At 71.0% G+C, this 53,770-nt stretch carries 59 protein-coding genes (1 of these 59 cut by a window edge); 33 read left to right on the forward strand and 26 right to left on the reverse strand.

Annotated elements, in window-relative coordinates; translation table 11 throughout:
- Positions 1–236: 236 nt before the first annotated feature.
- Complete coding sequence (gene hemB, locus ACZ7HT_RS14900; RefSeq protein WP_471164880.1) at positions 237–1,241, forward strand: porphobilinogen synthase; 1,005 nt, start codon at positions 237–239, stop codon at positions 1,239–1,241.
- A 7-nt stretch (positions 1,242–1,248) separates the two neighbouring features.
- On the opposite strand, the gene ACZ7HT_RS14905 is transcribed toward hemB, so the two are convergent.
- Positions 1,249–2,031: a DUF4253 domain-containing protein gene (locus ACZ7HT_RS14905; RefSeq protein ID WP_471164883.1), complete on the reverse strand. Its 783-nt coding sequence runs from the start codon at positions 2,029–2,031 to the stop codon at positions 1,249–1,251.
- Positions 2,032–2,135: 104 nt separating this feature from the next.
- Between ACZ7HT_RS14905 and ACZ7HT_RS14910 the strand changes: the two genes are divergently transcribed.
- Positions 2,136–2,405 carry a DUF1876 domain-containing protein gene (locus ACZ7HT_RS14910; protein ID WP_453516691.1) on the forward strand — a complete coding sequence of 90 codons (270 nt, stop codon included), beginning with the start codon at positions 2,136–2,138 and terminating at the stop codon, positions 2,403–2,405.
- An 83-nt stretch (positions 2,406–2,488) separates the two neighbouring features.
- Here ACZ7HT_RS14910 and argS read toward each other — a convergent pair whose 3' ends face one another.
- Positions 2,489–4,249 carry an arginine--tRNA ligase gene (gene argS / locus ACZ7HT_RS14915; protein WP_471164886.1) on the reverse strand — a complete coding sequence of 587 codons (1,761 nt, stop codon included), beginning with the start codon at positions 4,247–4,249 and terminating at the stop codon, positions 2,489–2,491.
- A gap of 173 nt (positions 4,250–4,422) precedes the next feature.
- On the opposite strand from argS, the gene lysS reads away from it, so the two are divergent.
- Positions 4,423–6,144, forward strand: coding sequence for a lysine--tRNA ligase (gene lysS / locus ACZ7HT_RS14920; RefSeq protein ID WP_471164889.1), 1,722 nt, complete (start codon positions 4,423–4,425; stop codon positions 6,142–6,144).
- A 62-nt stretch (positions 6,145–6,206) separates the two neighbouring features.
- Here the strand turns inward: lysS and ACZ7HT_RS14925 are convergent, their stop codons facing one another.
- The 3 genes from ACZ7HT_RS14925 to ACZ7HT_RS14935 all read right to left on the reverse strand — a co-directional run bounded on the left by ACZ7HT_RS14925 (position 6,207) and on the right by ACZ7HT_RS14935 (position 9,370).
- The gene (locus ACZ7HT_RS14925) at positions 6,207–7,490 is read right to left on the reverse strand and encodes a DUF2637 domain-containing protein (RefSeq protein ID WP_471164892.1); all 1,284 of its coding nucleotides are present in this window, start codon (positions 7,488–7,490) and stop codon (positions 6,207–6,209) included.
- 119 nt (positions 7,491–7,609) lie between these two features.
- Entirely contained in the window at positions 7,610–8,362 is a 753-nt protein-coding gene (locus ACZ7HT_RS14930; RefSeq protein ID WP_471164896.1) for a DUF3558 domain-containing protein, read from the reverse strand.
- 135 nt (positions 8,363–8,497) lie between these two features.
- Positions 8,498–9,370, reverse strand: a complete 873-nt coding sequence (locus ACZ7HT_RS14935; RefSeq protein WP_471164899.1) for a DUF3558 domain-containing protein — start codon at positions 9,368–9,370, stop codon at positions 8,498–8,500.
- Between the two features lie 175 nt (positions 9,371–9,545).
- On the opposite strand from ACZ7HT_RS14935, the gene ACZ7HT_RS14940 reads away from it, so the two are divergent.
- Complete coding sequence (locus ACZ7HT_RS14940) at positions 9,546–10,739, forward strand: RtcB family protein (protein WP_471164902.1); 1,194 nt, start codon at positions 9,546–9,548, stop codon at positions 10,737–10,739.
- Positions 10,740–10,846: 107 nt separating this feature from the next.
- Here the strand turns inward: ACZ7HT_RS14940 and ACZ7HT_RS14945 are convergent, their stop codons facing one another.
- Positions 10,847–11,611, reverse strand: coding sequence for an SDR family NAD(P)-dependent oxidoreductase (locus tag ACZ7HT_RS14945; RefSeq protein ID WP_471164905.1), 765 nt, complete (start codon positions 11,609–11,611; stop codon positions 10,847–10,849).
- A 65-nt stretch (positions 11,612–11,676) separates the two neighbouring features.
- Complete coding sequence (locus tag ACZ7HT_RS14950) at positions 11,677–12,012, reverse strand: YnfA family protein (protein WP_471164910.1); 336 nt, start codon at positions 12,010–12,012, stop codon at positions 11,677–11,679.
- A gap of 80 nt (positions 12,013–12,092) precedes the next feature.
- On the opposite strand from ACZ7HT_RS14950, the gene ACZ7HT_RS14955 reads away from it, so the two are divergent.
- Entirely contained in the window at positions 12,093–12,575 is a 483-nt protein-coding gene (locus ACZ7HT_RS14955) for a hypothetical protein (RefSeq protein WP_471164912.1), read from the forward strand.
- A gap of 14 nt (positions 12,576–12,589) precedes the next feature.
- Here the strand turns inward: ACZ7HT_RS14955 and ACZ7HT_RS14960 are convergent, their stop codons facing one another.
- Positions 12,590–14,014 carry an FAD-dependent oxidoreductase gene (locus tag ACZ7HT_RS14960; RefSeq protein WP_471164915.1) on the reverse strand — a complete coding sequence of 475 codons (1,425 nt, stop codon included), beginning with the start codon at positions 14,012–14,014 and terminating at the stop codon, positions 12,590–12,592.
- 128 nt (positions 14,015–14,142) lie between these two features.
- On the opposite strand from ACZ7HT_RS14960, the gene ACZ7HT_RS14965 reads away from it, so the two are divergent.
- Both ACZ7HT_RS14965 and ACZ7HT_RS14970 read left to right on the forward strand, forming a co-directional pair.
- On the forward strand, positions 14,143–14,703 hold the full coding sequence (locus tag ACZ7HT_RS14965) for a TetR/AcrR family transcriptional regulator (RefSeq protein WP_471164917.1): 561 nt from the start codon (positions 14,143–14,145) through the stop codon (positions 14,701–14,703).
- 36 nt (positions 14,704–14,739) lie between these two features.
- Positions 14,740–15,225 carry a MarR family winged helix-turn-helix transcriptional regulator gene (locus ACZ7HT_RS14970; RefSeq protein ID WP_471164919.1) on the forward strand — a complete coding sequence of 162 codons (486 nt, stop codon included), beginning with the start codon at positions 14,740–14,742 and terminating at the stop codon, positions 15,223–15,225.
- A 51-nt stretch (positions 15,226–15,276) separates the two neighbouring features.
- Here the strand turns inward: ACZ7HT_RS14970 and ACZ7HT_RS14975 are convergent, their stop codons facing one another.
- Together ACZ7HT_RS14975 and ACZ7HT_RS14980 are read right to left on the reverse strand one after the other, a co-directional pair.
- Complete coding sequence (locus ACZ7HT_RS14975; RefSeq protein WP_471164921.1) at positions 15,277–16,017, reverse strand: Mut7-C RNAse domain-containing protein; 741 nt, start codon at positions 16,015–16,017, stop codon at positions 15,277–15,279.
- A 75-nt stretch (positions 16,018–16,092) separates the two neighbouring features.
- Positions 16,093–16,944 (reverse strand): NmrA family NAD(P)-binding protein, encoded by an 852-nt coding sequence (locus tag ACZ7HT_RS14980; protein ID WP_471164925.1) that lies wholly within the window; start codon positions 16,942–16,944, stop codon positions 16,093–16,095.
- A 117-nt stretch (positions 16,945–17,061) separates the two neighbouring features.
- On the opposite strand from ACZ7HT_RS14980, the gene ACZ7HT_RS14985 reads away from it, so the two are divergent.
- The gene (locus ACZ7HT_RS14985; RefSeq protein ID WP_471164927.1) at positions 17,062–17,508 is read left to right on the forward strand and encodes a GNAT family N-acetyltransferase; all 447 of its coding nucleotides are present in this window, start codon (positions 17,062–17,064) and stop codon (positions 17,506–17,508) included.
- 26 nt (positions 17,509–17,534) lie between these two features.
- Here the strand turns inward: ACZ7HT_RS14985 and ACZ7HT_RS14990 are convergent, their stop codons facing one another.
- Positions 17,535–18,404, reverse strand: a complete 870-nt coding sequence (locus ACZ7HT_RS14990; RefSeq protein ID WP_471164930.1) for a DUF6597 domain-containing transcriptional factor — start codon at positions 18,402–18,404, stop codon at positions 17,535–17,537.
- Positions 18,405–18,446: 42 nt separating this feature from the next.
- Complete coding sequence (locus ACZ7HT_RS14995) at positions 18,447–18,695, reverse strand: hypothetical protein (RefSeq protein WP_471164933.1); 249 nt, start codon at positions 18,693–18,695, stop codon at positions 18,447–18,449.
- 163 nt (positions 18,696–18,858) lie between these two features.
- Between ACZ7HT_RS14995 and ACZ7HT_RS15000 the strand changes: the two genes are divergently transcribed.
- Entirely contained in the window at positions 18,859–19,716 is an 858-nt protein-coding gene (locus tag ACZ7HT_RS15000) for an ABC transporter substrate-binding protein (protein ID WP_471164936.1), read from the forward strand.
- 3 nt (positions 19,717–19,719) lie between these two features.
- Here ACZ7HT_RS15000 and ACZ7HT_RS15005 read toward each other — a convergent pair whose 3' ends face one another.
- On the reverse strand, positions 19,720–20,106 hold the full coding sequence (locus tag ACZ7HT_RS15005) for a MerR family transcriptional regulator (protein ID WP_471165698.1): 387 nt from the start codon (positions 20,104–20,106) through the stop codon (positions 19,720–19,722).
- A gap of 117 nt (positions 20,107–20,223) precedes the next feature.
- On the opposite strand from ACZ7HT_RS15005, the gene ACZ7HT_RS15010 reads away from it, so the two are divergent.
- Positions 20,224–22,179 carry an APC family permease gene (locus ACZ7HT_RS15010; RefSeq protein WP_471164939.1) on the forward strand — a complete coding sequence of 652 codons (1,956 nt, stop codon included), beginning with the start codon at positions 20,224–20,226 and terminating at the stop codon, positions 22,177–22,179.
- A gap of 73 nt (positions 22,180–22,252) precedes the next feature.
- Here ACZ7HT_RS15010 and ACZ7HT_RS15015 read toward each other — a convergent pair whose 3' ends face one another.
- On the reverse strand, positions 22,253–22,855 hold the full coding sequence (locus tag ACZ7HT_RS15015; protein WP_471164941.1) for a hypothetical protein: 603 nt from the start codon (positions 22,853–22,855) through the stop codon (positions 22,253–22,255).
- Between the two features lie 231 nt (positions 22,856–23,086).
- Here ACZ7HT_RS15015 and hemL point away from each other — a divergent pair, with 231 nt between their 5' ends.
- From hemL to ACZ7HT_RS15055, 8 genes are all read left to right on the forward strand, one after another.
- Positions 23,087–24,433, forward strand: coding sequence for a glutamate-1-semialdehyde 2,1-aminomutase (gene hemL / locus ACZ7HT_RS15020; protein WP_471165701.1), 1,347 nt, complete (start codon positions 23,087–23,089; stop codon positions 24,431–24,433).
- On the forward strand, positions 24,430–25,128 hold the full coding sequence (locus ACZ7HT_RS15025; protein ID WP_471164943.1) for a histidine phosphatase family protein: 699 nt from the start codon (positions 24,430–24,432) through the stop codon (positions 25,126–25,128). Before hemL ends, ACZ7HT_RS15025 begins: the two co-directional genes overlap by 4 nt.
- Before the next feature lie 199 nt (positions 25,129–25,327).
- Entirely contained in the window at positions 25,328–26,614 is a 1,287-nt protein-coding gene (locus tag ACZ7HT_RS15030) for a polysaccharide deacetylase family protein (protein WP_471164945.1), read from the forward strand.
- Between the two features lie 77 nt (positions 26,615–26,691).
- Positions 26,692–27,309, forward strand: coding sequence for a TlpA family protein disulfide reductase (locus ACZ7HT_RS15035; RefSeq protein ID WP_471164947.1), 618 nt, complete (start codon positions 26,692–26,694; stop codon positions 27,307–27,309).
- A 4-nt stretch (positions 27,310–27,313) separates the two neighbouring features.
- Positions 27,314–28,051: a cytochrome c biogenesis CcdA family protein gene (locus tag ACZ7HT_RS15040; protein WP_471164952.1), complete on the forward strand. Its 738-nt coding sequence runs from the start codon at positions 27,314–27,316 to the stop codon at positions 28,049–28,051.
- 5 nt (positions 28,052–28,056) lie between these two features.
- Positions 28,057–29,751, forward strand: coding sequence for a cytochrome c biogenesis protein ResB (resB, locus tag ACZ7HT_RS15045; RefSeq protein WP_471164955.1), 1,695 nt, complete (start codon positions 28,057–28,059; stop codon positions 29,749–29,751).
- Positions 29,751–30,830 (forward strand): c-type cytochrome biogenesis protein CcsB, encoded by a 1,080-nt coding sequence (ccsB, locus tag ACZ7HT_RS15050; protein ID WP_471165703.1) that lies wholly within the window; start codon positions 29,751–29,753, stop codon positions 30,828–30,830. Before resB ends, ccsB begins: the two co-directional genes overlap by 1 nt.
- A gap of 37 nt (positions 30,831–30,867) precedes the next feature.
- A complete protein-coding gene (locus ACZ7HT_RS15055) occupies positions 30,868–31,404 on the forward strand; it encodes an SRPBCC domain-containing protein (protein WP_471164958.1) in 537 nt (178 codons plus the stop codon).
- 3 nt (positions 31,405–31,407) lie between these two features.
- Here ACZ7HT_RS15055 and ACZ7HT_RS15060 read toward each other — a convergent pair whose 3' ends face one another.
- The 6 genes from ACZ7HT_RS15060 to ACZ7HT_RS15085 all read right to left on the reverse strand — a co-directional run bounded on the left by ACZ7HT_RS15060 (position 31,408) and on the right by ACZ7HT_RS15085 (position 37,870).
- On the reverse strand, positions 31,408–32,955 hold the full coding sequence (locus ACZ7HT_RS15060) for an ABC transporter substrate-binding protein (RefSeq protein ID WP_471164961.1): 1,548 nt from the start codon (positions 32,953–32,955) through the stop codon (positions 31,408–31,410).
- A gap of 4 nt (positions 32,956–32,959) precedes the next feature.
- Positions 32,960–35,023, reverse strand: coding sequence for a hypothetical protein (locus ACZ7HT_RS15065; RefSeq protein ID WP_471164964.1), 2,064 nt, complete (start codon positions 35,021–35,023; stop codon positions 32,960–32,962).
- Between the two features lie 90 nt (positions 35,024–35,113).
- On the reverse strand, positions 35,114–36,022 hold the full coding sequence (locus ACZ7HT_RS15070; RefSeq protein WP_471164966.1) for an isopenicillin N synthase family dioxygenase: 909 nt from the start codon (positions 36,020–36,022) through the stop codon (positions 35,114–35,116).
- Positions 36,015–36,467, reverse strand: coding sequence for a nucleoside deaminase (locus ACZ7HT_RS15075; RefSeq protein ID WP_471164969.1), 453 nt, complete (start codon positions 36,465–36,467; stop codon positions 36,015–36,017). The genes ACZ7HT_RS15070 and ACZ7HT_RS15075 overlap by 8 nt, the downstream gene beginning before the upstream one ends.
- A gap of 90 nt (positions 36,468–36,557) precedes the next feature.
- Positions 36,558–37,325: a GntR family transcriptional regulator gene (locus ACZ7HT_RS15080; protein ID WP_471164972.1), complete on the reverse strand. Its 768-nt coding sequence runs from the start codon at positions 37,323–37,325 to the stop codon at positions 36,558–36,560.
- Positions 37,325–37,870: a GntR family transcriptional regulator gene (locus ACZ7HT_RS15085; RefSeq protein ID WP_471164975.1), complete on the reverse strand. Its 546-nt coding sequence runs from the start codon at positions 37,868–37,870 to the stop codon at positions 37,325–37,327. Before ACZ7HT_RS15085 ends, ACZ7HT_RS15080 begins: the two co-directional genes overlap by 1 nt.
- A 325-nt stretch (positions 37,871–38,195) precedes the next feature.
- On the opposite strand from ACZ7HT_RS15085, the gene ACZ7HT_RS15090 reads away from it, so the two are divergent.
- The 5 genes from ACZ7HT_RS15090 to ACZ7HT_RS15110 all read left to right on the forward strand — a co-directional run bounded on the left by ACZ7HT_RS15090 (position 38,196) and on the right by ACZ7HT_RS15110 (position 39,753).
- Positions 38,196–38,351, forward strand: coding sequence for a hypothetical protein (locus tag ACZ7HT_RS15090; protein ID WP_471164978.1), 156 nt, complete (start codon positions 38,196–38,198; stop codon positions 38,349–38,351).
- Positions 38,348–38,686 (forward strand): hypothetical protein, encoded by a 339-nt coding sequence (locus tag ACZ7HT_RS15095; RefSeq protein WP_471164980.1) that lies wholly within the window; start codon positions 38,348–38,350, stop codon positions 38,684–38,686. Before ACZ7HT_RS15090 ends, ACZ7HT_RS15095 begins: the two co-directional genes overlap by 4 nt.
- A gap of 11 nt (positions 38,687–38,697) precedes the next feature.
- Positions 38,698–39,114, forward strand: a complete 417-nt coding sequence (locus ACZ7HT_RS15100; protein WP_471164983.1) for a hypothetical protein — start codon at positions 38,698–38,700, stop codon at positions 39,112–39,114.
- On the forward strand, positions 39,111–39,362 hold the full coding sequence (locus tag ACZ7HT_RS15105) for a hypothetical protein (protein ID WP_471164986.1): 252 nt from the start codon (positions 39,111–39,113) through the stop codon (positions 39,360–39,362). Before ACZ7HT_RS15100 ends, ACZ7HT_RS15105 begins: the two co-directional genes overlap by 4 nt.
- A gap of 172 nt (positions 39,363–39,534) precedes the next feature.
- A complete protein-coding gene (locus tag ACZ7HT_RS15110) occupies positions 39,535–39,753 on the forward strand; it encodes a hypothetical protein (RefSeq protein ID WP_471164989.1) in 219 nt (72 codons plus the stop codon).
- Positions 39,754–39,764: 11 nt separating this feature from the next.
- Here ACZ7HT_RS15110 and ACZ7HT_RS15115 read toward each other — a convergent pair whose 3' ends face one another.
- On the reverse strand, positions 39,765–40,394 hold the full coding sequence (locus tag ACZ7HT_RS15115) for a flavodoxin family protein (RefSeq protein WP_471164992.1): 630 nt from the start codon (positions 40,392–40,394) through the stop codon (positions 39,765–39,767).
- A 128-nt stretch (positions 40,395–40,522) separates the two neighbouring features.
- On the opposite strand from ACZ7HT_RS15115, the gene ACZ7HT_RS15120 reads away from it, so the two are divergent.
- Positions 40,523–41,437, forward strand: a complete 915-nt coding sequence (locus ACZ7HT_RS15120) for a DMT family transporter (RefSeq protein ID WP_471164995.1) — start codon at positions 40,523–40,525, stop codon at positions 41,435–41,437.
- On the opposite strand, the gene ACZ7HT_RS15125 is transcribed toward ACZ7HT_RS15120, so the two are convergent.
- Positions 41,343–42,224 (reverse strand): LysR family transcriptional regulator, encoded by an 882-nt coding sequence (locus tag ACZ7HT_RS15125; RefSeq protein ID WP_471164998.1) that lies wholly within the window; start codon positions 42,222–42,224, stop codon positions 41,343–41,345. The genes ACZ7HT_RS15120 and ACZ7HT_RS15125 overlap by 95 nt on opposite strands.
- Complete coding sequence (locus ACZ7HT_RS15130) at positions 42,224–42,616, reverse strand: PLD nuclease N-terminal domain-containing protein (RefSeq protein WP_471165003.1); 393 nt, start codon at positions 42,614–42,616, stop codon at positions 42,224–42,226. Before ACZ7HT_RS15130 ends, ACZ7HT_RS15125 begins: the two co-directional genes overlap by 1 nt.
- A gap of 170 nt (positions 42,617–42,786) precedes the next feature.
- Here ACZ7HT_RS15130 and ACZ7HT_RS15135 point away from each other — a divergent pair, with 170 nt between their 5' ends.
- Genes ACZ7HT_RS15135 through ACZ7HT_RS15145 form a run of 3 tightly spaced genes read left to right on the forward strand, consistent with a single transcriptional unit; the run spans position 42,787 to position 45,861 of the window.
- Positions 42,787–44,244, forward strand: coding sequence for a menaquinone biosynthesis decarboxylase (locus ACZ7HT_RS15135; RefSeq protein ID WP_471165007.1), 1,458 nt, complete (start codon positions 42,787–42,789; stop codon positions 44,242–44,244).
- Positions 44,241–45,143: a menaquinone biosynthesis prenyltransferase MqnP gene (gene mqnP / locus ACZ7HT_RS15140; protein WP_471165011.1), complete on the forward strand. Its 903-nt coding sequence runs from the start codon at positions 44,241–44,243 to the stop codon at positions 45,141–45,143. The genes ACZ7HT_RS15135 and mqnP overlap by 4 nt, the downstream gene beginning before the upstream one ends.
- 43 nt (positions 45,144–45,186) lie before the next feature.
- Positions 45,187–45,861, forward strand: a complete 675-nt coding sequence (locus ACZ7HT_RS15145; RefSeq protein WP_471165014.1) for a UbiX family flavin prenyltransferase — start codon at positions 45,187–45,189, stop codon at positions 45,859–45,861.
- On the opposite strand, the gene ACZ7HT_RS15150 is transcribed toward ACZ7HT_RS15145, so the two are convergent.
- Positions 45,858–45,992, reverse strand: coding sequence for a hypothetical protein (locus ACZ7HT_RS15150; RefSeq protein WP_471165738.1), 135 nt, complete (start codon positions 45,990–45,992; stop codon positions 45,858–45,860). The genes ACZ7HT_RS15145 and ACZ7HT_RS15150 overlap by 4 nt on opposite strands.
- Before the next feature lie 115 nt (positions 45,993–46,107).
- On the opposite strand from ACZ7HT_RS15150, the gene ACZ7HT_RS15155 reads away from it, so the two are divergent.
- A complete protein-coding gene (locus tag ACZ7HT_RS15155) occupies positions 46,108–46,563 on the forward strand; it encodes an Lrp/AsnC family transcriptional regulator (RefSeq protein WP_015034327.1) in 456 nt (151 codons plus the stop codon).
- 55 nt (positions 46,564–46,618) lie between these two features.
- On the forward strand, positions 46,619–47,782 hold the full coding sequence (mqnE, locus tag ACZ7HT_RS15160) for an aminofutalosine synthase MqnE (RefSeq protein WP_471165017.1): 1,164 nt from the start codon (positions 46,619–46,621) through the stop codon (positions 47,780–47,782).
- A 61-nt stretch (positions 47,783–47,843) separates the two neighbouring features.
- Here the strand turns inward: mqnE and ACZ7HT_RS15165 are convergent, their stop codons facing one another.
- Positions 47,844–48,374: a GNAT family N-acetyltransferase gene (locus tag ACZ7HT_RS15165; RefSeq protein WP_471165020.1), complete on the reverse strand. Its 531-nt coding sequence runs from the start codon at positions 48,372–48,374 to the stop codon at positions 47,844–47,846.
- A 135-nt stretch (positions 48,375–48,509) separates the two neighbouring features.
- Here ACZ7HT_RS15165 and ACZ7HT_RS15170 point away from each other — a divergent pair, with 135 nt between their 5' ends.
- The 4 genes from ACZ7HT_RS15170 (at position 48,510) to ACZ7HT_RS15185 (ending at position 53,240) form a co-directional block, all read left to right on the forward strand.
- On the forward strand, positions 48,510–48,776 hold the full coding sequence (locus tag ACZ7HT_RS15170) for a DUF4229 domain-containing protein (protein WP_471165023.1): 267 nt from the start codon (positions 48,510–48,512) through the stop codon (positions 48,774–48,776).
- A 420-nt stretch (positions 48,777–49,196) separates the two neighbouring features.
- The gene (locus ACZ7HT_RS15175) at positions 49,197–50,516 is read left to right on the forward strand and encodes a dicarboxylate/amino acid:cation symporter (RefSeq protein WP_471165026.1); all 1,320 of its coding nucleotides are present in this window, start codon (positions 49,197–49,199) and stop codon (positions 50,514–50,516) included.
- 105 nt (positions 50,517–50,621) lie between these two features.
- Complete coding sequence (locus ACZ7HT_RS15180) at positions 50,622–51,281, forward strand: TetR/AcrR family transcriptional regulator (protein WP_471165028.1); 660 nt, start codon at positions 50,622–50,624, stop codon at positions 51,279–51,281.
- A gap of 78 nt (positions 51,282–51,359) precedes the next feature.
- Entirely contained in the window at positions 51,360–53,240 is a 1,881-nt protein-coding gene (locus ACZ7HT_RS15185; protein WP_471165030.1) for an AMP-dependent synthetase/ligase, read from the forward strand.
- 22 nt (positions 53,241–53,262) lie between these two features.
- Here the strand turns inward: ACZ7HT_RS15185 and ACZ7HT_RS15190 are convergent, their stop codons facing one another.
- Positions 53,263–53,770 carry the 3' portion of a pyridoxine/pyridoxamine 5'-phosphate oxidase gene (locus ACZ7HT_RS15190; protein ID WP_471165033.1) on the reverse strand. The gene runs 146 nt beyond the window's last position, so 508 of the gene's 654 nt are visible here — the last part of the coding sequence; the start codon falls outside the window, past its right edge — the gene reads right to left on this strand; its stop codon occupies positions 53,263–53,265.

Below are 53,770 nucleotides of genomic sequence, written 5' to 3' on the forward strand. Positions count from 1 at the left end.
GGGGAATCGGGTGACCTGCTCGTGGGAGGGGAGGTGGGGGAGGGGGGGGGGGAGAAGGACGCAGCCACGGGGGTGTTTCCCCCGGGGGGGGGGGGGTTTTCCCCCCCCCCCCCCCCCCCGCGCGTTGTGGGCGGCGCTTCCGCGCCCACACGGGCGGGGCGCAGGTCACAGCGCGCGGGCGTATGCCCACAAGGTGTTGGTAAAGGCATCGTGGGGGCAGGCGTAGCCTCGGGGCTATGAACTCGTACGGATCCTTTCCCGGCGCGCGGCCGCGGCGGCTGCGGACGACGCCCGCCATGCGCCGGATGGTGGCCGAGACGCGGCTGCACCCCGCCGACCTGATCCTTCCCGCGTTCGTGCGCGAGGGCATCACCGAGCCCGTGCCGATCCAGGCCATGCCCGGGGTCGTCCAGCACACGCGGGACACCCTGCGGAAGGCCGCCGTGGAGGCGCTCGAGGCCGGGGTCTCCGGAATCATGCTCTTCGGCGTGCCCGTGGACGAGAAGAAGGACGCCGCCGGGACCGCCGGCACCGACCCCGACGGCATCCTCCAGGTCGCCATCCGGGACATCCGCGCCGAGGTCGGCGACGAGCTCGTCATCATGTCCGACCTGTGCCTCGACGAGTTCACCGACCACGGCCACTGCGGCGTCCTCGACGCCGACGGCCGCGTCGACAACGACGCCACCCTGGAGCGCTACGCCGAGATGGCCCAGGTCCAGGCCGACGCCGGCGTCCACGTCGTCGGCCCCTCCGGAATGATGGACGGCCAGGTCGGCGTCGTCCGCGACGCCCTCGACACCATCGGCAAGGAGGACGTGTCGATCCTGGCCTACACGGCCAAGTACTCGTCCGCCTTCTACGGCCCCTTCCGCGAGGCCGTCGGCTCCTCCCTCAAGGGCGACCGCAAGACCTACCAGCAGGACCCCGCCAACCTCCGCGAGTCCCTGCGCGAGGTGGCCCTCGACCTGGAGGAGGGCGCCGACATGGTCATGGTCAAGCCCGCGGGGCCCTACCTCGACGTGCTCGCCAAGGTCGCCGCGTCCGTCGACGTCCCCGTCGCCGCGTACCAGATCAGCGGCGAGTACTCCATGGTCGAGGCCGCCGCCGAGAAGGGCTGGATCGACCGCGAGAAGGCAATCCTGGAGACCCTCACCGGCATCCGCCGCGCCGGCGGGCAGATGATCCTCACCTACTGGGCGACCGAGGCCGCGCAGTGGCTGTCCGCCGGACGCCGCTAGCCGCGACCTAGTCCCACCAGAACGTCCACACAGGGGCGTCAAGCAGGGCCTTGCGGGCGTACTCGCGCAGGCTCGCGTGGCGCCCCTGCGTGATGTTGTCCGGGCAGAACGCGAAGTGCTCCGCCGCCACCGCCTCGGCCTCCTCCGGAGTCCGGGGCGGTGCCGCCACCGACACCACCAGCTGGTCGAAGGTGAGCGCGACGACCCGGGCGCCGAAGCGGTCCTCCCAGGAACGCAGCACCGCGCACAGCCGAGCCACGTCGTTCTCGTGGTTCAACGGCCCGCTCCAGCCGATCACCGCCGGTATGTCCGCGCTGCGCCGGGCCGGGACCAGCGCCGGCCGGGCGTCCGCCAGCCAGAAACCCGGCTCCGTCAGCATCTCCGCGACCGTCGCCGCCGCCCGGTCGGGATCCGCGCCCGACGGCTGCGCCGGAGCCAGCCCCGGCCAGCCGGCGTCGGGCGAGGCCTCGATCTCGTCCGCCGCGTAGTACCCCCAGAAGTCGGCGAGGACCTCCTCGGCGTCGTGATCCGCCGGATCGCTCATCCGCTCCGGCATCAGGTCCCACCGGTCCAGCCCCCACTCGCCGCCCAGCAGCACCGGCAGCAGCCCCGCCGTCCGCGCCGCCGGACGCAGCGCCGCCCACGCGGCCGGTCCCGCCGGGCCGTGTCCCGACCACAGGTACGGGGAGTCCGCCGGGCCCGTCAGGGCGCCGGGCGGCAGGTCGAGGCCGAGGGAGCGGCCGGTCGGATCGGATACGAGCTTGGGCAGCTGGTTCGGGATCATCGCCATGATCAGAACGTACGGGGAGCCACTGACAACGAGTGGTGGGGCGGCAGTGGGCGGCGCACCCTGGAGAGGTAGCCGACAGGTCCTCGGTGGAGGTGGTCCTCATGATGCACACGCTTGTCGGATGGCATGTGGAGATGGAGTTCAAGGAGGAGGGTGACCGGACGCGGGCCGCGGCCATGGTCCGGCTCACCGACGGCACCGAGTTCCGGGCCCACGGCACCGCGAACCGGCACCCCTCCGATCCGGACCAGCTGCGCGTGGGCGAGGAGATCGCGGGCGCACGGGCCCTCATGGACCTCGCCTCGCAGCTGCTCCAGAAGGCCCACAAGGAGATCGACGAGGTGTCCGGCCGGACCTCGCGCGCCATCCGCTGACGACGAAGCCCCCGATACGACATCTCCGTACCGGGGGCTTCGCTTCCAGAAGTGTCAGAGGCGGCAGAGACGCCTCAGGGGTGTCAGAGACGCTCGGGCGTCCGGATGCCGAGCAGCGCCATGCCCTGGTGCAGCGTGCGGGCGGTCAGCTCGCACAGGAACAGACGGTTCTCGACCTGCTCCGGGGTGTCCGCCTTCAGGACCGGGCACTCCGAGTAGAACGTCGTGTAGTGCGAGGCCAGCTGGTACAGGTACGCCGCCAGCTTGTGCGGCGCGTACTCCACGGCCGTCTCCGCGATCAGCTCGCCGAAACCGTCCAGGTGCAGACCGAGCGCACGCTCCGAGGCCGCCAGACCCAGCTCCCGGTGCGCGACCGGCTTCGCGTCGCCCGCCTTCCGCAGGATCGACTGGATACGCGCGTACGCGTACTGCAGGTACACCGAGGTGTCGCCGTTCAGCGAGACCATCTGGTCCAGGTCGAACTTGTAGTCACGGGCCGCCGACGTCGACAGGTCCGCGTACTTCACCGCGCCGATGCCCACCTGCGCACCACGCTCGGCGATCTCCGCCTCCGTGAGGTCCTGGGCCTTCTCGCGGACCACGGCCGACGCCCGGTCGATCGCCTCGTCCAGCAGATCCACCAGCCGCACCGTCTCGCCCTCACGGGTCTTGAACGGCTTGCCGTCCTTGCCCAGGACCGTGCCGAAGGCCAGCTGGACGGCCTTCACCTCGTCGTTCAGCCAGCCCGCCCGGCGGGCCGTCTCGAAGACCATCTTGAAGTGCAGCGACTGGCGGGCGTCCACCACGTACAGCAGCGACGTCGCCTTGAGGTTCCGCACCCGGTCCCGGATCGCCGACAGGTCCGTCGCCGCGTAACCGAAGCCGCCGTCGGACTTCTGCACGATCAGCGGCACCGGGTTGCCGTCCGGGCCCTTCACGTCGTCGAAGAAGACGCACAGCGCGCCCTCGGAGCGGACCGCGACGCCCGACTCCTCCAGGATGCGGCAGGTCTCCGCCAGCATGTCGTTGTAGCCGGACTCGCCGACGACGTCGCCGTCCTGGATGTCCATGTCCAGCTTGTCGAAGACCGAGTAGAAGTAGATCTTCGACTCGTCGACGAACCGCTGCCAGAGCGCCAGGGTCTCCTCGTCGCCGGCCTGGAGGTCCACCACCCGGGCCCGGGCCCGCGTCTTGAACTCCTCGTCGGCGTCGAACAGCGCACGCGAGGCCTTGTACAGCCGGTTCAGGTTCGACATGGCCTCCTCGCCGGAGACCTCCGCCTCCGACGAGTGGTCCAGCTCGTGCGGGTGCTCGATCAGGTACTGGATGAGCATGCCGAACTGGGTGCCCCAGTCGCCGATGTGGTGACGCCGGACCACCGTCTCGCCGGTGAACTCCAGGATCTCGACCATCGCCGCGCCGATCACCGCGGACCGCAGGTGGCCGACGTGCATCTCCTTCGCCACGTTCGGCTGGGCGTAGTCGATGACCGTCGTGCCCGCCGACTCGTTGAACGGCACGCCCAGACGCGCGTCCGCCGCACGGGCCGCGAGGGTGTCGATGATCGCCGAGTCGGTCACCGTGATGTTCAGGAAGCCGGGGCCCGAGACCTCGATCTCCTTGAGGACGTCATTGGCCGGGATCGCCTCGACGACCTTCGTCGCCAGCTCACGCGGATTGCCCTTGAGCTGCTTGGCCAGCGCCAGGATGCCGTTGGCCTGGAAGTCGGCCCGGTCGCTTCGTCGCAGCAGCGGGTCGGCGGACGCGGCGTCCGGCAGAGCCGCCGAGAGGCCGTCCGCGAGGCGCTGCTGCACGGTCGAAGCGAGGGAAGGGACCGAGGCCATGAGCTTCCGTTCCTGTTGAGTCCGTCAGGTCTAATTCGCTTGTCAAGTGTCCCATGGGAGCGCAACGTGATTTCCCCGCCTGTGGACAACCTCGGAGAGTGTCGCTCCGTCTGGGAGAATGGCTCACGTAGGGCCTTCAGGCAGAACCCCTCAGGAAGAAGGACGTACCGACCGTGGCTCAGAGCAGCACCGAGACCGACTGGGTCTCCCGTTTCGCGGACGAGGTCATCGCCGAGTCGGAGCGACGTGCGCCTGGCAAACCGGTGGTCGTCGCCTCCGGCCTCTCCCCCTCCGGCCCGATCCACCTCGGCAACCTCCGCGAGGTCATGACCCCGCACCTGGTCGCCGACGAGGTCCGCCGCCGCGGGTACGAGGTCCGGCACCTCATCTCCTGGGACGACTACGACCGCTACCGCAAGGTCCCCAACGGCATCGAGGGCATCGACGCCTCCTGGGCCGAGCACATCGGCAAGCCGCTGACCTCCGTCCCGGCCCCCGCCGGCTCGCCCCACCCCAACTGGGCCGAGCACTTCAAGGCCGCCATGGTCGAGTCCCTGGCCGAGCTCGGCGTCGAGTACGACCCGATCAGCCAGACCGAGCAGTACACCGCGGGCACCTACCGCGAGCAGATCCTGCACGCCATGAAGCACCGCGGCGACATCGACGCCATCCTCGACCAGTACCGGACGAAGAAGGCGCCGAAGAAGCAGTCCCAGAAGCCCCTCGACGAGGCCGAGCTGGAGGCCGAGGAGGGCTCCGGCGCCGCCGCCGAGGACGACGGCTCCAGCGGCGCCTCCGGCTACTTCCCGTACAAGCCCTACTGCGGCCAGTGCGAGAAGGACCTCACCACCGTCACCTCCTACGACGACGACACCACCGAGCTCGCCTACACCTGCACGAACTGCGGCTTCTCCGAGACCGTCAAGCTCAGCGAGTTCAACCGCGGCAAGCTCGTGTGGAAGGTCGACTGGCCCATGCGCTGGGCCTACGAGGGCGTCATCTTCGAGCCCTCCGGCGTCGACCACTCCTCGCCCGGCTCCTCCTTCCAGGTCGGCGGGCAGATCGTCGGCATCTTCGACGGCGTCCAGCCCATCGGCCCCATGTACGCCTTCGTCGGCATCAGCGGCATGGCCAAGATGTCCTCCTCCCGCGGCGGCGTGCCCACCGCGGCGGACGCGCTGAAGATCATGGAGCCCCAGCTCCTGCGCTGGCTCTACGCCCGCCGCCGGCCCAACCAGTCCTTCAAGATCGCCTTCGACCAGGAGATCCAGCGGCTCTACGACGAGTGGGACAAGCTGGAGGCCAAGGTCGCCGACGGCTCCGCCCTGCCCGCCGACGCCGCCGCCCACTCCCGCGCCGCCCGCACGGCCGTCGGCGAGCTGCCGCGCACCCCGCGCCCCCTGCCGTACCGCACCCTCGCCTCCGTCATGGACATCACCGCCGGCCATGACGAGCAGACCCTGCGGATCCTCACCGAACTCGACCCCGAGAACCCGGTGACCTCCCTCGACGAGGTCCGGCCGCGCCTCGACCGCGCCGAGAACTGGATCACCAACCAGGTCCCGGCCGACCAGCGCACCATCGTCCGCGAGGAGCCCGACACCGAGCTCCTCGGCACCCTCGACGACCAGGGCCGCGAGTCGCTCCGCCGACTCCTGGAGGGCCTCGACACCCACTGGTCGCTCGACGGACTCACCACCCTCGTCTACGGCGTCCCGAAGGTCATGGCCGGACTCGACCCCGAGGCCAAGCCGACGCCCGAGCTGAAGCTCGCCCAGCGCGCCTTCTTCGCCCTGCTCTACAAGCTCCTCGTCAGCCGCGAGACCGGCCCGCGCCTGCCGACGCTGCTGCTCGCGGTCGGCGCCGACCGGGTGCGGAAGCTGCTCGGAGCCTGACCTGACGCGTGAGGGCCGCCACCCGGATCCGGGTGGTGGCCCTCACGCGTACGACGACTCTCTTACGGGGTGTCCACGTCGGCCCTCGCCCGCTGGACCCGCTCCTGCGCACCCGGCACCGCCTGCCGCAGCAGATCGATCTCGTTCGGCGGGAACTCCGGAAGCCCGTACTGCTCGGCCACCAGACGCGCCAGCTCGGCCTCGGCCGGGAACTGCTCGTGCTCCAGCACGTACGACCCCATGACCTTGTAGACGACGTCCTCGAAGTCGTCGACCTGCTGCTCCGGCTGCTCCGGCTGCTCCGGCTGCTCCACGTACTCCGGGTACTCCACGAACTCCTCCGGACCCGCCGGCGGCACATCCTCCGGTCCCTGCGGAACCGGGACCGGCATGGGCTCCAGGCCCTCCACGATCTGCGGGTTGTACGTGCCCTCGTACGACTGCGGGGAGACCTGCGGAGCGTCGAACCACGGGCTCTCGTGATTCACCGGCCCCACCGGGTCCTGCGCAGGGTTCGACTCCTGACCCTGCGCAGGAACCGGCACCGGGACCTGCCCCGGGACCTGCGCCTGGACCGGCACCGGAAGCGCCGCCGGCTGCTGCGGCTCCACCAGCGCGACCGGCCGCGACACCTCCGGAACCGGAGGGAGTACCACCGGCTCGATGCCCGCCGCCGCCAGACCCTCCTGCGCCGTCTCCGCCAGCGGCACCCCGTACCGCGCGAGACGCAGCGGCATCAGCGCCTCCACCGGAGCCTTGCGCCGCCACGCCCGCCCGAAACGCGCCTGCAGCCGCGCCTGGTAGACCAGCCGCTCCTGCTCCAGCTTGATGACCTGCTCGTACGAGCGGAGCTCCCACAGCTTCATCCGCCGCCACAACCGGAACGTCGGCACCGGCGACAGCAGCCAGCGGGTGATCCGGACGCCCTCCATGTGCTTGTCGGCCGTGATGTCCGCGATCCGGCCCACCGCGTGCCGCGCGGCCTCCACCGACACCACGAACAGCACGGGGATCACCGCGTGCATCCCCACACCCAGCGGGTCCGGCCAGGCCGCCGCGCCGTTGAAGGCGATCGTCGCGGCCGTCAGCACCCAGGCCGTCTGACGCAGCAGCGGGAACGGGATCCGCAGCCAGGTCAGCAGCAGATCCAGCGCGAGCAGCACACAGATGCCCGCGTCGATGCCGATCGGGAAGAAGTACGAGAAGGTGCCGAAGCCCTTCTGCAGGGCGAGCTCGCGCACGGCGGCGTACGAACCCGCGAAACCGATACCCGCGATGATCAGCGCACCGCCGATGACGAGGCCGATGAGTATTCGGTGTGTGCGTGTCAGCTGCATCGCGGCCACCCGCGAACCCTCCCGTCAATCGACATCCAGCGCGCACAGAGTGGCACATGTGAGCGAAGCCCGGCCCTCTGGGGAGGGACGGGCTCCACGCGAATGTGGCACTCTGCGCTGGTTTGTGACTACTTGTTGGCTGCGGCGACCGCTGCCACGGCCTCCTTGACCGCCGTCCCCGCACCGTTCGTGATCGTCTTCTCCGACGGGGTCTCGGCACCCGCGTAACCGGCACCGTTGTACGACAGCAGGACCAGCACATTGCCCGTACGCACCAGGACCGACGTGTACTGGAAGTCCTCGTCCGTCTTGCGCAGCTGGTACGTGACCGTCTTCGCCTCGTCCCCGATGCCCGTCGCGGTGACCGTCTTCAGCTTCTTCGCGCCCGGCGTCTCCTGGACCTTCGCCAGCTCCTTCGCCAGGTTCTCCTGCGCACGCTCCTGACCGCTGCCGAGCACCGCGTCGGAGTCGTACCGGTAGAAGGACACGTCCAGCCAGCGGTACTGCGAGCCCTTCACGCCCTTGTCGTCGAGCCCGTTCCACGAGCAGCCACCACGACTGGCCAGATCACTCGAGGCCGCCGGCGTGCCGCCCTTCGTCTTCGCCTTCGGCACCAGCGACGCCGTCGTCTTCGCCGAGATCGCCTTGCAGACCTGCGGAAGCTTCGCGAACTTCGCCGGCTCGACCGTCTTCGTCGACTGCTTCGGCGACGGCGTCACGGACGCCGACGCCGACGACTGACCCTGGCCCTGCCCCTCCCCCTGTGGCTTGCCGGAGTCCCCGGAATCCGAGGAGGAGCACCCCGCGGCGACGAGCATCACCGGGACGGCGGCGCAGGCGAGTATGCGGGAGAGACGCGTTCGCGGAGCTGATCGCTGCATGGTTCCTTCAGTCGCTTGTCGTACGGTCCGGCCGGTGACCCGCCGGCCGGAGCCGCGGGCCCGGCCATGGCCACTGCCACGGGTACGCCGACACGTTACGTGGTCGCCGTCCGCTCACGGATCGCAGCCGAACGGCTACTCCTCCAGCCGCTCGGCGAGCAGCCGGGCCAGATTCCGGGCCTTTTCCTGCAGTTCCGCGCTGTCCGGGGCCTCCGCGGAACCCGTGGTCTGCTCCCGGTACGAGATCGTCACGATCACGTTCGATGTGCGGAAGACCACGCTGACGGCACGCTGATGACTGTTCGCCCCCGCCGTACTGAGGACGTCGTCGACGAACGCGATGTCCCCGAGTCCCTCGAGGACGCGCGGCTCCAGACCGGTCGCCGACTCCGTGGCACCCGGATCGGCGGGACCGCCCGTCGGCGCCTTGCCCGGCGGAACCGTGGCGGTGGCGGAGGTGGTCGGGCCGCCCGTGGGGGTCGCCGTCGCCGTTGCCGTTGCCGTCGGGCTCGGCGGAGCCGTCGGCGGCACCGGGATGCCCGCCGCGAGCTGCTTGCGGACGTACACCTCCTGCGCCCGGTCGTCGTCACTGACCACCGCGTCGTACGACACCACCCGCTCGATGTCGAGGGACAGCCGGTGCGAGGTGTCCGGGGTGTCGGCCTTCCACGTGCAGCCGACCCGCCGGTCCGTGTCGTACGTGACCGCAGCGACGCCCCGGTACGCCTTGTCGCGCTCGGCGTCGGGCAGCGCGGCCGCGCCCGGGAGCAGGTCCTTGAGGGTGGCCTGCGGGACGGCGCCGCAGGGCTCGAAGAGGGTGCGGTAGCGGCCGGGGGGTGCGACGGGGGCGGCGGCCTGGCCGGCCTTGGCGTCGACGGCGACGTCGTCCGCGGGGGTCCCTGCGGAGCACGCGGTGAGGCCGATCCCCAGGCCGAGGCCGAGTGCGAGGACGACGGCGGTGCGAGCCGCGGACCCGGTGCGGCCGGGTGCGTACCTCTTTCGCTGCACGGTCCCAGGCTCCCTTCACCCGAAAGTCTTTCCCGAAAACTGTTTGCCGCGCGAACCCGGCCGATGGACACAATGTCTATCGCACACGCAGCTGTTGATGCCGGTCCGCTGTCACCTGTACGGGCTTTGGCTCCAGTTTTTGCGTTATCAGACTTTTCGGGGGAATCGAGGAAGTATGTCGTACGTAGAGGTACCGGGCGCGAAAGTACCGATCAGGATGTGGGCCGACCCCGCGTCGGTCGAGGGCGGCGCCATGCAGCAGCTGCAGAACGTGGCGACGCTGCCGTGGATCAAGGGCCTGGCCGTGATGCCGGACGTGCATTACGGCAAGGGCGCGACGGTCGGTTCGGTGATCGCGATGCAGGGTGCGGTCTGTCCGGCGGCGGTCGGCGTCGACATCGGCTGCGGCATGTCGGCGGTCAAGACGTCCCTGACGGCGAACGACCTGCCGGGCGACCTGTCCCGCCTGCGGTCGAAGATCGAGCAGGCGATCCCGGTGGGGCGCGGGATGCATCGGGAGATGGTGGAGCCGAAGAGGCTGTACCAGTTCCCGACGGCGGGGTGGGACGACTTCTGGTCGCGGTTCGACGGTGTCGCGGACGCGGTGAAGTTCCGGCGGGAGCGGGCGGTTCTGCAGATGGGGACCCTCGGATCCGGCAACCACTTTGTTGAATTTTGTATCGATGAGTCCGGGTCGGTGTGGCTCATGCTGCACTCCGGGTCCCGGAACATCGGCAAGGAGCTCGCCGAGCACCACATCGGCCAGGCGCAGAAGCTTCCGCACAACCAGGGCCTCGTCGACCGGGACCTGGCGGTCTTCGTCGCGGACACTCCGCAGATGGCCGACTACCGGCACGACCTGTTCTGGGCGCAGGAGTACGCGAAGTACAACCGCGCGATCATGATGGCGCTCTTCCAGGAGGTCATCCGGAGGGAGTTCCGCAAGGCCAGGGTGACCTTCGATCCGGTGATCTCCTGCCACCACAACTACGTGGCGGAGGAGCAGTACGAGGGCATGGACCTGCTGGTCACGCGGAAGGGCGCGATCCGGGCCGGCTCCGGGGAGTTCGGGATCATCCCGGGCTCGATGGGCACGGGCTCGTACATCGTGAAGGGTCTGGGGAACGCGGCGTCGTTCAACTCCGCCTCGCACGGCGCCGGCCGGAAGATGAGCCGGAGCGCGGCGAAGCGGCGCTTCTCGACGCGGGACCTGGAGGAGCAGACGCGGGGCGTGGAGTGCCGCAAGGACTCCGGTGTCGTCGACGAGATCCCGGGCGCCTACAAGTCGATCGAGAAGGTCATCGACCAGCAGCGGGACCTGGTGGAGGTCGTCGCCAAGCTGAAGCAGGTCATCTGCGTGAAGGGCTGAGGGGTTCCCTTCGGGCTGAGGGTTCCCTTCGGGGTGAGGGTTCCCTTCGGGGTGAGAGGGGCCGGTGCGATGCGCCGGCCCCTCTCACGCGTCCGCGGGTCCGGGTTCTACAGCTCGCGGTGGACCTTCGTGTTGGAGGCCTGGGCTCGGGGGCGGACGACCAGGAGGTCGATGTTGACGTGCGGGGGGCGGGTGCAGGCCCAGGTGATGGTGTCCGCCACGTCGTCCGCGGTGAGGGGTTCGGCGACGCCCGCGTAGACCTTGGCCGCCTTGTCGGTGTCCCCGCGGAAGCGGGTCGTGGCGAACTCGTCGGTCTTGACCATGCCGGGGGCGATCTCGATGACGCGGACGGGGGTGCCGACGATCTCCAGGCGGAGGGTCTCGGCGAGGACGCGGGCGCCGTTCTTCGCCGCGACGTAGCCCGCGCCGCCCTCGTAGGTGGAGTGGCCGGCGGTGGAGGAGAGGACGACCACCGTGCCGTCGCCGCTCGCGGTGAGGGCGGGGAGCAGAGCCTGGGTCATGTGGAGGGTGCCGAGGACGTTGACCTCGTACATCCGGCGCCAGTCCTCGGGGTCGGCGGTGGCGACGGGGTCGGCGCCGAGGGCGCCGCCGGCGTTGTTGACGAGGACGGCGAGGCTGCGGAAGGCGGTGGCGAACTCGTCGACGGCGGCGCGGTCGGTGACGTCGAGGGCGTAGGCCGTGGCCTGGTGGCCGGCTTCGTTGATCTCGGCGGCGAGGGCCTCGATGCGGTCCTTGCGGCGGGCGGTGAGGACCACGCGGTAGCCGGCGGCGGCCAGCTGGCGGGCGGTGGCGGCGCCGATTCCGCTGCTTGCTCCGGTGATGACGGCGATGGGGGTACCGGGGGCGGACATGGCGTGCTCCTCGCGCAGGTGGTCGGTGACGTCGATCGCCCGGTCAGGATAGGTGGGAGTGTCCGTCAGCGGCCTCGTGGGGCGTACATGATCACGGCCATGCCGGCGAGGCAGATCAGGGCGCCGGTGACGTCCCAGCGGTCGGGGCGGTAGCCGTCGGCGGCCATGCCCCAGGCGAGGGAGCCGGCGACGAACACTCCGCCGTAGGCGGCGAGGACGCGGCCGAACTCGGCGTCGGGCTGGAGGGTGGCGACGAAGCCGTAGACGCCGAGGGCGATGACTCCCGCGCCGATCCAGATCCAGCCGCGGTGCTCCCGTACGCCTTGCCAGACGAGCCAGGCGCCGCCGATCTCGAACAGGGCGGCGAGGACGAACAGGGCGGTGGAGCGGGCGATCAGCATGGGGGCAGGGTGTCATGCCGGGGGACACGCGGGCTGATGAGTTGTCAGAATATGTGACCAGTCGTCGGTATTTTGGGGTTATGCGTGGATTGCGGAAGGGTTTGGTCGGGGTTGTTCTCGCGGCCGTGACGGTGGTGGGTGCGGGCGGCGGCGCCGGTGCCGTGGGGCCGGTGGGCGGGGTCGAGGCGGATCTGTCCCATCACGGGCACGTCTCCCTCTGGGAAGGGAGGGTCGGTGTCTGGCTCGTCAGCGAGAACCACGGGCCTTCCGACATCTCCCAGGCGACGGTCAGGATCGCCTTCTCCGAGCCGATGGCGGGTGGCGAGGAGCTGCCGCCGGCCTGTCTGTGGAGCAGTGACCGGGTGGTGTCCTGCCGGACGGGCGCGCTCAGGGCCGCGGGGGGTACCGGCGAGCTGGCGCTCGACCTGCGGACCGCGGCCCTTCCGGAGGAGCTGACGGTCGAGGTCACGACGGCCTGGAGGGACGGGGTGGCGGACCGGAATCCGCTGAACGATCGCCATCGTGTTCTCGTGCTCGCCACCGGGGATCCTTACGTCTTCTGAGCCGGGGCCTTCGTTCAGTTGCTCGTCCAGTGGACGTAGCCGTCCGGGCGGATCAGTACGGCGGTCTTCTTCGTCGGGTCCGTCCACGTGGCCCGGACGAGGTGCTTCGGGGTGACGGGGGCGGTGGCCGGGAGGGCCGGGGTCGCGCCCTCCGGGGCGATCAGGACGAACTCGCCCTGGCGGAGCAGCTCGTAGAGCCGGCCTTCCCTCAGGTGGGCGTCGGGTGCGCGGCGGCCCGAGGGGCGGCCGCTGCCGGGCGTGGGGGCGTAGGAGATGCCGATGCCGCTGAGCATGCCCACGGCGCGGGCCGAGGCGGGCCGGATCGCGCCCAGGAGGCGGACGGCGAGGGTGCGGGCGGCGCGGGTGAGCGGGGTGTGGGCCATCGCGAGGCGGACGATCGCGCCGCTGCTGCGGAGCACCATGGTGCCGACGGGGTGGCGCTCGGACTGGTAGCTGTCGAGGAGGGCCTCGGGGTCGGGGGCCTCGCCGCGGAGTACGGCGGTGAGCTTCCAGGAGAGGTTGGCGGCGTCCTGGAGGCCGGTGTTCATGCCCTGGCCGCCGGCGGGGGAGTGGACGTGGGCGGCGTCTCCGGCGAGGAACGCGCGTCCGACGCGGTAGGCGGGGGCCTGGCGCTCGTCGCTGTGGAAGCGGGAGAGCCAGCGGGCGTCGTGCATGCCGTGGTCCGTGCCGAGGGCCTTGCGGGCGATCTCGCGGACCTCTTCGAGGTCGAGGGGCTCGGTGTCGTCGACCTGACGGGTGCGGGTCCAGCCCATGACCCGGTACCAGCCGTCGCCGAAGGGGGCGATGAAGGCGAAGGTGTCTCCGGCGCCGGCGACGCTGAAGGAGTCGGTGGGTGCGTCGGTCAGGCGGACGTCGGCGAGGACGATGGAGCGGATCACGGACCGGCCGGGGAACGGCAGGCCGAGGGTGGTGCGGACGGAGCTGCGGTGGCCGTCCGTGCCGACCAGGTAGCGGGCGCGGAGCGTGAGCGGGGTGCCGTCGGGGTCGGTGAGTTCGGCGGTGACGCTGTCGGCGTCCTGGCGCAGTCCGCGCAGCTCCGTCCCGTACCGGAAGGTGACGCCCGCGTCGACCGCGCGGCGCTCCAGGAGGCGCTCGACCTCGTACTGCGGGGTGACGAGCAGGTGGTTGAAGCGGGTGGGCAGCCGGGTCATGTCCATGTCGAGGCGGCCGAAGAGCCGTGCGCTGGTCAGGGTGGTTCCGGTGGCGAGGAGCTCGTCCGCGAGGCCGCGGGCGTCGAGCTGCTCCATGGTGCGGGCGTGGACGCCGAAGGCGCGGGTCATGTTGCCCAGGCCGTGCGGTCGGCGCTCGACGAGGGTGACGTCTATGCCGGCGGCGGCGAGGTCGCCGGCGAGCAGGAGGCCGGTGGGGCCCGCGCCGATGACGAGTACGTCCGTGTCCGTGGTGCTGTTGGTGCTCATGGCTGCCTCCAGGGTGCCCACGAGTGTTTGCCAACGAATGTTGGTCAACAGGTGTTGGTCAACGCTTGTTGGCAACGGTAGGGCGGTCCGAATGGCGTGTCAACACCCGTTGGCCTACAGTTGTTGGTATGAAGACCGTCCGCCGCTCCGACGCCACCCGGGCCGCCATCCTGGAGGCCGCCCGCGAGCGCTTCGCCTCCGACGGATACGAGCGCGCCACCATCCGGGCCATCGCCCGCGACGCCGGGATCGACCCGTCGATGGTCATGCGCTACTACGGCAGCAAGCAGGGGCTGTTCGCCGCCGCCTCCGCCATCGAGATCGGCATGCCCGAGCTGGGCGCCCTGCCCGCGCAGCACGTCGGGGTCGCCCTCGTCACCCACTTCCTGGAGCGCTGGGAGAGCGACGAGGCCCTCACCGCGATGCTGCGGGTGGGCGTCACCAACGAGGTCGGTGCCGCGCGCGTGCACGAGATCTTCGCCGCGCAGCTCGGCCCGGTCACCCGGGGCGTCTGCCCCGACCCGGCGGACGCGCCCCGCCGTGCGGCGCTCGTCGCGTCCCAGATCCTCGGCATGGCGCTCGTCCGCTACGTGCTGCGGATTCCGCCCGCCGTCGAGATGTCCGGCGAGGAGATCGTGGCCTGGCTCGCGCCCACCGTGCAGCGCTATCTCACCGCCGAGGCGCCCTGAGCCGCCGGGGTCGTGCCCGATTCGTACAATCTCTGCATGACGCAGAAGAGTTCCGTCCGGCGCGAGGCGCTCATGACCGAGCTGTACGGGGAGGCCCGGCGCTACATGGCCGCCTACGCCCTGTTCAACCAGGCCGTCGCCGACCACCTGGGGCTCCACCCGACCGACGTGCAGTGCCTGAACCTCCTCAGCCTGGAGGAAGGGCCCGTGACCACCGGACGGGTCGCCGAACTGACCGGGCTCACCACCGGCTCCGCGACCCGCCTCGTCGACCGCCTCGAACGCGCCGGCTACGTGACCCGCGAGCGCGACACCGAGGACCGGCGCCGGGTCCTGGTGGCCCTCGTCCCCGAGAGGATGGCGGAGCTCGGCGAGCTCTGGCGCAAGCTCAACAGCACCTGGGGCACGATGTTCGACGTCTACAGCGACGCCGAGGTCGCGCTGCTCATCGCCCACATGCGGCGCACCGTCGAGGTCAGTACCGCGCAGGTCGAGCGGCTGCGCGGGGGCGACCTCGGCTGACGCGGGGCCTCTGACTCAGGGCCTCTTCGCCGGGCCTCCGACTCGGGCCTCTCAGTGGGTTGCCGCTCCGCCGAACTCTCGTACCGCGTCCGAGACGATCGCCTCCAGGCGGGCGTGGTGCGCTCCGCGCCAGTAGACCCGGCCGCACTCCCCGCACTGGGCGAACACGTCGTACGTCTTCTCCGTGCCCTGCTCCAGACGCTCCCGCACCGAGTCCTTGTCGGCGTCGGTCAGCTCCCCGTTGCACGCCGTGCAGCGCGTCCACGGCGCGAGTCGCGGCGCGAACCTCTCCAGTACGTCGCGGAGCTGGTCGTCCGGGCGGTCGCTGTAGACGTAGGCACCCGCCCACAGTTCCCTGCGGCGCAGCAGACCGCGGTCCCGCGACAGCATCACGCGCCGCTCGCTCGCGGAGAGCGCGGCGAGGGCGGGGTCGCCGATGTCCTCGCTCTCGTACGCCGCGTCCACGCCGAGCAGGCGCAGTCGGCGGGCCAGCGTGCCGAGGTGCACGTCCAGGAGGAAGCGGAGCGGCGCGCCGGGCGGTGCCTGCTGGGGGCGGACCACGTCCTCCACCTCGACGGTCTCGCCCGCGCCGGGCACGTGCGAGGCGTCCACCGGGTGTCCGTCGACCAGCAGGCGTCCCGCCTCCGTGAGCGGCACGCCCAGCGACTCCACCACGTGACCGAGCGACGAGGTGCCGTCGGTGGTCAGCGGGGTGCGGCCGGTGCGGCGGTCCGCCGGGACGAAGAGGTGGAGGGCGGGGGCGAAGCTGATCTGGATCTCGGGTCCGTTCACCGGGTCAGGATGGCATTGCGGGCTGGTGGGGGGCCAGGGGATTCGGCCCGGGCGGGCGCTGCGCACAACGGGGACTCACGGGCGGAAGGCTTCTGCGTGGTCCTGGGTCCAGGTCGTGAACGTGCGGGGTGGGTGGCCCGTCAGGGTTTCCAGTGTTCTCGTCAGGGGGGTCGGGTGGCCGTTGTGGGAGGACCAGTAGGCGAGGAGGGCGTTCGCGAAGGGTTCCGGGAGGAAGGGGGATACCGAGGCCTTCCACTCCTCCGGGGTGACCGTTCTGTACGGCGCCGGGCGGCCCGTCGTCTTCGCCAGGATCGCCAGCTGTTCCGTGAAGTCCAGCGACTCGGGGCCCGTCAGGTGGTGTGCCGAGCCTCGTAGCCGGGGTTCGGTGAGGACCGCGAAGGCGGCCTCGGCGACATCGCGCTCGTGGATCGGGTCGGTGTGGGCGTGCGGGTACGGCAGTGCCGGTCCGTGGCCGTCCTTGAGTGCCCCCGCCCACTGCAGGGCGTTCGTGGCGAAGGCGCCGGGGCGGAGGAGGGTGGTCTCGAAGGCGCCCGCATCGGCGGCGGCCGACAGGGCTTGCTCGGCCGCCAGGTGGGACGACGCGATCGGGTTCTCGGCCGCGTCCGGGGCGAGGACCGAGCTGGAGGAGAGCAGGGCGACGTGCTCCACGCCGGCGGCGCGGGCCCGGTCCGCGAACGTGTCGGCGTGCGCCGCCTCCGCGTACAGGAAGACCGAGTCCACGCCTTTCAGGGCCGTGTCGAAGGTGGCCGGATCGGCGAGGTCGCACCGCACGGTGTCGACGTTCGGGGGTGGGGAGAGGTCCGCCGGATTCTTGGATCCGGCCCTGGTCTCGATGCCCGCCGCGTCGAGCAGGGCGAGCAGGGTGGCGGCGACCCGGCCGCGGCTTCCGGTGACGAGGACGGTCATGTGGGGCTCCTTGGGACGGCTGTAGCTGCGTTGCACATTCTCTGTGCCGTGCAGATGAATATCCGCTGTTCCACCTTTGCCGTCAACCCTGAAAAAACCTGGGGTACCGTCCCCGACATGAAGATCATCGACCTCGCCCCGGGCGACCCCCGGCTGGAGAGCGACCTCCTGCCCGTGCTCTCCGAGCTCCGCCCCCACCTCACCCCGGAGCTCTTCCGCGAGGTCTACGAGGCCGGGCACCCCCAGGGCCTGCGGTTCAGTGGCGCCTACACGGACGGCGGCCGCTGCGTCGGTGCGGCCGGCTGGCGGATCATCCACAACACCAGCTCCCTGCGCACCCTCTACGTCGACGACCTCGTCACCGCCGCCGCCGACCGCTCCACCGGCGTCGGCCACGCGCTCATCGCCCACCTGGAGGACCGCGCCCGCGCGGCCGGCTGCCACGAACTCAACCTGGACTCAGGCACGCAGCGCACCGGCGCCCACCGCTTCTACCTGCGCGAGCGCTTCGACATCGTCGCCTTCCACTTCAGCCGCCCGCTCACCACGCCGGACGCCGGCTAGCCCAGGTCGAACGGCCGGACGCCAGGTCAGGGCACTGACACCGCGCGCGCGTACGTGGTGGGCGGCACCCCGATCGTCGCCGTGAAGTCCCGTGCGAGATGGGCCTGGTCGCTGTAGCCCAGCTCCGCGGCGAGGCCCGCCCAGTCGGGGACCCCCGCCGTCTCCGCGCGCTCCAGGGCCTCGTGGAACCGGTAGCGCAGGATCACCCACTTCGGGCCGACCCCGACATGGCCGGCGAACAGGCGCTGGAGCGAGCGCGCCGACAGACCGCTCGCGGCGGCCAGCCGGGACGCCTTGCGGACCGTCCGGTCCGAACGGATCAGGTCCACCAGCTCCATGGCCTCCTCGGCGGCCGGGTCCGGTGCCGGTCCGTGGGCCAGGAGGAACGCGTCGAGCGCCGCCACGCGCGCGTGGTCGTCCTCGGGAGACAGTACGGAGGTCAGGGAGCGTGCGTCGTCGCCCGCGCCCTCGTCCGGGAACGCGTCTCCCAGCGGCACCCGCCGGCCCGTCCACTCCGACACCGGCCACGCGGGCGCGAACGGCCGGAAGCCGCCCGGCCGGAACTGCACCCCGCAGACCCGGCCCGTCCCCGTCAGCCGCTGCGTGAACAGGCCGAGCCCCACCCCCGACACCTCGGCCCAGGCCGTCGCGTCCTCCGCCGGGGCGCCCGGCGGCCCGTACCGCTGGAAGACGACGTTCACCGACGGGTGCGGGACGAGATGGCTCGCGTACGGTTCCGGCAGCTCCCAGTCCATCAGCCAGTAGTGCTCCAGGTACGGCCGCAGTTCCGGCGCCGGGACGTGCCGGCGGAATCGGACCCGGGAGAGCAGCTCGGCGGGGTCGACGATGCCGCGGGTGTCCCGCCGGGGACGGGGAGCGGAGGCGGAGGCGGACATGGTCCGCATGCTAGGGGGTGCCCCGGCGCGGGAAGGGCGACGTCAGTGCAGGCGGCCCGCCGGGCCCAGGGTGAGCCGGGAGACGACCTGGCCGAAGGCGTGCTCCTCCTCGGGTGTCAGGGGCACCGATTCCTGCGGGTGCCAGATCCGCTCCAGCGGGGTGACCTGCGGGCCGCGGCGGGCGCGGGCCCTGGCGCGCAGGTTCAGAGTCAGCCATGCCACCGTCGAGACGGCGAGCAGGCCGAAGAGCGTGATCACGCGGGGGTCCGAGAACGGGCCGGGCAACGACATGGCTCACTCCAGGTTCCTACTGCTTCCTCCCGACCCGTTCAGTTAACACCCCTTGGGGCGGTTTCGGCAGGGGTGGCCGGGGAAGCAGGCCCTCTTGTGCGGTCCGGGGAAGCGCTCCAAGGTGACGGACGAGGGAGATTCCGGCCGGGGAGGGAGCAGCCGCATGTCCGGAACAGAGGCATGGGGATTCACGGACGACAGGGGTACGGAGCTGGGGGCGGCCCGCGTGCCGCTGCGCGTCGTCGCGTACGTGCGGGCCGGGGCGGCGCTGCTGGACCTGGGCGTGGCGCCGGTCGCCGTGTACGGCTCGGGGCACGACGGCGCGGCGCTCGATCCGGCCAAGGCGGGAGGGCTCGGGGCGGCCGGGGTGCCGTACCTCGGGCCCGGCCGGGTCCTGTACGAGGGGGTGCTGCGCGCGCTGCGTCCGGACGTGATCGTCGACGTGACCTATGACGGCAAGAGTCCGTACGCGCTCGACGAGTCCGTCGCCGAGCGGCTCGGGGTCCCGCTCGCCGCGCTCTCCGTCGGCAACGAGCTCGCCCTGCCGGCGATCCTCGACCGCTTCGCCGCGCTGGCCACGAGCCTCGGCGTCGTCACCCCCGGTGCCGCCTCCGGCGCCGCGCCGGCTTCCGACGCGGAGCACCTCGCCTCCGCCGAGGCCGCCCTTCGGGGGCTCGCCGCCCGGTCCCGGCTTTCCGTGCTCGCGCTCTCCGGGGCCGGGTCCGAGCAGGTGCATCTCGCGCGGCCGCAGGCCTGGCCCGAGCTGGCGCATCTCGCCGGGCTCGGCGTGCGGCTGCTCGACCCCGGCCCGGGGCCCGGTGCCAACTGGCTCACCGGCGACTGGGACCGGGTCGCCGCGCTCCGTCCCGGGCTTGTCCTCTTCGACGAGCGGGAGCACGCGACCCCGCCGTACGCGCTCCCTTCCGGGGTCCGCCTCACCCCCTGGAACCCCGAGACCCCGCCCAGCCCCGCCGCGTACGCCCGCTTCTTCCGCGTCCTCGCGGAAGCGCTGGCGGGGTAGGCCCTAGGCCAGGCTGGTGCGGAGGGAGTCGGCGAACTCCTCCGCGCGGGCCAGCTGGGCCCGCAGTTCGGCGACGCGTTCCGCCGCTGCCGTCTCGTAGCGGCGGACGCGGGCCACCAGGGCCGCCCGCTCGTCCGGTTCGAGTTCGCCGCCGGACAGCCGGTCCACGGCCGTGAGCAGTTCGCGGGTCTCGTCGAGGGTGAAGCCGAGCGGCTTCATCCGGCGGACCACCATCAGCCGGGACACGTCCGCGTCCGTGTAGAGGGGGAAGCCGCCCGGCGAGGCCGCCGAGGGGACGACCAGGCCGCTGTCCTCGTACTGCCGGATGGTCCGCAGCGACAGTTCGGTCCGTGCGGCGACCTCGGCGATCTGCAGGGGCCGGCCGGTCATGCGTACTGCGCTCACGCGTCTGGTCCTTCCTCGTACGGGGATCCCCCCGGGCGTGCGGGCTCCCCTCAGGGCGCGGCTTCCGCGCATTACATACCATTCGTCCTAACTTCATCACTTATGAGAGCTGGAAGTGCGGCGAAACGCCTGCTCGTAGGTCGTCCGTTGGACACCGGGCGGCTCGGGGAGACCCTGCTGCCCAAGCGGATCGCCCTCCCCGTCTTCTGCAGCGACCCGCTCTCCTCCGTCGCCTACGCCACCGAGGAGATCCTGCTCGTCCTCGGCCTCGGCGGTCTCGCCGTGCTCCATCTGGCCTGGTACGCGGCGGCCGGCATCGTCGTCCTGCTCGTGGTCGTCGTCGCCTCCTACCGGCAGACCTGCTACGCCTACCCGGGCGGCGGCGGGGCCTATGTCGTCTCCGCCGAGAACCTCGGCCGCAGGGCGGCGCTCACCGCCGCGTCCGCGCTGCTCATCGACTACGTGATGACCGTCGCCGTCTCCGTCGTCTCCGGGGTCGCCGCGATCACCTCCGCGGTCCCCTCGCTCGACGGGCACGCGGTGTCGATGTCGGTGTTCTTCGTCGTGGTCGTCGCGTGGATGAACCTGCGCGGGGTACGCGAGTCGGGGCGCTGGTTCGCCGTCCCCACGTACTCCTTCATCGCCGTGATCTACCTGATGTTCGCCGTGGCCGCCGTGCGGATGGCGACGGGCGCGGCGATCCGCGCCGAGTCCGCCGATCTGCCCGTGGAACGGGTCTCCACCTACTCGGGCATCGCGCTCGTGCTGCTCGCCCTGCGCGCCTTCGCCTCCGGCTGCACCGCGCTGACCGGTGTCGAGGCCGTCAGCAACGGCGTCCCGGCGTTCGCGAAGCCCAAGAGCCGCAATGCGGCGATGACGCTCGCGATCATGGGCGCGCTCTCGGCGACCATGTTCTTCGGGATCACCGTGCTCGCCATGGTCTACGAGGTCCACGTCGCGGAGGACCCCACCGAGCTCGGGCTCGCCCCCGGCACCCCGATGTCCACCGCGCTCGCCCAGATCGGCCGGGCCACCTTCGGCGACTGGCACGTCCTCTTCTACGCGCTCCAGGCCGTCACCGCGGGCGTCCTGATCCTGGCGGCCAACACCGCCTTCAACGGCTTCCCGATGCTCGCCTCCGTCCTCGGCCGGGACCGCTACGCGCCCCGGCAGCTCGTCCACCGCGGCGACCGGCTCGTCTACTCCAACGGCATCGTCCTCCTCGCGCTCGCCGCGATCGCCCTCATCGTGGCCTTCGACGCGCAGCTGACCCGCCTCATCCAGCTGTACATCATCGGCGTCTTCGTCTCCTTCACCCTTTCCCAGGCCGGCATGGTCAAGCACTGGAGGCGAGAACTCGCCACGCCCGTCCCGGGCACCCCCGTCGACCGTCGCCGCATCCACCGCCGGCTCGCGATCAACGCCTTCGGCGCCTGCCTGACGGCGGTCGTCCTCGTCATCGTCCTGATCACCAAGTTCACCCATGGCGCCTGGCTGGTCGTCATCGCGATGCCGCTGCTCTACGCCGGGATGAAGGCCGTGCGGCGGCACTACGACACGGTCGCCGCCGAGGTCGCCGTCGCACCCGGGGACCGGCCCCACACCCTCGCCGAGAACCACATCCTCGTCCTCGTGGCCTCCGTCAACGCCCCGAGCCTCCGCGCGCTGTCGTACGCCAGGACCCTGCGCCCCGACTCGCTCACCGCCGTCACCGTCGCCGAGGACCCGGCGGAGGCGGAGGTGCTCCGCGCGACCTGGGAGGCGCACGGCATCGACGTACCGCTGAGGGTGCTCAGCTCCCCGTACCGCTCGATCGTCCAGCCCGTCCTGCGGCACGTCCGGGACGCGCCCGAGCGGACGGGGGAGTCGGTGGTCTCGGTGGTCATCCCCGAGTACGTGGTGGGGCACTGGTGGGAGCGGCCGCTGCACAACCAGATCGCGCTGCGCCTCAAGGCCCATCTGCTGTTCATGCAGGACGTCGTGGTCATCGACGTGCCCTACCGGCTCGCCTCCGCCCGCGAGCTGGCCGCCGAACGCGCCGGGGCGGCCGCACGCTAGAGCACCAGAGCACCAGAGCACGCGGGACGGCCTCACGCCGGCGCGGGCGAAAACGGGCCGACGCTTGCCGGTCCTACGGCCAGACCAGGCAGTACGGCTGGTGGCCCGCCTCGTGGAGGCGGACCGAGAAGTCCTGCCATTCGTGGAGGAGCTGGTAGACGTCGAAGGCGTCGCGCGGGCCGCCGCGGTCCGGGACCGTCGACCAGATGAAGGCGGCGGCGCCGACCGACTCCTCGCCGATCCCGCGCAGCGGGTCGACGACGGTCATCGGCAGCTTCACGACCGCGTAGTCGGGGTGCAGCACGACCAGCTCAAGGGGCGGCACCTTGTGCAGGGGCATGCCCTGGATGCCGGTGAGGACCATGGCCGCTATCGTCTCGGGCTTGATCTTGGTGAACATGCCGCCCATGCCGAGCTCGTCCCCGCCGAGCTCCTCGGGACGCATCGAGATCGGGACCTGGGCCGCCGTCGCGCTGTTGGGCGCGCCGAAGTACTTGTACGTCACCCCCAAGCTCCGGCCCCCGGTCGTCGGGGCCGATTCCGCAACGGGCTCCGGGTTCGGCCGGTGCTCCGATGCGGTCGGCTCCTCGGTTCGCCTGCGCCGGTGCCTCCCCCGCCGGGCAGACTCCGGACCCAGGTCGTCCGTCCCCTCGCCCGGTCCGCCACCGCGATGCATATCTCCACCCGACTGCTTCTTCTCGGCAACACGACCCCGCCGCGCAACCCGATCATCGTGACAGTGACCTCCCCCGCGTTCGTACGGTGAAACACCTGTCCGCAAGAACGCCGTGGCCTCTGACACCATGGATTCCGTGAGTCATCCCTATGACGCCCCAGTTTCGCAGACGCGGACGGGGAGCGCCTCGGCGTAACAGACAGGATGCTCACCGCCGTCCCTCCGTTCCCGATGTCGTGCCCGAAGTCGTTCTCGCAGGTCAGGATCACAGTGCCGTATTCATACGAAGCCCCAGTCTCACAGACGCTTTTCGACCGCGCTTCCCTCGTGACGCCCGGCGGCGTGAACTCACCGGTGCGTGCCTTCCGGGCCGTGGGCGGAACGCCCCGGTTCATGGTGTCCGGTACCGGTCCGTACCTCACCGACGCGGACGGTCGTGAGTACGTCGACCTCGTCTGCTCGTGGGGGCCGATGATTCTCGGCCACGCGCACCCCGAGGTGACCGCCGCCGTGCAGGCCGCGGTGGCCCGCGGCACCTCCTTCGGGACGCCCGGCGAGGGCGAGGTCGCGCTCGGCGAGGAGATCGTCGCGCGGATCGAGCCGGTCGAGCAGGTGCGCCTCGTCTCCTCCGGTACGGAGGCCACGATGTCCGCGATCCGGCTCGCCCGCGGGTTCACCGGGCGCGCCAAGATCGTCAAGTTCGCGGGCTGCTACCACGGCCACGTGGACGCGCTGCTCGCCGCGGCCGGTTCCGGTCTGGCCACCTTCGCCCTGCCCGACACGCCCGGCGTGACCGGCGCCCAGGCCGGCGACACGATCGTGCTGCCGTACAACGACCTGGAGGCCGTGCGGGAGGCGTTCGCCGCGCACCCGGGCGAGATCGCCTGTGTGATCACCGAGGCCTCGCCGGGCAACATGGGCGTCGTCCCGCCGGTGGCGGGCTTCAACCAGGGCCTCGCGGACCTGTGCCGGGAGAACGGCGCGCTGTACATCTCCGACGAGGTGATGACCGGTTTCCGTACGAGCCGGGCCGGCTGGTACGGCGTCGACGGCGTGAAGCCCGACCTGATGACCTTCGGCAAGGTCATGGGCGGCGGCTTCCCGGCCGCGGCGTTCGGCGGCCGCGCCGACGTCATGGGGCACCTCGCCCCGGCCGGCCCGGTCTACCAGGCGGGCACCCTGTCCGGTAACCCGGTCGCGACCGCCGCCGGGCTCGCGCAGCTGCGGCTGCTCGACGAGGCGGCGTACGAGAAGGTCGACGCCGTCTCGGCGGAGATCCAGGGCCTGGTCACGGGCGCGCTGGCCAAGGAGGGCGTGGCGCACCGGCTGCAGACCGCGTCCAACATGTTCTCGGTGTTCTTCACCGCCGACGAGGTGCGGAACTACGACGACGCGAAGAAGCAGGAGGCGTTCCGCTTCAACGCCTTCTTCCACTCGATGCTGGCCGACGGCGTGTACCTGCCGCCGTCCGCGTTCGAGTCCTGGTTCGTGTCGACCGCGCACGACGAGCGGGCGATCGAGCGCATCGCCGCCGCGCTCCCGGCCGCGGCCCGCGCCGCCGCGGAGGCGACGGCATGAGCGAGCGGCAGCACTACGGCGACGAGGACATCACCGTCGTCCACCTGATGCGGCACGGCGAGGTCCACAACCCCGACGGCGTGCTGTACGGGCGCCGCGCGGGCTACCACCTGTCCGATCTTGGCCGTCAGATGGCGGACCGGGTCGCCGAGCACCTGGCCGAGCGGGACATCACCCACGTCGTGGCCTCCCCGCTGGAGCGGGCGCAGGAGACGGCGACGCCGATCGCGAAGACGCACGGTCTGGATCTGGCCAGTGACGAGCGGCTCATCGAGGCGGCGAACGTCTTCGAGGGCAAGACCTTCGGCGTCGGCGACGGGGCGCTGAAGAAGCCGGGCAACTGGAAGCACCTCACCAACCCGTTCAAGCCGTCCTGGGGCGAGCCGTACGTCGAGCAGGTCGTGCGCATGATGGGCGCGCTCGACGCGGCGAAGGACGCGGCGCGGGGGCACGAGGCGGTCTGCGTCAGCCACCAGCTGCCGATCTGGATCGTGCGGAGCTTCGTGGAGAAGCGGCGGCTCTGGCACGACCCGCGGCGCCGGCAGTGCACGCTGGCCTCGCTGACCTCGTTCACGTACCGCGGCGACAAGATCGTCTCGGTCGGGTACAGCGAGCCGGCCCGGGACCTGGTCCCGGCGCACCTCCTCGCGGGCGCGAAGCCGGTCAAGGGGAAGTCGAAGGCCTTCGGGGCGTAGCACCTGGCACTCCGGTCCAGCGCACTGGACAGGGGGGTCCCAAGCGCCACAGTTCAGGGCGGTCGGATGATGTTCATGTCATCCGATCGCCCTTAAAATTTGTGTGCGATTTTTCGGAACCTCCGTGTTCCTCCCGGCATCTCACTCATTGTCGGTTTGGATGACGTTCAGGTCATACGTCAGCGTGAATGGGGATGTCATGCGCGGGTTCAGCGGGATCAGTCGAAGGGGGCTGCTCGGGGCGGGCGTTGGGGCCGCTGCTGCGGTGGGTCTCGCCGCATGCAGTACCAACAATCAGGACAAGTCCGGACGTTCCGGACCGGGCAAGGGGGGTGACGTCTCGGCGGACCCGAACACGCCCACCCCGACGAAGGACGCCCGCCTGATCGGCGACGGTTCCACCGCCGACACCGGCAAGCAGCCGCACCAGCCCGACGCCCCCGTCCCGCTCGAACCCGGCCAGACCCCGCCCCAGTTCGTGATCTTCTCCTGGGACGGTGCCGGCGAGGTCGGCAACGGCCTCTTCCCGCGCTTCCTCGAACTCGCCAAGAACAACGACGCGGCGATGACCTTCTTCCTCTCCGGGATCTACCTCCTCCCCGAGTCGAAGAAGCACCTCTACCGCCCGCCGAACAACCGCGTCGGCGCCTCCGACATCGGCTACCTCACCGACGAGCACATCAAGGAGACGCTGAAGAGCGTCCGGCAGGCCTGGCTCGACGGCCACGAGATCGGCACGCACTTCAACGGGCACTTCTGCGGCGGCTCCGGCTCCGTCGGCAACTGGACCCCGGCCCAGTGGCAGAGCGAGATCGACCAGGCCATGAAGTTCGTCACCGAGTGGAAGACGAACAGCGGCTGGACCGACCTCGACCCGCTGCCCTTCGACTACTCCAAGGAGCTCGTCGGCGGCCGCACCCCCTGCCTCCTCGGCCAGGACAACCTGCTGCCCACCGCCAAGCGCCTGGGCTGGCGCTACGACGCCAGCTCGCCCGGCGGCCGCCAGACGTGGCCGACCAAGCGCCAGGGGATCTGGGACCTGCCGCTGCAGGCCGTGCCCTTCCCCGGGCACTCCTTCGAGGTCCTCTCCATGGACTACAACATGCTCGCCAACCAGTCGAAGAACACGACCAAGGGCGTGCCCTCGCGCTATCCCGGCTGGCGCAAGCAGGCTGCCGAGGCGTACCTCTCCGGCTTCACGCGCGCGTACGAGTCGAATCGCGCGCCCTTCTTCATCGGCAACCACTTCGAGCAGTGGAACGGCGGCATCTACATGGACGCCGTCGAAGAGGCGCTCAAGGGAATGGCCGGAAAGAAGGAGGTCCGGCTCGTCTCCTTCAAGCAGTTCGTGGACTGGCTCGACGTCCAGGACCCGAAGATCCTGGAGAAGCTGCGCAGTCTGGAAGTCGGACAGAAGCCCGCCGGTGGCTGGAACGCATTCCTCCGGCCGACCCCTTCGACCCCCACGTCCACCCCGACCGCTTAGGCGATCTTGACAACGGGCGTTACGGGCACGTAGGGGGGTGCCCAAGATCCCCCAAACGCCCATGCGAAACTTTTCACATGAGCCTTAGCCGTGCCCCCCGACGCACCCGGCGCACCCTGACCGCCGTCGGAATGCTGTCCGCCGCCGCCCTCGTGCTCTCGGGCTGCGGCGGCGAGAACAACGGCAAGTCCGGCGGCGGTGGCAACACCAACTTCGTGACCAACACCGGCGGCATCTCCACCGCTGCCAAGGGCGAGCGTGCGTCCACCGGGAAGCTCGCGGGCGAGACCCTCGACGGCAGGCAACTCGACGTCGCCGACCTCAAGGGCAAGGTCGTCGTCCTCAACGCCTGGGGCTCCTGGTGCAGCCCCTGCCGCGCCGAGGCGCCCCACTTCGCGAAGGTCGCCAAGGACCTCAAGGGCAAGGGCGTCGAGTTCGTCGGCCTCAACACCCGGGACCCCAACAAGCAGCCCGCGCTCGCCTTCGAGGAGGACTACGGGATCCCCTACCCGAGCCTCTACGACCCGCAGGGCAGGCTGATCCTCTTCGGCTTCCCCAAGGGCACCCTCAGTCTCCAGGGCATCCCCTCCACCGTCGTCCTCGACAAGGAGGGCAAGATCGCCGCCCGCTCCCTCATGGCGCTCGACGAGAAGAAGCTCCGGTCGATGATCGAGCCTCTCCTCAAGGAGAAGTGAGCCCGTGAACGAGACGGTCACCAGCGGAGCCCTGCTGCTCGCCCTGCCCCTCGCGGTCCTCGGCGGCCTGGTCTCCTTCTTCTCCCCCTGCGTCCTGCCGCTCGTCCCCGGCTACCTGAGCTACGTGACCGGCGTCACCGGCACCGACCTCGCCGAGAGCCGCCGCGGCCGGATGACCGCCGGTGCCGTCCTGTTCGTCCTCGGCTTCACCGCCGTGTTCGTCTCCGGCGGCGCGCTCTTCGGCTACTTCGGGGCGACGCTCCAGGAGTACCGCGAGACGCTCACCACGGTCCTCGGCGTGCTCATGATCCTCATGGGCGTGTTCTTCATGGGCCTGATGCCCTGGTTCACCCAGCGGGAGTTCCGCTTCCACAGGAAGCCCGTCGCCGGACTGATCGGCGCCCCGCTGCTCGGCGCGCTCTTCGGCATCGGCTGGACCCCGTGCATCGGCCCGACGCTCGCCTCGGTCAACGCCCTCGCCCTGGAGCAGGCCAGCGCCGGCCGCGGGGCGATACTCGCCTTCGCGTACTGCCTCGGCCTCGGCGTCCCGTTCGTGCTCGCCGCCATCGCCTTCCGCAAGGCGCTCGGCGCGTTCGGCTGGGTGAAGAAGCACTATGTGTGGGTCCTGCGGATCGGCGGCGGCATGATGATCGTCACCGGTGTCCTGCTCCTGACGGGTGCGTGGGACAGCATGGTGGCCACGATGCAGGGCTGGTCCAGCGGTTTCACGGTGGGGATCTGAGTTCCATGAGCAAGACCGATACGAGCGAGACCGGGCGTACCGCCGAGGAAGAGGCGGGGGCCCAGCTGTCGACCGCCCCCCAGGAAGACACCGCCGTCGGCGGCCCCACCCTCGGGGTCATCGGCTGGATCCGCTGGTTCTGGCGGCAGCTGACCTCCATGCGGGTCGCGCTGATCCTGCTCTTCATGCTTTCCCTGGGCGCCGTCCCCGGCTCCCTCATCCCGCAGAACAGCGCGGACGAGCTGAAGGTGCAGACCTTCAAGGCCGCCCACGAGACCCTCACCCCGCTGTACGAGAAGCTCCAGTTCTTCGACGTCTACAGCTCCGTGTGGTTCTCCGCGATCTACATCCTGCTGTTCGTCTCCCTCATCGGCTGCATCGTGCCGCGCACCTGGCAGTTCGTCGGCCAGCTCCGCAGCCGCCCGCCGGGCGCCCCCCGGCGCCTCGACCGGCTCCCCGCGTACACCACCTGGCGCACCGAGGCCGAGCCCGAGCAGGTCCACGAGGCCGCGCTCGCCGTCCTCAAGGGGCGCCGCTTCCGCGCCCACACCGCGGGGAACGCGGTCGCCGCGGAGAAGGGCTATCTGCGCGAGGCCGGGAACCTGGTCTTCCACGTCGCCCTGATCGTCATCCTGGTGGCCTTCGCCGTCGGCCAGCTCTTCAAGTCCGAGGGCGGCAAGCTGATCGTCGAGGGCGACGGCTTCTCCAACACGCTCACCCAGTACGACGACTTCAAGTCCGGCTCCCAGTTCGGAACCGACGACCTGGAGCCGTTCAGCTTCACCCTGAACTCCTTCACCGGCACGTACGAGAAGAACGGCCCCCAGCGCGGCACCCCGCGCACCTTCGAGGCGGACGTCACCTACTCGCAGGGCGGCGCGGGCAAGAAGGCCGTCATCCGGGTCAACGAGCCGCTGCTCGTGGGCGACTCCAAGGTCTATCTGATCGCCCACGGGTACGCGCCCGTCGTCACCGTCAAGGACGGCCGCGGCAAGACCGTCTTCCACGGCGCGGTGCCGCTGCTGCCCATCGACAACAACATCACGTCCACCGGCGCCATCAAGGTCATGGACGGCTACCGCGACAAGAACGGCAAGAAGGAGCAGCTGGGCTTCCAGGCCTTCTTCGTGCCGACCTTCGCGGGAGCCGGCAAGGGCACGATGTTCTCGCAGTTCCCCGCGCTCGGCTTCCCCGTCATGGCGCTCACCGGCTTCCACGGCGACCTGCGCGTGAACTCCGGCCTGCCGCAGAACGTGTACCAGCTCAACACCACCAAGATGAAGCAGTTCGCCGTCACGGGCGGCACCGGCAAGGCCAACCGCCTCCTGCCCGGCGAGACCATGACGCTGCCCGACGGCGCCGGCTCGATCACCTTCGAGAAGGACGTCAAGGAATGGGCGAGCTTCCAGATCTCGCAGCAGCCCGGCAACGGCCTCGCCCTCACGGGCGCGATCGCCGCGATCGCCGGCCTGACCGGTTCGCTGTTCATCCAGCGGCGCCGCGTCTGGGTCCGGGCCGTGCGCGGTGAGGACGGCGTGACCGTCGTCGAGATGGCCGGCCTCGGCCGCAGCGAGTCCGCCAAGCTGCCCGAGGAGCTGGGCGACCTCGCGGTCGCGCTCACCGCGGACGCGCCCCCCGCACCGGAACCCGCGGAAGAACCCGCAGAAGACCCTGCCCCTTCTGGAGAGGCCGACAAGTGATCCTCGCCGCCACCGCGACCAACGAGAGCCTGGCGCAGCTGAGCGACCTGCTCATCTACTCCTCGATGGCCGTCTACACCCTGGCCTTCTTCGCCCACATCGCCGAGTGGGTGTTCGGCAGCCGCAGCAAGGTCGGCCGCACCGCCGCCGCGCTCACCTCCGCTCCTAAGGCCGCCGCCGCCGTGACCGTCCAGGTCAAGCGGGCCGGAGGCACCGCCGTCCTCGACAAGCCGAAGGTCGTCACGCGCTCCGCGGCCGGCACCCGTGACGTGCCGGACGGTCCCGGCGCGGCCGGCGGCACGGTCAAGGGCGACCTGTACGGCCGCATCGCCATCTCGCTGACCGTCCTCGCGTTCGCCATCGAGGCGGCGGGCGTGGTCAGCCGGGCGCTCTCCGTGCAGCGGGCCCCCTGGGGCAACATGTACGAGTTCTCCACCACCTTCTCCACGGTGGCGGTCGGCGCGTACCTCGGCTTCCTCGTCGCCAAGAAGAACATCCGCTGGATCGGTCTGCCGCTGGTCACCACGGTCCTGCTCGACCTGGGCATGGCCACCACCTGGCTGAAGACCCCCAGCGACCAGCTGGTCCCCGCGCTCGACTCGTACTGGCTGTGGATCCACGTCTCCACCGCGATCTTCTGCGGCGCCGTCTTCTACATCGGTGCGGTCGGGACCCTGCTGTACCTCTTCCGCGACTCGTACGAGAACAAGCTCGCGACCGGCGGCAACCCCGGCTCCTTCGCCCGCTCCGTCATGGAGCGGCTGCCCTCCGCGGCCTCGCTGGACAAGTTCTCGTACCGGGTCAACGCGGCCGTCTTCCCGCTCTGGACCTTCACGATCATCGCCGGAGCGATCTGGGCCGGCGACGCGTGGGGCCGCTACTGGGGCTGGGACGCCAAGGAGGTCTGGTCCTTCATCACGTGGGTCGGTTACGCGGCGTACCTGCACGCGCGCGCGACGGCCGGCTGGAAGGGGCGGAAGGCCGCGTACATCGCGCTCATCGCCTTCGGCTGCTTCCTGTTCAACTACTACGGCGTCAACATCTTCGTGAGCAGCAAGCACTCCTACGCCGGCGTCTGAGCTGGCACGGGGACTGTCCCGGGGTGACGCTGGAGGTATGAGCGAGATCCCCCGGGGCAGGAGCGAGACCCACGACGGCGACCGGCATCTGCTGCATTTCGTCGTGGACCTCCCGCAGCCGATGCCGGTGGTCTGGGCGGCCGTCGCCTCGCCCGAAGGCCTGCCGGGCTGGCTCTGCGAGGCGGACCCGCTGGAGCCGCGGCTCGGCGGGCGGGTCACCCTCCGCTGGCTGAACAGCGGCACGGAGGTCTCGGGGCGGGTGACCGCCTGGGACCCGGACGTGGTGGCCGAGTACACGGTCGATCCGGCGACGCACGGACGGATACGGTTCCATCTGGAGCCGGGGTCCCCCGGGGGCGGCGGGTCGACCGTGCTGCGTTTCACGAACGAGGTGCGGGGTTCCGCCGAGTACCGGCTGGACTGTCTTGCCGGGTGGCACGACCACCTTGAGCGGCTCGCGGCCGCGCTGTCCGGTCACCCCACGGACTGGCGGGACTGGTCGCCGGAGCGGTGGCGGCACCTGCGGGAGCTGTACGAGCGCGACGACGCTCCCTGGCCCAAGTGGGAGCCGTAGAGGTCATCCCCGCTTCGGCGGCAGGCACGTCTCCGTCGGGGGGTGGCCCTCCGGCCAGGCCGTCTGGACGAAGCGCTGGGTGCCGTCCTGGGCGAGTTCCACGATCGGGACCGCCTTGTTGTACGGGTTGCCGTAGTTGTCCAGGCAGATCCAGCCGCTCGCGCCCTGGACCCGCAGGGAGCCCTTGACCTGCGGCCACTGCGTACCGACGTCCTCCTTCGACGGGTACGCCACGCCCTCCGGGGTGGCCTGGCGGATGGCGTGGACCGCCGTCGCCATGGCGTCGTACGCGATGATCGCCTGGCCGTCCGCGAGCGGTACCGGCCTGTCCTTCGGGGCCGCCTTCGCGATGTCCGCCACGAAGTCCGCGTACGCCTGCGGGGAGCCGCCCGTGCGGGGGATCTGCCGCCCGGGCGCCGGCTGCCACGCGTCGGGGTGGGCGAGGGCCGCGTACCGCACGGTCACCTTCTTCTTCAGGGCCTTCCGGTCGAGCTTCTTGTCCGCGCCCAGGTACGAGCCCTCGTCGCCGGTCAGGACCGTGAAGGCGCGGTCGACGCAGCCGCGGTCGCCGAGCGCGTTGATGAACTGGCGCAGCTGGGTGTGGCGGCCCGCGAAGAAGACGGTCTCGGTGCGGGTGTCGCAGATGAGGTGCGTGATGTTGACGAAGGTGTTGGCGGTGGTGCCCTCCTGGGTGGAGTCGGGGGCGGAGGTGAACTCCTGAGGTTCGAGGGGCGCCTGCTTGAGGGACGCGGCGAAGGCCGCCTTGAGGGTGTCGACGTAGTGGTCGCCGCTGCGGGTGTCCTGGACGAGGAGGGCCTTCGCGGCGTCGACCCGGCCGAAGTGGGCGAGCGCCCTGGCCTCGTCGCTGTTGGTGGGGGAGACGCGGGCGAGGCCGGGGAAGGGCTTGCGGCCGGGGCCGTTGGCGATGTCGTCGGCGGTGATGGTGGTGCCGACGACGGCGACCTTGGCGCGGGTGAGGGCGGTCACCGCCTCCCGCATCTCGCCGGACGAGGTGGCGATGCCGGAGACGGCGCGCAGCCGGTCGGGGCCGTCGGCCATGGCGACGAGCTGGTCGACGACGGTGCGCCAGTGGGCGTTGCCCTGGCCGGTGTTGGCGAGGACGAGGCGGATGGTGGGCCGCTGCCCGTTGGACTCCTGGTTGGCCCGGCGCTGGTAGGCGTACGCGCCCTGGACCTCGTGCAGGACCTTGACCCGCATGCCGCTGTCGGTGGAGGACAGCGGCAGGAGGACGGCGACGGTGACGTACTCGCCGTCCTTGAGGGAGGCGTTCTCGGCGCGGATGGTCCCGGCGATGTCCTTGAGGTCGGGCATGCCGAAGTCGTGGCCGGTGCCGTTGACGCCGACGCACTCGTCGCTGGCTTCGGGGCGGGCCACGCCCTCGGCACAGGAACGGTTCTCCGGGGTGGTGAGCCGGGCGAAGCCGTAAGCGCCGAAGCCGAGGACGACGGAGGCGGTGACGGCCGTGGCGACGAACTTCTGGCGGGGGGTGCGGACGCGCCGGCGCAGTCGGGCGGTGAAACGGTCGGGCATGGCGTCAGACTCCGTTCTCACGGCCCGGCGGCAGCGACGGCTCCCGCCAGGCACGGATGTCGCGCGGCCAGTGGCCTGCCGCGTCCCAGAGTGAACCGCTGCCCGTCAGATGGCGGCCGGAGAGCCGGCGCAGTTCGTGCGCGAGCCGGTCGGCGACCTCGTCGTCGGGCAGGGCGAGCGGATCGGTGAGCAGCCACAGGGCGTGCAGCAGCCGCCGTACGGACAGGTGGAGTTCGGTGCTGTCGGGGTCGAGTCCCGCGGGCAGCGCGGCGGTCGGCTCCTGGCCGAGGGCGACCGCCCGGCGCGGGTCGGGGCCCGGCCGGTCGCGCTCGCGGGGGTACGGGGCGGCGGCGATGAACCGGAGCCGGCCGAGCCAGCCGAGGACGTCCTGCCCGGGGAAGGTCTCCCGCAGGTGCGTCACGGCCTCCTCGGTGCGGCCGAGGGCGAGACCGTGGTGGAGGCGGTACGGGCCGGGGCCGGGCCCGTAGTGCCGGTACAGGGTCTCGTGGACGGCGTGCCACGCGGCGTACCGCGGATGGTCGCCGTCCTCGAAGCGCAGACGGTACAGGAGCAGCGCGCGCAGCAGCGGGTCCGCGACGAAGTGGCCGGGGCCCTCGCCCCAGTCCTCGGCGCGCAGCTGGTCGCGGACCCGCAGCGCCACGTCCCCGTCCAGGGACTCGGCCTGGAGCCGGGCGTGCGCCAGCATCCGGGCGGACTCCTCGTCGTGGGTTGCGGCCAGCACGGCGTACGGCCCGGGCCGGCGCACCGGCAGGAGTTCGGCGAGGAGCGTGGGGGCGACGGGCACCGGCCGGGCGTCCTCGCGCAGCTCCACCGCCAGGTCGAGCAGCCGGCCCGGGGTGAGGCCGGCCCGCAGCTGCGCGGGGGCCTGCCCGGCGGCCCGGCCGAGGAGGGCCACGCCGAGGGGGCGGCCGCCGGTCAGCCGGTGGACGGCGCGCGCCAGTTCGGCGGGGACGCGGCCCGCCGGGTCGTGGTGGTCGAAGGCGGACCGGGTCTGGGCGGGGGAGAGCGGGGTCAGTTCGACGGCGAGGATGCCGGAGCCGACGCTCGTCCCGCGCGGGCAGGGCGCCCGGTGTTTGGTCTCCGGCAGTCTGGTGCGGGTGGCCTGCCGCAGGCCCTCGTGCTCGCGGACCCGGGAGGTGGCGAGGACGACGACCTTGTCGCGGCGGCCCTCGGCGGCGCGGGCGCGCAGGACCGGCTCGACGAGCTGTCGGCCGAGCGGCTCGTGCGCGTTGTCGAGGAGGAGGACGGGGCGGCCGATGCGGGCGCCGCGCTGGAGCCCGGTGTAGGCGTGGCGGAGGTCCTCGGTGAGGGCGCCGACGAGGAAGGCCTCGGCCTCGCGGCGGCGCCTGCCGTCGTGCTCGAAGTCGATCGCGAGCTGCTGGAGCCCGGCCTTGCCGCGGCCGCCGGCGTTGCGGTAGCTGCCGTACCAGCTCTCGGAGGAGCGCTGGAGACGGCCGAACACCTCCTCGAGGACGGTCTCCACGGTCGCCTCGGCGAGGAGCCCGGCGAGCGGGGCGGCGGCGTCGGCGAAGGTGGCGGCCAGCTTGGTGAGGACCTTGCCGACCCAGTTGCCGGCGGCCCCCCTGGTCGCGTCGACGGTCGCGAGCAGCGGCCCGAGGCGCTGGAGGTCGCGCCGGGCCCGCTCGTCGTCCTCCTGGGACCAGGCGAGCGAGGCGACCGCGACCAGGCCGAGGGAGAGCCGGGGGAACCGCACGGGCCGGGCGCCGAGCACCTTCGGCGACAGCTGCACGGCCAGCTCCGACAGGGCGCCCGTGACCGGGGTCCAGCCGGGGCCGTGGTCGGCGGGCGGCTCGATGTGGGCGCAGTCGAGGAGGGCGAGCGGGGTGTAGCCCTTGTAGCGGTTGCGGACCTCCTTGAGCAGGGCGGTCTTCCCCATGCCGCGCCCGCCGGTGAAGACCGTCACCGGCGGGTCGTCGCCGTGCTCGTACGCGACGCGCGCGGCCCCGTGCCGGGTGAGCCCGACGAGCCGCGCGACGAGCCCGCCCTCGTCCAGGACCGCCTCGCGGCCGTACAGTTCCCTGTCCACGCCCGTGCCACCCCCGTCACAGTCAACTCAAGGATATCGACGGGGTGTTGGGAAAGGAGCTGCCTTGTCGACTCTGTTGTGGAGGTGTTCTCAGTCTGTGGCGATGGCGTCGAGCTGGGCCCGCAGGTAGCTGTGCGACTCGATGCCGTGGATGGTGGTCCCGGGCGTGCACTCGTAGAAGTACACCAGCGACATCAGCTCCTCGGCGGGCGCGTCGGCGGGCGGCGGCAGCACGCGATGACGTCCGGACCGCCACCGCCCGCCGGTCCAACCGGCCATCAGGTCACCGATGTTGACGGTGAACGCGGCGGGATCGTACGGCGCGTCCTGCCAGCCCCCGGCGTCGGTGAACACCTGGAGCCCGCCCTTGCCCGCCTCCCGGTCGAGCACGGTCACCGTGCCGAAGTCCGTGTGCGGCCCGATCCGGAACTGCCCCGGCTCCGGTACGCCGGTCCGCTCCCGCCCCGGATACCAGTTGACGTTGAAGCCGAACGTGGGGTGCCCGGTGTGCCGGGTGAAGAAGTCCCGCTCCTCGCCGAGCGCGACGCCGAGCAGATCGAGAACCCGATCGGACAGCCTCTTCATCTCCGTCAGGTACGTGTCGAGGAGCGGCTTCAGCTCGGGCACCTCGGCGGGCCAGGTGTTCGGCAGGAACCACTCGGCGTCCACGGCCGGGTCCCCGGTCGGCTCCTCCGCCGCGAAGGACAGCGACTCCTTGAGGTCCGGCGGGGTCGCCGTACCCTCCGCGTACCCGTTGGCCTCCGCCCCCGGCCCGAGCCACCCCCGCCCGCCGACCCGCACGGCGTACGGCTCCTTGACGGCGGCGGGGAGGTGGAAGAAGGTGCGGGCGGTCTCCCGGATGGCGGCCCGCAGCCCCGGATCCACCCCGTGCCCGGTGACCAGCAGGAACCCGGCGTCCCGGAGGGCGCGGTCGACGGCGGGGAGCTGCGGGGCGGGGTCGCGTCGCAGGTCGATGGTGGGAAGGAAGGCTTCACTCATCGCCGATGTCCTCGTTCCAGAGCGCGGGTTGGGCGGCGATGAACTCCCGCATGAGTGCGGTGCATGCGGGATCGTCGAGCACGACGACCTCGACCCCGTGCTCGGCGAGCCAGTCGTGCCCGCCGTGGAAGGTCTCCGCCTCCCCGACGACGACCCGCGAGATCCCGAACTGCCGCACGAGCCCGGAGCAGTACCAGCAGGGCGACAGGGTCGTCACCATCGTCGTCCCCCGGTACGAGCGCTGCCGCCCGGCGTCCCGGAAGGCGGCGGTCTCGGCGTGCATGGAGGGGTCCCCGTCCTGCACGCGCCGGTTGCGCCCGCGCCCGAGCAGCGCCCCGTCGGCCCCGTAGAGGGCGGCCCCGATGGGGATCCCCCCTTCGGCGAGCCCGGCACGGGCTTCGTCGAGGGCGGTACGCAGCCACCGGCGGGCCTGTTCCTGATCCATGGGGGGAGCCTTCCCCGGAGGGCCACCCGGGTCACGCCCCGAAGGGCCACTCCTTCGCCGAGGGGGCCTCTGGCGGCGCGTTCCAGAGCGTTACGTCACGGGAAGCCTGTAGCGCATCCGGTAACGGTGCGCCGCCTTCGTCATCAGTGTGGCTTCGATCGGACGCCGGTCGTCGGAATAGACCACCCGGAGGGCGACCAGAACGGGCATGTCCTTCGGAAGCTCCAACGCCACGACCTCTTCCCCCGTCGGGATTTCCGACGACAGCTCGTCCAGGAATTCACGCGGGGGAAACCCCATCGAGTCGAGCAGGGCCGGGGTGCCGCCTCGAATGCGCTTCTTTTCCAGCATGGCTGTGCCCTCCACCAGGCTCAGCGGGTAGTACGACCGGGTGAGCTCTGTCGGCTCCTCGTCCAGGAACAGGATCTGCTTGCGCAGCACGGCCTGCTCGCCGTCCTCCAGGCACAGGGCCTCGGCCACTTCCTTCGGCGGGACGACGACCTCGACGTCAAGGAGCCGGGACCTGCCGACCTGCTGCCGCTTCGCGGCCTCGGTCATCCATGGGTGCGGCTCGCCCGGCCCGGCCGGCGTCATGTAGGCGATCGGTTCGACGGACTGCTGGGCGTGCTGCCGCACGTACACGCCCTTGCCCGGGAGTCCTTCGAGGAGTCCCTCGGCCTTCAGCATCTGGAGGGCCTTCTGGACGGTCGTGTTGGCCACGCCGCCGTGCTGCTCCATCAGCTCGGCCGTCGAGCCCAGCTTGCTTCCCGGAGGAAGGTCTCCGCGGGTGATCTGCCGCCGAAGCTCCGCCGCGATCTTCTGGTGCGGTGATCTCGGATCCTTGAAATCCTTCGCCATCACATGCCCTGCTTCCCGAGCCGATACGTGAGGTGTCTGCCGGTCGGCATGGTCATCAGGGATGCCTCCATCGGCGTTCCGTCGGCGGTCCGCGTCAGGCGGAGCAGGTGGAGGACTGCGCTGCCCTCGGGCAGGCCCAGGTGCTCGCGCTCCTCCGCGGTGGCGAGGGCGGCACTCACGTCCTCGACGACCTCGGCGCCGGTGTATCCGAGCTCCTTGAGCAGGGTGACGGCGCCGCCGGGCACCTTGCGCGGTTCCGCCAGGGGCGTGCCTCCGGCGATGGGTACGGGGTAGTACGAGTCGGCCAGCTCTACGGGCTGGTCGTCGAGCAGGATCAGCCTGCGCCTGACGATCACGCGCTCGGCGAAGGACAACCGCAGTGCGGTGCGGACGGCGTCGGGGGCGTCCACTTCGCCTGCCTGGAGAAGCCGTTGGCCGCCACGGCGCCCACGGTGAGCGGCCTCGTCGGTCCATGCGTCGCTCTGGCCGGGCTCGCGCGGGGCCAGGTACGGCGCGGTCTCGCTGATCCACGCATCGCCCGACATGTTCCTACCTCCAGCTCGCTGTTGTCAGCGACCCTACTTCGTTGCTCCTGCTGGACCAGGGCAGACCTTAAGCGCTTGCGACTTATGGTCGCTTGCGCTTAAGGCGAGGTCTCATGGAAGCCACGGACGCTGACGAATCGCAGCACGGTGTTCCCGTACCGCCGGCAGGTTTGAGCCCGGAGCTCCACGCTCGTGCTGAGGCCGGATGGCAGAAGTTCCTCGACCGGTGGCCCGACGCCTGTGAAGAGCCCGAACAGTGAAGCCGGTGAACGTGGACACCCCTTCGTAAGGGAGCTGGCGACATGCGGAACCCTTTCTGCGGGCCTTGAGCCGAGCATGGATCCCGGTCCTCCTCCGGCCGCTGATGCTGGTCCTGCCGCCCACCCGGGCCGCGCAGCGCAAGCGCCGCCGGACACTCTGGCCGGCGACCGTCGGGGTGGACATCGACCACCGGAACATCCACGCCGGGACCGCCCGATGAGCCGCTGCGGGGCGAGGCGCTCCGTGTTCGCCGTCGCCGAGGTGGTGCGCCCGGTGTGGGGCGGCTCGGTCTGCGTGCTCGCCGTGGGCCACGACGGCCCGCACCACGACCGCGCGGGCGACGGCTGGTGGGTGACGCCGGAGATCGCCGACGCGGTGACCGTCTCCCTCCTGACCAGCGCCCTCACGACCGCGCCCGAGCCGGAGTACCGGTCACCGCGCTGCATCGTCGGCCGCCACGACCGTTGCCGCGACCACGCGCCCCGCGACAGCGGCGTACCTGGGGTCCGCTACCTCGTGTGCGGGTGCCTGTGCCACCCTGCGCCCGGCCCGTGAGGCGCCCCACCGTGACGGCCACGCCCCTCGCGCCCCCCGGCTGGCTACGCTGGCCGGGGCACCCCTTGGAGGACATGGTGACGACACAGCCCGACCGGACCGGAGAACTGATCCCGCGCCCCGAGCGGACTCCCGCCGCTCTGCGGGCAGCCCTCGCGGTCGTCGCTCCGGAACGGTTGCCCGAGATGGACGCCAGCCAGCGCGCGGCCGTGACGGAGGCCATCGAGCAGAGCGGCATCACCCCCCTGCGCATGTTCCTGGTGCAGTGGGCCGCCGTCATCGAGATCGAGCGCTTCCCCGACACCGCCCGCGAACTGCGCCGCGCCGAATACCTGGCTCAGATCGCCGAGGACCCGGAGGAGAGCCGCCGGTACGTACGAGCGGCCGGGGACATCATCCGTGCCGCGTACGAGGCGGTCGGCGGGTGAGCTGGAGGTGGGAGTACGACCCCGGCGAGGAGCACGTCATCGGAGGCGCCCCGCCGGCTTTCGTCGCCGAGGTGGAGAAGCGAGCCGACGAGCTGGTCAGGGCTGCGGAAGCCCTTTACCTTGACGGCAGCCTGTTCCAGGGTAGGAACCCCAAGAGTGAACATGTGAGGGTTCCTGGCGGGATGTTCGTCTTCCTTCTCATTCCGCGCTACGAGTGCGGTTACGTCCTCCAGGTGACTTATCTCTGAGAGCCCCTTCAGCGGCTGAGTCGATGGGTGGTCCCGTAGGGGCAGCTCTCCTCCGGCCCATCGGCGGGTCACTCCCCCGTCGAGGGCGCCGACGGTCACGCAGGCGGCCCATGCTTGGTCGTGGAGTACGGTCGCGCTTGTCCGCGGTTCGTGAGGTGGGGGAGGGGCAGTCGTGGGGGACATCATGTGGCGGATCGCCACTGCAGTACTGGGTACGTGGGGTGTGCTGATTGTGCTCCTGCTCGCACCGTCACCCCTGCCGGAGCACTGGCGCTATTACATCTACTCGCCGGCGAGCGTCGGTTTGTGGATGTTGTCCATGCTCGTCGCGCCCTTCGTCGTATGCGCCGTCAAATGGGAGTGGATCAAGAACGGGAGGCGACGGGTCTGACGGCCCGGGACTCATGCCGCCGCGCCGGCCTCCGCCTCGTACGGGAAGCGGGCCAGGGGGGTCTCGTTCTGGAAGAAGGTCCTGGCGCGGGTCATCGCCTGTTCGTCGGCGTGGATCCGGCCCGGGCGGGAGGCCGTGCCCGTGAGGACGCCGCCGAAGCGCATCCGCAGGTAGGCCGCCGAGTGGCTCAGGCTCGTCACCAGGCCGTCCGCGACCTCGTGCTCGTCGTGCGCCATGGCCGTGACGCCCCACAGCGTGCCGCCCGCCATGCGCTCCTTGAAGTCCGATCCGGGCACGTTCAGCCAGCCCGACCAGTAGTCCAGGTAGCGCTTGGTCTGCGCGGAGAGGGTGTACCAGTAGAGCGGCGAGACGATGACGATGCCCGTGGCGTCGACCGTCGCCCGCCGCAGGAGTTCCTCGTCCCCCTCCGCCCGCCGGCCGGCGTCCTCGTGCCGCCCGTCCTGGAAGTCGGGCAGGTCGAGCCGGTTCAGGTCCACCCAGCGTTGCGGGACGTCGGCCGGCAGGTGCGCGGCGGCCGCGCGGGCCAGGATCTCGGAGTTGCCGTCGGCGCGGGAGCTGCCGAGGACGAAGAGGAACGAGCGGTTCGTGCGGTCCTGGCCGGGGGCCTCGTCGAAGGTCATGTCCGTTGCCAACCACCCCTCGCACCGGCCGTATTCCAGCTCTCATCGGCCCCGCCGATCGCCCCCATCGGCAGGACGCCCCACTGGCCCGTGGACCGCCCCCGGCCCCCGTTCGTAGCGTCGTTCCCATGAGAAACGAGACCAGGGGAACCCTTGAACTGACCCTCGCCATGGTGCTCTCCGGCACCCTCGGCGTCTTCGTCGTCGAGTCCGGCGCCTCGCCCTTCGAGGTCGTGTTCTTCCGGTGCCTCTTCGGGGCCCTCGCGCTCGGCGCGTACAGCCTCCTGCGGGGGTTCTTCACCGGGCACGGGTTCACCGCGAGGAAGCTGGGACTCGCCGCGCTCGGCGGGGTGTTCATCGTCCTCAACTGGGTGTTCCTGTTCGAGGCCTACCGGGCGACCTCGATCTCCCTCGCCACCGTCGTCTACCACACCCAGCCGTTCTTCCTCGTCCTGCTCGGCGCCCTGTTCCTGCGGGAGCGGATCTCCGGCGGCAAGCTCGGGTGGCTCGGGCTCGCCTTCCTCGGGCTCGTCCTCGTGTCCGGCGTACGCCCCGGGGACACCGCCTCCCTCACTGGGCTCGGGTACGCCCTCGCCGCCGCCGTGCTCTACGCCCTCGCGACCTTCGTCACCAAGCGGATCACCGGCGTACGGCCCCATCTGATCGCACTCGCCCAGGTGCTGGTCGGGATGCCCCTCCTGCTGCCCTTCGTGGACTTCGGCGGCGTCGGCGGCGGTGGCTGGGGCTGGCTCGTCGGGCTCGGGTTCCTCCACACCGGGCTCATGTACGTGCTCATGTACGCCGCCTACGCCAAGCTGCCCACCGCCAAGATCGCCGTCCTCGCCTTCACCTACCCCGCCGTCGCCATGGGCGTCGACTGGGCGGTGTACGGGCACCACATCGGGCTCGTCCAGGCCCTCGGTGTCCCGCTGATCGTCCTCGCCAGCCTCAAGGTGACTCGTGGACGAGCCGCCGCGCCTGCTCCACGAACAGCCGCACATGCGCCGGAAGCCGCTTCCCCCGCCGCCACGCGAGCTGCGTGAAGAGCGTGAACGGCGCCTCCCAGGGCAGCTCCACGAGCACCCCGGCCGCCAGTTCCTCCGCGACCGTCACCCTCGGCAGCAGCGCCACCCCCAGGCCGGCCGCCACGCCCCGCTTCGTCGCCTCGATCGTGCCGAACTCCATGAACGGCGGCGCCCACTCCCGCAGCTCCGCCTCGAAGAGGTCGCGGTACGCGCAGCCCGGCTCGGTGCCCAGGAGCTGCGCCGCCGCCAGGTCCGCGGTCGTCAGATCCGCACGGCCGGCGAGCGGGTGGCCAGGCGGCGCCACCAGCGACAGGGGCTCCGGGGCCAGGACCTCCGTCTCCAGGCCCTCGTGCTCCGTCTCCGGCTCCATCAGGAACCCGACGTCGTACGTGCCCTGCCGCAGCGCCTTCCGGGTCTCGTCGCCGAGCGTCGGCCGCAGCGTCAGCCGCACCTTCGGGTAGCGGTGGTGGAAGTACTCCAGGAGCGGCGGCAGCCGGTAGGAGGTGAGGGACTCCATGGTGCCGACGGCGATCGGACCCGAGGGTTCCGCCGTGGCCGCGACGGCCGTACGGGCCTCCTCCGCCAGCTCCGTCATGCGGTGGGCGTACGGGAGGAGGCGTTCACCGGCCTCCGTCAGGCGGATGCGGCTGCCGAGGCGCTCGAAGAGATCCACCCCGAGGGAGGATTCGAGGGACCTGATCTGGGCCGTCACGCTCGACTGGGCGTAGCCGAGTTCCGTGGCCGCCCGGGTGAAGGAGAGGACGTCGGCGACCTTCTCGAAGGTCGCCAGGAGCCGCAGCTCCATCAGCCCTCGGTGTCCTTCTCCTCGCCGCGCTCGCGCTTCTTCAGCTCCTCCTCGCGGCGGCGCAGGTCCGCCTCCCAGTCCTTGAGGAGGGATTCGTCCTTCTTGTTCTCCTCGCGGAGGGACTTGAGGAACTCCGGGTTGTCGTCCGGTGCCACCCACTCCTGGCGGTGGTTGCGGTGCCACTCGGAGGGCGTACGGCCTCCGGCGGGCGCGTGGCGCAGCTTGCCGGCGGCGAGCCAGCCGATGGACCCGACGAACGGGAAGAGGAGGATCACGATCACCCAGACCACCTTCGGCAGGTGCTTGACCTCGTCCTCGGGGGTGTTCAGGCAGTCGATGAAGGCGTAGATCAGCAGCGCCAGCGGCAGGATGAACATCAACGCCCTGAGCATGTGGTGCAGCCCCCTGGAAGCAGCGGCGGGGCCGGTTCCGGCGGCCCCGGTGACAGCCCAAGCCTAGCCCGTGACCGCTGTGCCATCCCGGGGGACGACCCCCGGGCCCCGGCGAGACCCGCCCGGCCCCGGGGCGGGAGCGCGCGGGGTGCTCGGGGATACTGGGCGCCATGGCTTACGACGATCTCCGCTCGCTGCTCAGGGCCCTGGAACGCGAAGGCGACCTCAAGCGCATCAAGGCCGAAGTCGACCCGTACCTGGAGGTCGGGGAGATCGTCGACCGGGTGAACAAGGCGGGAGGTCCGGCGCTTCTCTTCGAGAACGTCAAGGGCTCCGCCATGCCGCTCGCGATGAACGTCTTCGGGACGGACCGCCGGCTGCTCAAGGCGCTCGGCCTGAAGTCGTACGAGGAGATCAGCGAGAAGATCGGCGGGCTCCTCAAGCCGGAGCTGCCGCACGGTTTCGTCGGGGTCCGCGAGGCCTTCGGGAAGCTGGGCTCGATGGTCCACGTGCCGCCGAAGAAGGTGAAGGCCGGGGACGCCCCCGTGCAGGAGGTCGTCCTCACCGGGGACGACGTCGACCTGGACAGGCTGCCCGCGCTGTTCACCTGGCCGAAGGACGGCGGGTCCTTCTTCAACCTGGGCCTCACCCACACCAAGCACCCCGAGACCGGTGTGCGGAACCTGGGGCTCTACCGGCTCCAGCGGCACGACAAGCGCACCATCGGCATGCACTGGCAGATCCACAAGGACAGCCGCAACCACTACGCGGTCGCCGCCGAGCGCGGCGAGCGGCTGCCGGTCGCCATCGCCTTCGGCTGCCCGCCGGCCGTCACGTACGCCTCGACGGCTCCGCTGCCCGGCGACATCGACGAGTACCTCTTCGCCGGCTTCGTGCAGGGCAAGCGGATCGAGATGGTCGACTGCAAGACCGTCCCGCTCCAGGTCCCGGCGCAGGCCGAGGTCGTCATCGAGGGCTGGCTGGAGCCGGGCGAGATGCTGCCGGAGGGTCCCTTCGGCGACCACACCGGCTTCTACACCCCGCAGGAGCCGTTCCCCGCGCTGACGATCGACTGCGTGACGATGCGGAGGCGTCCGCTGCTCCAGTCGATCGTCGTCGGCCGGCCGCCGACCGAGGACGGGCCGCTCGGCCGGGCCACGGAGCGGTTCTTCCTGCCGCTCCTCAAGATCATCGTGCCGGACATCGTCGACTACCACCTGCCGGAGTCGGGCGGCTTCCACAACTGCGCGATCGTCTCGATCGACAAGAAGTACCCGAAGCACGCGCAGAAGGTCATGCACGCCATCTGGGGCGCGCACATGATGTCGCTGACCAAGCTGATCATCGTGGTCGACAAGGACTGCGACGTGCACGACCTGCACGAGGTGTCCTGGCGGGCCCTCGGCAACACGGACTACGCGCGCGACCTGACGGTCGTCGAGGGCCCGGTGGACCACCTCGACCACGCCTCGTACCAGCAGTTCTGGGGCGGCAAGGCCGGTATCGACGCGACGAAGAAGCTGCCCGAGGAGGGCTACACCCGGGACGGCGGCTGGCCGGACATGGTGGAGTCGGACCCGGCGACGGCGGCCCTGGTGGACCGCCGCTGGAAGGAGTACGGGCTGTGACCACGGCCGCCGTGCCCGGCGCCGAGCCGGGCCGTACCAAGGCGTTCCTCAGGCTCGTGATGATCGAGCACTCGGTCTTCGCGCTGCCCTTCGCCTACATCGCCTCGCTCACCGCGATGTTCCAGCTCGACCGGAACATCCACTGGTGGACGCTCTTCCTCGTCACCGTCTGCATGGTCGGCCTGCGGACCTTCGCCATGGCCTGCAACCGGATCATCGACCGCGAGATCGACGCCCGCAATCCGCGGACGGCCGGGCGGGAGCTGGTCACCGGCGCGGTGTCCGTGCGCTCGGCGTGGACCGGGGCCGGGATCGCCGTCGTCGTCTTCCTCGGCGCCGCCGCCCTCCTGAACCCGCTCTGCCTGGCGCTCGCGCCGCTCGCCGTCATCCCGATGGTCGTCTATCCGTACGGGAAGAGGTTCACCAACTTCCCGCACGCCATCCTGGGCCTCGCCCAGTCCATCGGCCCGATCGGCGCCTGGCTCGCCGTGACCGGCGAGTGGTCCTGGGACGCGGTCGTCCTGGGCCTCGCGGTGGGCGTCTGGATCGGCGGCTTCGACCTGATCTTCGCCTGCCAGGACGTCCAGGCGGACCGGGCGCACGGTGTCATGTCGGTGCCGGCCCGCTTCGGCGTCCCGGCGGCACTGTGGGGCGCCCGCGCCTCCGCGGTCGTCACCACGGGGCTCCTCGTCTGGTACGCCCTCGCGACGGACGCGGGTCTCTTCTTCTGGGTGGGCCTGGTGGTCGTGGTCGCCGCCTTCGGCTACGAGCACACGATCGTGAAGCCGAACGACCTGTCCCGCCTGAACCGGGCGTTCTTCACGACGAACGGTTTCATCGGGATCTCCCTCTTCGTCTGCGCGCTCCTCGACCTGCTGGTCCGCGGGCTCACCCCGTAGTCCCGGCCGTGGTCCCGGTGCGCGGACGGATAGGCTCGGCGGCATGAACGACGGCAAGCGCACCCCCTGGATCGTGGGGGTTTCCGGGGCGTCGGGTACGCCGTACGCCGCCGCCGTGCTGAGGGGGCTGCTCGCGGCCGGGGAGAGCGTCGACCTCGTCGTGTCGCGCGCCTCGCGGCTGACGCTGCTCGACGAGACGGGGATCGCCTTCCGGGACGCGCACTGGCGCGAGGACCTGGCGACCTGGCTGGCGCGGGGCGCGGACGGGAAGCCGGACACCTTCGACGTGTCGGACCGGCTCGGCGACGTGCGGTACTGGACGGCCGGGGACCTGGCCGCGGGGCCGTCCTCCGGCTCGTACCCGGCCAAGGGGATGCTGGTGGTGCCGGCCTCGACCGCGGCGGTGGCGGGAGTGGCACTCGGGCTCTCGAAGGACCTGCTGCAGCGGGTCGCGAGCGTGACGCTGAAGGAGCGGCGTCCGCTGGTGGTCGCGGTGCGGGAGACCCCGCTGAACGGACAGACGCTCAAGCACTTGGTGACGCTGGACGAGGCGGGCGCCGTGGTGCTGCCCGCCTCTCCGGCGTTCTACGCGGGGGCGACGCACATCCAGGATCTGGTGGACTTCGTCGCCGGGCGGGTGCTCGACGCGGCAAGGGTGCCGCACGGGCTGTACCGCCGTTGGGAGGGAGACCTCGGTGGGGGCTCCCGTTCGGATTAGCGCTTCTTGGCGCGCTTCTTCGCGGCGCGCTTCGAGGCGGCGGACTGCTGGTGGGCACGCGAGCGGTTGGCCAGCTCCTGCAGCTCACGCATGCGGGCGTAGGCCATCTCGATCGTGTACACGGTGATCATCACTCCTGAAAGATCGTCTTTGATCCACTGAAAGATTCGCAGGGTGTCGCCCCTGCATGCCTTAGATTCTATACCTAGACTCGCTGTACCGCTGGACAATGGAAGGTAAATTCCTATGGATGCCGTGGACAGGCAGCTCATCCAGGCTCTGCGCGAGAACGGCCGCGCCTCCTACGCCGAGCTCGGCCGGCTCGTCGGGCTCTCCGGCCCCTCCGTCACCGACCGCATCAACCGGCTTGAGGCCGCCGGAGTCATCACCGGCTACCGCGCCACCGTCGACGCCGCCTCGCTCGGCCTCGGCGTCACGGCCCTCATCGGCATCTCCCTCTCCGACGCCGCCGACCACGAGGACGTGGCCCGCCGCCTGAAGGACCTCGCCGAGATCGAGGACTGCTGGTTCATCGCCGGCGACGACTCCTTCATGCTCAAGGTGCGCGCCAGCGACGTCGACGGCCTGGAGAAGACGATCCGCCGGCTCTCCGGCACCAAGGGCGTCTCCCGCACCCGTACGACGATCGTGCTCTCCACCAAGTGGGAGAACCGGGTCGGGGAGCTCCCTGAGGAGGGCTGAGAGTACGGTTGGGCAGAGCTTGATTCGTAGGCAGATACAAGGGAGGCGGCCGGAGATGGACGCTGGGCTCAAGCGGGAGCTGGAGCAGAAGGTCCGGGACGGTGAGCGGCTGAGCCGTGAGGACGGCATCGCCCTGTACGAGTCCGACGACCTCGCCTGGCTCGGCGGTCTGGCCCACGAGGTCCGGACCCGCAAGAACGGCGACGTGGTCCACTTCAATGTCAACCGGCATCTGAACATGACCAACGTCTGCACCGCCTCCTGCGCCTACTGCTCCTTCCAGCGCAAGCCGGGCGAGAAGGACGCGTACACGATGCGCATCGAGGAGGCCGTGCGCCTCGCGAAGGCGATGGAGAACGAGAACCTCACCGAGCTCCACATCGTCAACGGGCTCCACCCCAACCTGCCCTGGCGCTACTACCCGCGCTCCCTCTCCGAGCTCAAGAAGGCGCTGCCGAACGTCTCCCTGAAGGCGTTCACGGCCACCGAGATCCACCACTTCGAGACGATCTCGGGGCTGAGCGCGAGCGAGATCCTCGACGAGCTCATCGAGGCCGGCCTGGAGTCGCTGACCGGCGGCGGCGCCGAGATCTTCGACTGGGAGGTCCGGCAGCACATCGTGGACCACAAGACCCACTGGGAGGACTGGTCCCGGATCCACCGGCTCGCCCACGAGAAGGGTCTGAAGACCCCGGCGACCATGCTCTACGGGCACATCGAGGAGCCGCGTCACCGCGTCGACCACGTGCTGCGGCTCCGCGAGCTCCAGGACGAGACCAACGGCTTCCAGGTCTTCATCCCGCTGCGCTACCAGCACGACTTCGTGGACATGCAGGACGGCAAGGTCCGCAACAGGCTCCAGGCCCGCACCACGATGGCGACCGGCGCCGAGGCCCTGAAGACCTTCGCGGTCTCCCGGCTGCTCTTCGACAACGTGCCGCACGTCAAGGTCTTCTGGGTCATGCACGGCGTCCAGACCGCGCAGCTGGCGCTCCAGCACGGCGCCGACGACATGGACGGCTCGGTCGTCGAGTACAAGATCACGCACGACGCCGACAACTACGGCACGCCGAACAAGCTGGGCCGCGACGACCTGCTCGAACTGATCCGCGACGCGGGCTTCCGGCCGGTCGAGCGGAACACGCGGTACGAGATCATCCGCGAGTACCCGGGTCCGGACGCGGGTCGGCGGGAGTCGCCGCAGCCGATGCGGGTCTGACGCAGGTGCGTACGGGGAAGGGCCGGTGGGGACATCCCCGCCGGCCCTTCCCCGTACCCGCCTACAGCGGCAGCAGCATGATGATGTCGTCGCGGTCGTCGCCGGGGGCGACCCGGATCGCGTCGGGGACGCGGCCGACCTCCTTGTAACCGGACTTCGCGTAGAAGCCGTCGACGCCCGTGCCGCCCCGGCAGGTCAGGCGGATCGCCTCGATCCGCTCGAAGCCCTCGGCCGTACGGGCGGTGTGCTCGACCGCCGCCATGAGGTCGCGGCCGTATCCGCGGCCCTGGTGCCGGGGGTGGACCATCACGGTGTAGAGCCACACCCAGTGCTTCATCAGCGGGTGGCTGTTGAAGGTGAAGAAGGCGGTGGCGGCGACCTCGCCGTCCTCGTCGCGGCCGACGAGGAGGCGCGTGCCGCCCTCCGTCATGGCGACCAGGTGCCTGAGCAGCGCGGGGCGTATCGCGTCGGGTGTCACGGGGGGTACGAAGCCGACGGCGCCGCCCGCGTTGGAGACGTCGGCCCAGAGGGAGAGCACGCCGTCGCGCAGGGTGCGGTCGACCGCCGGGTCCACCTCGAAGGTAAGGGTCATAGACGGACCTTATCCATTACCTCTGGAGGGCTCAAGAGGGCCGGTCCCGGGGTCGGTGCCGACGCGTGCTTCACTGGAGGACGCTCGTCCCGCTTGGGAACTTTGCGATCTTTCGGAACGGAAGAGTGGACTGACATGCTCCGCTACACGCTGATGCGGCTCGGGATCTTCGCCGGGTGCTTCCTCGCCCTGTGGGGTCTCGTCTACGTCGGCGTGCTGCCGCGCGGCCTGGGCGACTCGAACCTGCTCTGGGTCCTCGTCCTCGCCATCGTCGTCTCCGCCCCGCTCAGCTTCGTCGTCCTGCGCAAGGCGCGGGACGAGGCGAGCGCCGAGGTCGTGGCGCGCGTCGACCGCGCCAAGGGCCGACTGGACGCGAACCGGTCGCAGGAGGACGCGCTCTAGTCGCCGTCCGCCGTGTAAGAGCTGTGTAAGGACTGCGTAAGCTTCCTCACAGACATCTCACCCCAGGCTGGGCCTTCCAAGGCTCCGACCTGGGGTGTTCTGCGTTTCGGAGGCGAAGGGGCGTCTTCGCGCCTCAAAGAATGGCTTTGAGGTTCTCAAAGTTCAAGTGTTAACGTGATCGACGTGAAGTCCGCAGAGCGCCTCTCCCATGCCGCGAGCACGCCGCTCGTGGCGCGCCTGCACGTCGATCTGTGCCTCCCCCGATCGCTCGGCTTCGCTCGTTCAGGGGGGACCCCCAGTACGTCCGCGGTCTGTTGCCGTCAGCTCTGACCCGGCATCATCAGTGGCCCCGCCTGAACAGCGCGTGAGTGCCGCACCCCCGTCCCCGTATTTCCCGATACGCACCTGTGGAGCGTGCCCGTGACGCCCGAGACGAAGTCCCGGATACCCAAGGTCCCCTTCTGGGCCCAGATCATCGCCGGTCTGGCCCTCGGCGCCCTGCTCGGCTGGATCGCCCGCAGCCAGGACGTCGCCTGGCTGAAGGAGACCCTGAGCCAGATCGGCGGCATCTTCGTCCAGCTGCTCAAGCTGGCCGTCGCCCCGCTCGTCTTCTTCGCGATCCTGGTGTCGATCACCAACCTGCGGAAGGTGAACAACGCCGCCCGGCTCGCCAGCCGCACCCTGCTCTGGTTCATGATCACCTCGCTCATCGCGGTCGGCATCGGCCTCGCGATCGGCCTGATCACCAACCCGGGCGCCGGCACCGGCCTCACCCCGAAGGACGGCAAGCTCCCCAAGCACGAGGGCTCCTGGATCGACTTCCTCACCGGGATCATCCCGACGGACGTCATCACGCCCTTCACCGAGCTGAACGTCCTCCAGATCGTCTTCATGGCCGCCGTCGCCGGCATCGCCGCCCTCAAGCTCGGCGACCGCGCCAAGCCGATCCTCACCCTCTCCGAGTCGGTCCTGGAGCTCCTCCAGAAGGCCCTGTGGTGGGTCATCCGCCTCGCCCCGCTCGGCACCGTCGGCCTCATCGGCTTCGCCATCGCCGACTACGGCTGGGACCTGATCGGCAAGTACGCGACCTTCACCGCCGACATCTACATCGGCTGCGCCCTGGTCCTCTTCGGCGTCTACCCGCTGCTGCTCGCCACGGTCGCCAAGGTCAACCCGCTCCAGTTCTACAAGGGCGCCTGGCCGGCCATCCAGCTGGCCTTCGTCTCCCGCTCCTCGGTCGGCACCATGCCGGTCACCCAGAAGGTCACCGAGCGCCTCGGCGTCCCGAAGGAGTACGCCTCCTTCGCCGTCCCGTTCGGCGCGACGACCAAGATGGACGGCTGCGCCGCGATCTACCCGGCGCTCGCCGCGATCTTCATCGCGCAGATCTTCGACGTGCAGCTCGGCATCGGCGACTACCTGCTGATCGCCTTCGTCTCGGTCATCGGCTCGGCGGCCACCGCCGGCCTCACCGGCGCGACGGTCATGCTCACCCTGACCCTCTCCACCCTGGGCCTCCCCCTGGAGGGCGTCGGCCTCCTCATGGCGATCGACCCGATCCTGGACATGATGCGGACCGCCACGAACGTGGCAGGCCAGGCTCTGATCCCGGTGATCGTCTCGGCCCGCGAGAAGATCCTCGACCTCACCGCGTACGAGAACGCCTCGTCGTCCCCGATCGACGACCTGGCCGGCGTCGGCGAGACCGACAAGAAGGTCGCGGTCACGGCCGCCGCCTGACCCTCGCCCGCGCACCGAGCCACGTGCCCCCTGCCCCCTCCGGGCAGGGGGCACGTACGCTTTCGCGGGGCATCCAATGGATCTTGGAAGCAGGGGTGGGGCGCCATGGCCGGTGGGGCGAAGGCGCGGCGGTTGCCGCGGGTGGTGCGGGAGCGGCAGATGATGGACGCGGCCGTGCGGTGTTTCGCGCGGCACGGGTACCAGGCGGCGTCCATGGACGAGATCGCCGAGCTCGCCGGGGTCTCGAAGCCGTTGGTCTATTTGTATCTGGGGTCCAAGGAGGAGTTGTTCACCGCCTGTATCCGGCGGGAGGCGGGGGCTCTGCTCGCGGCCGTCGCCGCCGAGGTCGGGGAGGCCGAGGTGCCGCCCGACGAGCGGCTCTGGGCGGGGCTGCTCGCCTTCTTCACGTACGCCGCCGGGCATCCGGACTCGTGGGTGGTGCTGAGCCGGCAGGCGCGGACGCAGGGGGAGCCGTTCGCCGGGGAGGCGGCGCGGATGCGGGACGAGATCGTGGGCTTCGTGGCGGGGCTCATCGGGGAGGCCGCCGGGGTGGTGATCGCCGGGCGTGACGTGGAGGCGCTCGCGCAGGCCCTGGTGGGGTCGGCCGAGTCCTTGGCCGGCTGGGCGAACGAGACCCCCGGGGTGACGGCGAAGGAGGCCGCCGCGACGCTGATGAACTTCGCCTGGGCCGGGCTCGGAAACCTCATGAAAAGCGAGCGCTGGTCTCCCCGCCAGGGCTTACCGGGCAGTAAGGTTACCGGCTAGTCCGGGCAGTTGGGGCAACGCAGGGCTCAACGTACCGACGCACGACCTCAGTTCATCGCGCCAACCGAGGAGCCGCACGTGTCCGTCGTCCCCGCCGCATCCGAGACCGAGCCCGCCGAGCCGCGGAAGGTGGTGGTCGACGGGCGGGTGCGGGAGGTGTCCGTCCCCGCGGTCGTTCCCCGGGTGGCCCGCGGCTCGCTGGCCGACCTTCCGTACGACAACGCCCGGCAGGACCCGGACGTCGTTCTCTTCTCCAGGAAGGACGCGGAGGGGGAGTGGCGTGACGTCAGCGCCTCGCGCTTCGCCGCCGAGGTGCACTCCGTCGCCAAAGGGCTCATCGCCTGCGGCCTGCGCCCCGGCGACCGGCTCGCGCTCATGGCCCGTACCACCTACGAGTGGACCCTGATCGACTTCGCCGCCTGGGCCGCCGGGCTCGTCACCGTCCCCGTCTACCCCACCTCCTCCGCCTTCCAGATCCGCTGGATCCTCCAGGACTCCGGGGCCGCGGCCTGCGTCGTCGAGGACGCCGAGCAGGCCCGGCTGGTCTCCGCCGAGCGGCGGCAGCTGCCCGGACTCGCCCATCTGTGGGTGATCGGTGCCGGAGCCGTCGAGCAGCTGCGCCAGGCCGGGGCGCGGGTCGCCGACGAGGTCGTCACCGCGCGGCGCGGACTGCTCACGCCCGAGGCGCTCGCCACCCTCATCTACACCTCCGGCACCACCGGCCGCCTCAAGGGCTGCGCCCTCACCCACGCCAACTTCTTCGCCGAGGTCGACAACGCCGTACGGCTCCTCCACCCCGTCTTCGTCTCGGAGAGCAAGGAGCCCGCCGCCACCCTCCTCTTCCTGCCGCTCTCCCACGTCTTCGGCCGGATGGTCGCCATCGGCTGCGTCCGCGCCCGCGTCCGGGTCGGGCACGCCCCCACCGTCGAGGGCGAGGAGCTCCTCACCGACCTGGCCGGATTCCGGCCCACGTTCCTCCTCGCCATCCCGTACGTCCTGGAGAAGGTCTTCAACAAGGCCCGCGCCACCGCCGAACGCGGCGGAAAGGCCGCCGCCTTCGACCGCGCCGCCCGGATCGCCCGCCGGTACGGGCGGACCACCTCGCCCTCGCTCGCCCTGCGGGCCGCCCGGGCCCTCTACGACCCGCTCGTCTACCGGCGGATCCGCACGGCGCTCGGCGGCCGGGTGAAGTACGTGATCTGCGGCGGCTCCCCGCTCGGCGCCCCGCTCGCCGAGTTCTTCGCGGGCGCCGGCGTCGAGGTCTTCGAGGGGTACGGCCTGACGGAGACCACGGCTGCCTCGACGGTCACCCCGCCCCGCCGGCCGCGCACCGGCACCGTCGGACAGCCCCTGCCGGGCACGGCCGTCCGGATCGCCGACGACGGCGAGGTCTGGCTCAAGGGCGGTCACGTCTTCGCCGGGTACTGGGACGGGCAGCGCGGCGCGGCCGTGCCGTACACCGACGACGGCTGGTTCCCCACCGGGGACCTCGGCACCCTCGACGAGGACGGCTACCTCCGGATCACCGGCCGCAAGAAGGACCTCCTCATCACCTCGGCCGGCAAGAACGTGGCCCCGGCCCCGCTGGAGGACTGGCTGCGCGCCCACCCGCTGGTGGGCCAGTGCATGGTCCTCGGCGACGACCGGCCGTACATCACGGCCCTGATCACCCTCGACCACGAGGGCCTGACGCACTGGCGGCGGATGCGCCACAAGGACCATCTGGCGCTCTGGGAGCTGGCCCGGGACCCGGAGCTGCTCGCCGCGCTCCAGCGGGGGGTGGACGACGCCAACCGGCTGGTCTCGCGGGCCGAGTCGATCCGCGCCTTCCGGGTCCTGACCACCGAGTTCTCGGAGACCTCGGGACATCTGACGCCGTCGATGAAGCTCAAACGGCGCGCGGTGCTGCGGGACTTCGCCCGGGACATCGAGGAGATGTACGGCGCCGACGGGGCTTAGGGCCTGTCCGGCGGATCAAGCCTCAGGGCCAGAGGAGTTCGCGGGTCCAGCCGTCCGCGGTGCGCCGGTAGCGGAGGCGGACGTGGCGGCGGCGGGCGTCGCCCTGGAAGAACTCGACCTCGGCCGGTTCGACCACGTACAGGGTCCAGGTGGGGGCGGGGGCGTCCGGTTCGGCCTCGGCCCGGCGCCAGGCGGCGGCGCTCGCCTCGGCGAGGGTCTCGGGGGAGTCGAGGAGCTCGCTCTGCCGGCCGACGAGCGCCGAGGCGAGGGCGCCGGTGGTGCGGGCGTGGAGGTCCTCGTACGCCTCCTCGGGGGTGCCGGTGGTGACGTGGCCCCGGACGCGGACCTGGCGGCCCTGGACCGGCCAGTAGAAGCCGAGGGCGGCCTCGGGGCGGGCGGCGAGCTGGCGGCCCTTGGCGCTGGTGGCGTGCGAGGCGAAGTGCCAGCCGCGGCCGTCGGCGTCGTGCAGCATCACCGTGCGGACGTCGGGCCTGCCCTCCTCGTCCACGGTGGCCAGGGAGAGGGTGTGC

The sequence above is a fragment of the Streptomyces sp. NPDC037410 genome (assembly GCF_055602235.1).

Coding starts and splice junctions, on each gene's coding strand:
- hemB (WP_471164880.1), top strand. CDS start 237: ATGAACTCGTACGGATCCTTTCCCGGCGCGCGGCCGCGGCGGCTGCGG.
- ACZ7HT_RS14905 (WP_471164883.1), bottom strand. CDS start 2,031: ATGGCGATGATCCCGAACCAGCTGCCCAAGCTCGTATCCGATCCGACC.
- ACZ7HT_RS14910 (WP_453516691.1), top strand. CDS start 2,136: ATGCACACGCTTGTCGGATGGCATGTGGAGATGGAGTTCAAGGAGGAG.
- argS (WP_471164886.1), bottom strand. CDS start 4,249: ATGGCCTCGGTCCCTTCCCTCGCTTCGACCGTGCAGCAGCGCCTCGCG.
- ACZ7HT_RS14930 (WP_471164896.1), bottom strand. CDS start 8,362: ATGCAGCGATCAGCTCCGCGAACGCGTCTCTCCCGCATACTCGCCTGC.
- ACZ7HT_RS14940 (WP_471164902.1), top strand. CDS start 9,546: ATGTCGTACGTAGAGGTACCGGGCGCGAAAGTACCGATCAGGATGTGG.
- ACZ7HT_RS14945 (WP_471164905.1), bottom strand. CDS start 11,611: ATGTCCGCCCCCGGTACCCCCATCGCCGTCATCACCGGAGCAAGCAGC.
- ACZ7HT_RS14950 (WP_471164910.1), bottom strand. CDS start 12,012: ATGCTGATCGCCCGCTCCACCGCCCTGTTCGTCCTCGCCGCCCTGTTC.
- ACZ7HT_RS14955 (WP_471164912.1), top strand. CDS start 12,093: ATGCGTGGATTGCGGAAGGGTTTGGTCGGGGTTGTTCTCGCGGCCGTG.
- ACZ7HT_RS14960 (WP_471164915.1), bottom strand. CDS start 14,014: ATGAGCACCAACAGCACCACGGACACGGACGTACTCGTCATCGGCGCG.
- ACZ7HT_RS14965 (WP_471164917.1), top strand. CDS start 14,143: ATGAAGACCGTCCGCCGCTCCGACGCCACCCGGGCCGCCATCCTGGAG.
- ACZ7HT_RS14970 (WP_471164919.1), top strand. CDS start 14,740: ATGACGCAGAAGAGTTCCGTCCGGCGCGAGGCGCTCATGACCGAGCTG.
- ACZ7HT_RS14980 (WP_471164925.1), bottom strand. CDS start 16,944: ATGACCGTCCTCGTCACCGGAAGCCGCGGCCGGGTCGCCGCCACCCTG.
- ACZ7HT_RS14985 (WP_471164927.1), top strand. CDS start 17,062: ATGAAGATCATCGACCTCGCCCCGGGCGACCCCCGGCTGGAGAGCGAC.
- ACZ7HT_RS14990 (WP_471164930.1), bottom strand. CDS start 18,404: ATGTCCGCCTCCGCCTCCGCTCCCCGTCCCCGGCGGGACACCCGCGGC.
- ACZ7HT_RS14995 (WP_471164933.1), bottom strand. CDS start 18,695: ATGTCGTTGCCCGGCCCGTTCTCGGACCCCCGCGTGATCACGCTCTTC.
- ACZ7HT_RS15000 (WP_471164936.1), top strand. CDS start 18,859: ATGTCCGGAACAGAGGCATGGGGATTCACGGACGACAGGGGTACGGAG.
- ACZ7HT_RS15005 (WP_471165698.1), bottom strand. CDS start 20,106: ATGACCGGCCGGCCCCTGCAGATCGCCGAGGTCGCCGCACGGACCGAA.
- ACZ7HT_RS15010 (WP_471164939.1), top strand. CDS start 20,224: ATGAGAGCTGGAAGTGCGGCGAAACGCCTGCTCGTAGGTCGTCCGTTG.
- ACZ7HT_RS15015 (WP_471164941.1), bottom strand. CDS start 22,855: ATGCATCGCGGTGGCGGACCGGGCGAGGGGACGGACGACCTGGGTCCG.
- hemL (WP_471165701.1), top strand. CDS start 23,087: ATGTCGTGCCCGAAGTCGTTCTCGCAGGTCAGGATCACAGTGCCGTAT.
- ACZ7HT_RS15025 (WP_471164943.1), top strand. CDS start 24,430: ATGAGCGAGCGGCAGCACTACGGCGACGAGGACATCACCGTCGTCCAC.
- ACZ7HT_RS15030 (WP_471164945.1), top strand. CDS start 25,328: ATGCGCGGGTTCAGCGGGATCAGTCGAAGGGGGCTGCTCGGGGCGGGC.
- ACZ7HT_RS15035 (WP_471164947.1), top strand. CDS start 26,692: ATGAGCCTTAGCCGTGCCCCCCGACGCACCCGGCGCACCCTGACCGCC.
- resB (WP_471164955.1), top strand. CDS start 28,057: ATGAGCAAGACCGATACGAGCGAGACCGGGCGTACCGCCGAGGAAGAG.
- ACZ7HT_RS15055 (WP_471164958.1), top strand. CDS start 30,868: ATGAGCGAGATCCCCCGGGGCAGGAGCGAGACCCACGACGGCGACCGG.
- ACZ7HT_RS15060 (WP_471164961.1), bottom strand. CDS start 32,955: ATGCCCGACCGTTTCACCGCCCGACTGCGCCGGCGCGTCCGCACCCCC.
- ACZ7HT_RS15070 (WP_471164966.1), bottom strand. CDS start 36,022: ATGAGTGAAGCCTTCCTTCCCACCATCGACCTGCGACGCGACCCCGCC.
- ACZ7HT_RS15075 (WP_471164969.1), bottom strand. CDS start 36,467: ATGGATCAGGAACAGGCCCGCCGGTGGCTGCGTACCGCCCTCGACGAA.
- ACZ7HT_RS15080 (WP_471164972.1), bottom strand. CDS start 37,325: ATGGCGAAGGATTTCAAGGATCCGAGATCACCGCACCAGAAGATCGCG.
- ACZ7HT_RS15085 (WP_471164975.1), bottom strand. CDS start 37,870: ATGTCGGGCGATGCGTGGATCAGCGAGACCGCGCCGTACCTGGCCCCG.
- ACZ7HT_RS15095 (WP_471164980.1), top strand. CDS start 38,348: ATGAGCCGCTGCGGGGCGAGGCGCTCCGTGTTCGCCGTCGCCGAGGTG.
- ACZ7HT_RS15115 (WP_471164992.1), bottom strand. CDS start 40,394: ATGACCTTCGACGAGGCCCCCGGCCAGGACCGCACGAACCGCTCGTTC.
- ACZ7HT_RS15120 (WP_471164995.1), top strand. CDS start 40,523: ATGAGAAACGAGACCAGGGGAACCCTTGAACTGACCCTCGCCATGGTG.
- ACZ7HT_RS15125 (WP_471164998.1), bottom strand. CDS start 42,224: ATGGAGCTGCGGCTCCTGGCGACCTTCGAGAAGGTCGCCGACGTCCTC.
- ACZ7HT_RS15130 (WP_471165003.1), bottom strand. CDS start 42,616: ATGCTCAGGGCGTTGATGTTCATCCTGCCGCTGGCGCTGCTGATCTAC.
- ACZ7HT_RS15135 (WP_471165007.1), top strand. CDS start 42,787: ATGGCTTACGACGATCTCCGCTCGCTGCTCAGGGCCCTGGAACGCGAA.
- ACZ7HT_RS15145 (WP_471165014.1), top strand. CDS start 45,187: ATGAACGACGGCAAGCGCACCCCCTGGATCGTGGGGGTTTCCGGGGCG.
- ACZ7HT_RS15150 (WP_471165738.1), bottom strand. CDS start 45,992: ATGATCACCGTGTACACGATCGAGATGGCCTACGCCCGCATGCGTGAG.
- ACZ7HT_RS15155 (WP_015034327.1), top strand. CDS start 46,108: ATGGATGCCGTGGACAGGCAGCTCATCCAGGCTCTGCGCGAGAACGGC.
- mqnE (WP_471165017.1), top strand. CDS start 46,619: ATGGACGCTGGGCTCAAGCGGGAGCTGGAGCAGAAGGTCCGGGACGGT.
- ACZ7HT_RS15165 (WP_471165020.1), bottom strand. CDS start 48,374: ATGACCCTTACCTTCGAGGTGGACCCGGCGGTCGACCGCACCCTGCGC.
- ACZ7HT_RS15170 (WP_471165023.1), top strand. CDS start 48,510: ATGCTCCGCTACACGCTGATGCGGCTCGGGATCTTCGCCGGGTGCTTC.
- ACZ7HT_RS15180 (WP_471165028.1), top strand. CDS start 50,622: ATGGCCGGTGGGGCGAAGGCGCGGCGGTTGCCGCGGGTGGTGCGGGAG.